This window comes from Microbacterium sp. TS-1 (assembly GCF_000509385.1).
Taxonomy (GTDB): domain Bacteria; phylum Actinomycetota; class Actinomycetes; order Actinomycetales; family Microbacteriaceae; genus Microbacterium; species Microbacterium arborescens.
In genome coordinates, this window is sequence record NZ_BASQ01000001.1 from 2,608,898 (window position 1) to 2,666,568 (window position 57,671).

At 70.7% G+C, this 57,671-nt stretch carries 43 protein-coding genes and 1 pseudogene (1 of these 44 cut by a window edge); 24 read left to right on the top strand and 20 right to left on the bottom strand.

Annotated features, from left to right (window positions below; all coding sequences use genetic code 11):
* Positions 1–213, top strand: a pseudogene (locus MTS1_RS12235) (glycoside hydrolase domain-containing protein); its annotated part reaches 2,085 nt to the left of the window's first position; the annotation flags it as partial.
* Between the two features lie 410 nt (positions 214–623).
* Here MTS1_RS12235 and MTS1_RS16850 read toward each other — a convergent pair.
* Positions 624–1,664, bottom strand: coding sequence for a LacI family DNA-binding transcriptional regulator (locus tag MTS1_RS16850; protein WP_081731794.1), 1,041 nt, complete (start codon positions 1,662–1,664; stop codon positions 624–626).
* 108 nt (positions 1,665–1,772) lie between these two features.
* On the opposite strand from MTS1_RS16850, the gene MTS1_RS12245 reads away from it, so the two are divergent.
* The 7 genes from MTS1_RS12245 to MTS1_RS12275 all read left to right on the top strand — a co-directional run bounded on the left by MTS1_RS12245 (position 1,773) and on the right by MTS1_RS12275 (position 11,302).
* Entirely contained in the window at positions 1,773–3,044 is a 1,272-nt protein-coding gene (locus MTS1_RS12245) for an ABC transporter substrate-binding protein (protein ID WP_023954280.1), read from the top strand.
* 8 nt (positions 3,045–3,052) lie between these two features.
* Positions 3,053–3,994 (top strand): carbohydrate ABC transporter permease, encoded by a 942-nt coding sequence (locus MTS1_RS12250; protein WP_023954282.1) that lies wholly within the window; start codon positions 3,053–3,055, stop codon positions 3,992–3,994.
* Complete coding sequence (locus MTS1_RS12255; protein ID WP_023954284.1) at positions 3,991–4,899, top strand: carbohydrate ABC transporter permease; 909 nt, start codon at positions 3,991–3,993, stop codon at positions 4,897–4,899. The genes MTS1_RS12250 and MTS1_RS12255 overlap by 4 nt, the downstream gene beginning before the upstream one ends.
* A 48-nt stretch (positions 4,900–4,947) precedes the next feature.
* Positions 4,948–6,246 carry a hypothetical protein gene (locus tag MTS1_RS12260; protein WP_023954286.1) on the top strand — a complete coding sequence of 433 codons (1,299 nt, stop codon included), beginning with the start codon at positions 4,948–4,950 and terminating at the stop codon, positions 6,244–6,246.
* 50 nt (positions 6,247–6,296) lie between these two features.
* A complete protein-coding gene (locus MTS1_RS12265) occupies positions 6,297–9,320 on the top strand; it encodes a glycoside hydrolase family 38 C-terminal domain-containing protein (protein WP_023954288.1) in 3,024 nt (1,007 codons plus the stop codon).
* The gene (locus MTS1_RS12270) at positions 9,317–9,832 is read left to right on the top strand and encodes an ASCH domain-containing protein (protein WP_023954290.1); all 516 of its coding nucleotides are present in this window, start codon (positions 9,317–9,319) and stop codon (positions 9,830–9,832) included. Before MTS1_RS12265 ends, MTS1_RS12270 begins: the two co-directional genes overlap by 4 nt.
* Positions 9,833–9,997: 165 nt before the next feature.
* Entirely contained in the window at positions 9,998–11,302 is a 1,305-nt protein-coding gene (locus MTS1_RS12275; RefSeq protein ID WP_023954292.1) for an esterase family protein, read from the top strand.
* On the opposite strand, the gene MTS1_RS12280 is transcribed toward MTS1_RS12275, so the two are convergent.
* The 8 genes from MTS1_RS12280 to MTS1_RS12315 form a co-directional block, all read right to left on the bottom strand.
* Positions 11,271–13,820, bottom strand: a complete 2,550-nt coding sequence (locus MTS1_RS12280; protein ID WP_144083393.1) for a bifunctional lysylphosphatidylglycerol flippase/synthetase MprF — start codon at positions 13,818–13,820, stop codon at positions 11,271–11,273. The genes MTS1_RS12275 and MTS1_RS12280 overlap by 32 nt on opposite strands.
* A 72-nt stretch (positions 13,821–13,892) precedes the next feature.
* The gene (locus MTS1_RS12285) at positions 13,893–14,780 is read right to left on the bottom strand and encodes a hemagglutinin (RefSeq protein WP_141097184.1); all 888 of its coding nucleotides are present in this window, start codon (positions 14,778–14,780) and stop codon (positions 13,893–13,895) included.
* Positions 14,781–14,829: 49 nt separating this feature from the next.
* Entirely contained in the window at positions 14,830–15,843 is a 1,014-nt protein-coding gene (locus tag MTS1_RS12290; RefSeq protein WP_023954298.1) for a LacI family DNA-binding transcriptional regulator, read from the bottom strand.
* Positions 15,836–17,404 carry a sugar ABC transporter ATP-binding protein gene (locus MTS1_RS12295; protein ID WP_036305759.1) on the bottom strand — a complete coding sequence of 523 codons (1,569 nt, stop codon included), beginning with the start codon at positions 17,402–17,404 and terminating at the stop codon, positions 15,836–15,838. Before MTS1_RS12295 ends, MTS1_RS12290 begins: the two co-directional genes overlap by 8 nt.
* 46 nt (positions 17,405–17,450) lie before the next feature.
* Positions 17,451–18,473, bottom strand: coding sequence for a sugar ABC transporter permease (locus MTS1_RS12300; protein ID WP_023954302.1), 1,023 nt, complete (start codon positions 18,471–18,473; stop codon positions 17,451–17,453).
* Positions 18,470–19,513, bottom strand: a complete 1,044-nt coding sequence (locus tag MTS1_RS12305) for an ABC transporter permease (RefSeq protein WP_023954304.1) — start codon at positions 19,511–19,513, stop codon at positions 18,470–18,472. Before MTS1_RS12305 ends, MTS1_RS12300 begins: the two co-directional genes overlap by 4 nt.
* The gene (locus MTS1_RS12310; RefSeq protein WP_052007703.1) at positions 19,510–21,057 is read right to left on the bottom strand and encodes a sugar ABC transporter ATP-binding protein; all 1,548 of its coding nucleotides are present in this window, start codon (positions 21,055–21,057) and stop codon (positions 19,510–19,512) included. The genes MTS1_RS12305 and MTS1_RS12310 overlap by 4 nt, the downstream gene beginning before the upstream one ends.
* Positions 21,058–21,123: 66 nt before the next feature.
* Positions 21,124–22,104 carry an ABC transporter substrate-binding protein gene (locus tag MTS1_RS12315; RefSeq protein ID WP_023954308.1) on the bottom strand — a complete coding sequence of 327 codons (981 nt, stop codon included), beginning with the start codon at positions 22,102–22,104 and terminating at the stop codon, positions 21,124–21,126.
* Between the two features lie 322 nt (positions 22,105–22,426).
* Between MTS1_RS12315 and bsh the strand changes: the two genes are divergently transcribed.
* From bsh to MTS1_RS12340, 6 genes are all read left to right on the top strand, one after another.
* Complete coding sequence (gene bsh / locus MTS1_RS12320) at positions 22,427–23,404, top strand: choloylglycine hydrolase (protein ID WP_023954310.1); 978 nt, start codon at positions 22,427–22,429, stop codon at positions 23,402–23,404.
* Between the two features lie 139 nt (positions 23,405–23,543).
* The gene (locus tag MTS1_RS16355; RefSeq protein ID WP_023954312.1) at positions 23,544–23,714 is read left to right on the top strand and encodes a CsbD family protein; all 171 of its coding nucleotides are present in this window, start codon (positions 23,544–23,546) and stop codon (positions 23,712–23,714) included.
* Between the two features lie 169 nt (positions 23,715–23,883).
* Entirely contained in the window at positions 23,884–24,255 is a 372-nt protein-coding gene (locus MTS1_RS12325) for a sigma factor (RefSeq protein ID WP_023954314.1), read from the top strand.
* A gap of 74 nt (positions 24,256–24,329) precedes the next feature.
* Positions 24,330–25,340, top strand: a complete 1,011-nt coding sequence (locus MTS1_RS12330) for an LLM class flavin-dependent oxidoreductase (protein WP_023954316.1) — start codon at positions 24,330–24,332, stop codon at positions 25,338–25,340.
* Positions 25,337–26,989 carry an alpha-amylase family protein gene (locus MTS1_RS12335; protein ID WP_023954318.1) on the top strand — a complete coding sequence of 551 codons (1,653 nt, stop codon included), beginning with the start codon at positions 25,337–25,339 and terminating at the stop codon, positions 26,987–26,989. Before MTS1_RS12330 ends, MTS1_RS12335 begins: the two co-directional genes overlap by 4 nt.
* 224 nt (positions 26,990–27,213) lie before the next feature.
* On the top strand, positions 27,214–28,842 hold the full coding sequence (locus tag MTS1_RS12340) for a hypothetical protein (RefSeq protein WP_023954320.1): 1,629 nt from the start codon (positions 27,214–27,216) through the stop codon (positions 28,840–28,842).
* Here MTS1_RS12340 and MTS1_RS12345 read toward each other — a convergent pair.
* Positions 28,834–29,895, bottom strand: coding sequence for a HAMP domain-containing sensor histidine kinase (locus tag MTS1_RS12345; protein WP_023954322.1), 1,062 nt, complete (start codon positions 29,893–29,895; stop codon positions 28,834–28,836). The genes MTS1_RS12340 and MTS1_RS12345 overlap by 9 nt on opposite strands.
* Before the next feature lie 51 nt (positions 29,896–29,946).
* A complete protein-coding gene (locus MTS1_RS12350) occupies positions 29,947–31,644 on the bottom strand; it encodes a PAS domain-containing sensor histidine kinase (RefSeq protein WP_023954324.1) in 1,698 nt (565 codons plus the stop codon).
* 224 nt (positions 31,645–31,868) lie between these two features.
* Between MTS1_RS12350 and rplM the strand changes: the two genes are divergently transcribed.
* The 3 genes from rplM to glmM are packed head-to-tail and all read left to right on the top strand — an operon-like array spanning position 31,869 to position 34,203.
* Positions 31,869–32,315, top strand: a complete 447-nt coding sequence (rplM, locus tag MTS1_RS12355; protein WP_023954326.1) for a 50S ribosomal protein L13 — start codon at positions 31,869–31,871, stop codon at positions 32,313–32,315.
* 29 nt (positions 32,316–32,344) lie between these two features.
* Entirely contained in the window at positions 32,345–32,836 is a 492-nt protein-coding gene (gene rpsI / locus MTS1_RS12360; RefSeq protein ID WP_023954328.1) for a 30S ribosomal protein S9, read from the top strand.
* A gap of 5 nt (positions 32,837–32,841) precedes the next feature.
* The gene (gene glmM / locus MTS1_RS12365) at positions 32,842–34,203 is read left to right on the top strand and encodes a phosphoglucosamine mutase (protein ID WP_023954330.1); all 1,362 of its coding nucleotides are present in this window, start codon (positions 32,842–32,844) and stop codon (positions 34,201–34,203) included.
* Here the strand turns inward: glmM and MTS1_RS12370 are convergent.
* Positions 34,196–35,398 carry an NAD(P)/FAD-dependent oxidoreductase gene (locus MTS1_RS12370; protein ID WP_023954332.1) on the bottom strand — a complete coding sequence of 401 codons (1,203 nt, stop codon included), beginning with the start codon at positions 35,396–35,398 and terminating at the stop codon, positions 34,196–34,198. The two genes, glmM and MTS1_RS12370, sit on opposite strands and share 8 nt — an antisense overlap.
* Positions 35,399–35,820: 422 nt before the next feature.
* Here MTS1_RS12370 and MTS1_RS12375 point away from each other — a divergent pair, with 422 nt between their 5' ends.
* Positions 35,821–37,785 (top strand): endo-1,3-alpha-glucanase family glycosylhydrolase, encoded by a 1,965-nt coding sequence (locus MTS1_RS12375; RefSeq protein WP_023954334.1) that lies wholly within the window; start codon positions 35,821–35,823, stop codon positions 37,783–37,785.
* A gap of 16 nt (positions 37,786–37,801) precedes the next feature.
* Here MTS1_RS12375 and MTS1_RS12380 read toward each other — a convergent pair whose 3' ends face one another.
* Positions 37,802–39,304, bottom strand: a complete 1,503-nt coding sequence (locus MTS1_RS12380) for a polysaccharide biosynthesis tyrosine autokinase (RefSeq protein WP_023954336.1) — start codon at positions 39,302–39,304, stop codon at positions 37,802–37,804.
* A 99-nt stretch (positions 39,305–39,403) separates the two neighbouring features.
* Here MTS1_RS12380 and MTS1_RS12385 point away from each other — a divergent pair, with 99 nt between their 5' ends.
* Positions 39,404–40,915 carry a hypothetical protein gene (locus tag MTS1_RS12385; protein ID WP_023954338.1) on the top strand — a complete coding sequence of 504 codons (1,512 nt, stop codon included), beginning with the start codon at positions 39,404–39,406 and terminating at the stop codon, positions 40,913–40,915.
* On the opposite strand, the gene MTS1_RS12390 is transcribed toward MTS1_RS12385, so the two are convergent.
* The 4 genes from MTS1_RS12390 to MTS1_RS12405 form a co-directional block, all read right to left on the bottom strand.
* Entirely contained in the window at positions 40,847–41,833 is a 987-nt protein-coding gene (locus MTS1_RS12390) for a GDP-L-fucose synthase (RefSeq protein WP_023954340.1), read from the bottom strand. The two genes, MTS1_RS12385 and MTS1_RS12390, sit on opposite strands and share 69 nt — an antisense overlap.
* Positions 41,821–42,846: a GDP-mannose 4,6-dehydratase gene (gene gmd, locus MTS1_RS12395; protein ID WP_036304794.1), complete on the bottom strand. Its 1,026-nt coding sequence runs from the start codon at positions 42,844–42,846 to the stop codon at positions 41,821–41,823. Before gmd ends, MTS1_RS12390 begins: the two co-directional genes overlap by 13 nt.
* 137 nt (positions 42,847–42,983) lie before the next feature.
* Positions 42,984–44,084: a glycosyltransferase gene (locus tag MTS1_RS12400; RefSeq protein WP_023954344.1), complete on the bottom strand. Its 1,101-nt coding sequence runs from the start codon at positions 44,082–44,084 to the stop codon at positions 42,984–42,986.
* Positions 44,081–44,617, bottom strand: a complete 537-nt coding sequence (locus MTS1_RS12405; protein ID WP_023954346.1) for a DapH/DapD/GlmU-related protein — start codon at positions 44,615–44,617, stop codon at positions 44,081–44,083. The genes MTS1_RS12400 and MTS1_RS12405 overlap by 4 nt, the downstream gene beginning before the upstream one ends.
* 121 nt (positions 44,618–44,738) lie before the next feature.
* On the opposite strand from MTS1_RS12405, the gene MTS1_RS12410 reads away from it, so the two are divergent.
* The 3 genes from MTS1_RS12410 to MTS1_RS12420 are packed head-to-tail and all read left to right on the top strand — an operon-like array spanning position 44,739 to position 47,429.
* Positions 44,739–46,010 carry a hypothetical protein gene (locus tag MTS1_RS12410; protein ID WP_023954348.1) on the top strand — a complete coding sequence of 424 codons (1,272 nt, stop codon included), beginning with the start codon at positions 44,739–44,741 and terminating at the stop codon, positions 46,008–46,010.
* Entirely contained in the window at positions 46,003–46,707 is a 705-nt protein-coding gene (locus MTS1_RS16160; protein WP_023954350.1) for an isoleucine patch superfamily protein, read from the top strand. Before MTS1_RS12410 ends, MTS1_RS16160 begins: the two co-directional genes overlap by 8 nt.
* Complete coding sequence (locus MTS1_RS12420; RefSeq protein WP_023954352.1) at positions 46,704–47,429, top strand: SGNH/GDSL hydrolase family protein; 726 nt, start codon at positions 46,704–46,706, stop codon at positions 47,427–47,429. Before MTS1_RS16160 ends, MTS1_RS12420 begins: the two co-directional genes overlap by 4 nt.
* A gap of 12 nt (positions 47,430–47,441) precedes the next feature.
* Here the strand turns inward: MTS1_RS12420 and MTS1_RS12425 are convergent, their stop codons facing one another.
* Entirely contained in the window at positions 47,442–48,161 is a 720-nt protein-coding gene (locus tag MTS1_RS12425; RefSeq protein ID WP_023954354.1) for a CDP-alcohol phosphatidyltransferase family protein, read from the bottom strand.
* Between the two features lie 179 nt (positions 48,162–48,340).
* Between MTS1_RS12425 and MTS1_RS16165 the strand changes: the two genes are divergently transcribed.
* Positions 48,341–53,854: a LamG-like jellyroll fold domain-containing protein gene (locus MTS1_RS16165; RefSeq protein ID WP_023954356.1), complete on the top strand. Its 5,514-nt coding sequence runs from the start codon at positions 48,341–48,343 to the stop codon at positions 53,852–53,854.
* A gap of 202 nt (positions 53,855–54,056) precedes the next feature.
* Here MTS1_RS16165 and MTS1_RS12435 read toward each other — a convergent pair whose 3' ends face one another.
* Together MTS1_RS12435 and MTS1_RS12440 are read right to left on the bottom strand one after the other, a co-directional pair.
* Positions 54,057–55,373 carry a glycosyltransferase gene (locus tag MTS1_RS12435; protein WP_023954358.1) on the bottom strand — a complete coding sequence of 439 codons (1,317 nt, stop codon included), beginning with the start codon at positions 55,371–55,373 and terminating at the stop codon, positions 54,057–54,059.
* Positions 55,373–56,851, bottom strand: a complete 1,479-nt coding sequence (locus MTS1_RS12440; protein WP_023954360.1) for a sugar transferase — start codon at positions 56,849–56,851, stop codon at positions 55,373–55,375. The genes MTS1_RS12435 and MTS1_RS12440 overlap by 1 nt, the downstream gene beginning before the upstream one ends.
* Before the next feature lie 348 nt (positions 56,852–57,199).
* Between MTS1_RS12440 and MTS1_RS12445 the strand changes: the two genes are divergently transcribed.
* The gene (locus MTS1_RS12445; RefSeq protein WP_036304797.1) at positions 57,200–57,643 is read left to right on the top strand and encodes an adenylyltransferase/cytidyltransferase family protein; all 444 of its coding nucleotides are present in this window, start codon (positions 57,200–57,202) and stop codon (positions 57,641–57,643) included.
* Positions 57,644–57,671: the final 28 nt, after the last annotated feature.

The window sequence follows — 57,671 nt, forward strand, 5'->3', positions numbered from 1 at the left end:
CTCTACCCGCTCGTGCCCGGTTCGGGCGAGTTCGTGCTCACGCCGCCCCTGCTGCCCCGCGTCGTGCTGCATCCCGAAGGACGCGGGCGTCCGCTCGAGATCATCACGACCGGCGCCGGGCTGCCCTACATCCGCGAGGTGCGGATCGACGGGCGGGCGTGGGAGAGCGTCGCCGTGCCCGCGGCGGTCGTCCGCGGCGCCGAGCGCATCGAGGTGGTGCTCTCCGACGAGCCGACGGGGTGGGCCCGGCAGACGCGGCCCACATCGTTCAGCACCGAGTTCGCGGCCGAGCCGCTCGACGACCTGCTCGAGGTCAGGCCGCGCTCGGTCACCGATGACACCGGCGACACCGTCCTGCGCCTCGAACCCGGCGACGCCGTCGAGCTTCCCCTGCGAACGTCCGCGGGCGTAGGCCTCTACACCGTCACCCCGGCAGGCCCACCGGCGACGGCATCCTGGCGGCTGCGCGGGCGCACCGTCTCGGGGAAGTGGCGCGAGCTCGACGAGCGCGTCGACGAGGCTTTCGAGACCGCATCGCAGACGCGCCCCTTCGCCGTGCGGGGCGATGCCGGGGCGCCCCTCGCGGCCGTGCGCTTCGAAGCGACATCCCGGATCGACCTCGCTCAGGTGGAGGCGTTCGCGGGCGCCGTGCTCTCGCGCGCCGACAGCGCCGGCGGGGCCGCAGCCACGGACGCTACCGGGGCGTCCGATCCGATGACCTCCATCAGCGTCCGGGCGGCGAGCTCGCCGAGGGCGTAGGTGTCGCGCGTGAGCGCGGTGATGGAGGGGCGCACGAGCCGCATCGCGATCGAGTCGTCGAAGCTCGCGACCGATACGGCGGCGGGGACCGGGACGCCGAGCTCCTGTGCGACGCGCAGCCCCGCGAGGGCCATGACGTCGTTGTCGTAGACCAGCGCGGTCGGCCGCTCGTCGCCGCCGAGGAGCGCCCGCGTGGCCTCGGCCGACTGCTCCGCGGAGTAGTCCGTCTCGATCGACATCGGCGGCGGGGCGTCGTAGCGCCGGGCGCACTCGCTCAGGGCGGACCGGCGCAGCTCGGTGTGCTCGAAGTCGAGGGGGCCCGTCACATGCGCGACGCGGCGGTGCCCGAGGTCGAAGAGGGTCTCGAACAGCGCCGTCGCCACGGCGTGGTCGTCGATCCAGACACTCGGGATCGCGGCGTCCGTGCTCGGATGGCTGCCGATCTGCACCGCCGGCAGGTCGAGCTCGGCCAGGAGCGCGATGCGTGCGTCGTCCCGGCGCGGGTCGACGACGATCACCCCGTCGACCCGTTGCGTCGCCTGCCAGGTGCTGTATGCCGCGAGTTCCTCCTCGAGAGAGGAGACGACGAGGGTCTGCAGCCCGGTGTGGGTCTCGGAGAGCCCGGCCTGGATGCCGGCCATCAGCTCGGGGAAGAACGCCTCGGTGCCGAGGGTCCGGGCGGGGCGGTTGATCACGAGGCCGATGACGTCGACGCGCGAGCGTCCCAGCGCCAGGGCGGCGGAGTTGGGGCGGTAGCGCAGCTCGGCGGCGACGGCGAGCACGCGGTCACGCAGCTCGGCGCTGACCCCGGGTCTGTCGTTGAGCGCGAACGACACCGCCGCCTTCGACACGCCGACCCGGTGGGCGATGTCGGCGATGGTCGCCCGTTTCCGCGGTGTCGACATCCGCTCCTCCTCGAGAACTGAACCGGATAAGTCCATCCTTGACTTACTCGGTTTAGTTGCTCAGGCTATACCCCGTCGCACCGTTTGCATACGAAGGAGTTGCACACCATGAGGAACCTGCGCACACCGGCTGTCGCCGGGCTCGGACTGCTCGCCGCCACCGCGCTGCTGGCCGGCTGCTCGAGCGGGACCGGAGCCGGCTCGGACCCCGACGGCGAGGTCGCGGGCTCGATCCGGTTCCAGACCTGGTCGCTGACCCCCACCTACGCCGAGTACCTCGACGGCGTCATCGACGCCTTCGAGGAGAAGTACCCCGACGTCACCGTCGAACTGCTCGACCAGCCCGGCGACGGATACTCCGAGAAGGTGCTCTCGCAGGCGTCGACGAACACGCTTCCCGACGTCATCAACCTGCCGCCCGACTTCGCGCTGCCCCTGGCGAAGCAGAACCTGCTCTACGACGTCAGCACAGCCACCGACCTCGAGTCGACCTACTTCGAGGGGTCGGTCGACGCCTACCGCTTCGACGGCGTCGAGGGCGTGTACGGCTACCCCTGGTACCTCGGCACCGACGTCAACTACTGGAACTCCACCCAGCTCGACGCGTGCGGCCTCGACTCCGCGAACCCGCCCCAGACGACCGACGAGCTCTTCGCCCAGGCGGCCACGATGGCGGACGCCTGCCCCGACAACTACCTCATCAGCCGCGTGCCCGGCATCGGCGACTTCACCCTCGAGGGCATCGACATCCTCAACGACGACGGCACCGAGTTCGTCTTCAACACCCCCGAGGCTGCGGCGCTGGTCGACCGCTACGCGAAGGCGTACGCGAACGGCGAGATGCCGCCGACCGTGCTCAACGCCGACTACCTCGGCAACGCGCAGCTGTTCACGCAGGGCAAGGTCGCGTGGACGACCGGGGGCGCGACCGCCATCGACGCGTTCGAGGAGAACAACCCGAGCCTGAAGGGCAACGTCGCCATCAGCCCCGCCCTGAACATCTCGCCCCTCTACGTGCAGGGCGTGAGCGTGGCGGCCGGCAGCGAGAACCTCGCCGCGGCGCTGGCCTTCGCGGAGTTCGTCACGAACGCCGAGAACCAGAACGCCTTCGCGCACATCGCGAACGTGTTCCCCTCGACGCAGGGATCCGACGCCGACCCCTACTTCACCGAGGACGACGGCACGCCCTCCGCCAAGGCCCGCATCACCGGCTTCGAGTCGCTGAAGACCGCCGAGGTGCTCACGCCCTACTCGGTCAACGGCGCGATGAACGACTACCTGAACCAGCAGATCGCCCTGGCCATCCGCGGCGACATCTCGGGCCAGGAGGCGCTCGACAAGTCGGTCGAGAAGCTCAACGACCTGCTGGCACGCCAGTAAGCCCGGCCATGACCGTCACCAACCTCCCCGCGGCCGGGGTCACCCCGGCCGCGGGGGCCGGGCATGGACCCGCGAGGGCGACGCGCGCCTGGACGCCCTGGCTCTTCCTCGCCCCGGCCCTGCTGTGGCTCGCGGTCTTCTCGATCTGGCCCTCGCTCAACACGATCCGCATGGCGTTCACGAACGCCAAGCCGCTCGGCGGCAACGAGCAGTACGTCGGATTCCGCAACTTCGAGCTCATCCTCCGCGACGACCAGGTCATGGGCGCGCTGCTCAACAGCGTCGTGTTCATGCTCGTGTGCCTGCCGCTGCTGACGATCCTGCCGCTGCTCATCGCGCTCCTGGTCGAGAAGAAGCTGCCCGGCATCGCGTTCTTCCGCACCGCGTTCTACACGCCCGTCATCGCCTCCGCCGTCGTGGTCGCCCTCATCTGGACCTTCATGCTCGACGACCGCGGGCTGGTGAACGGACTCGCCCAGGCGATGTCGATCATCCAGCAGCCGCTGCCCTTCCTCACCGACCGCTGGCTCATCATCCTCAGTGCCGTGAGCCTGACGGTGTGGAAGGGGCTCGGGTTCTACATGATCATCTACCTCGCCGCCCTGGGCAACGTCAGCCGCGACCTGCACGAGGCCGCGGCGATGGACGGTGCCGGCGCCGTGCGCCGCTTCTTCTCCGTGACCCTCCCCGCCGTCCGCGGAGCGATGTTCCTCATCGCCGTGCTGGTGTGCATCGCCGCGCTCCGCGTCTTCAGCGAGGTGTTCATCATGACCGGGGGAACGGGCGGAGCCGGCGGAGAGGCGATGACGATGGTCATGCTGATCCAGCAGTACTCCCGCGGGTTCTCGGGCGATCTCGGCTACGCGAGTGCGCTCAGCATCCTCATGTTCTTCGTGACCCTCGTGCCGATGCTCGTCCTGGCCAAGATCAACAGCAGGAGAAGCGAATGAGCACCGTCACCCGTGAGCAGGCCGAGCTGGGGCCCGTGCCGGTCGGAAAACCGCGGCGGCGCCGCGGCGGCGGATTCGGGTCGATGCGTCCCCGTGAGATCGTCGCGCGCTACGCCCTGCTGGTGTTCGTGCTGTTCATCAGCATCGGGCCGTTCCTGTGGCAGCTGTCGACGTCGCTCAAGAGCACGAGCGAAGACATCTACACCCGCATCCCGCAGCTGTGGCCGAGCCAGCCCACGCTCGACAACTACGCGCGCGTCATGGACGCGATCCCGGTGTGGCAGTTCATCGGCAACTCGCTGTTCGTCGCGGTCTTCGCCGTCGGCGGCAACGTCGTCTTCTCGACCCTGGCCGGCTTCGCGCTGTCGCGCCTGCGGTTCCGGGGGCGCAAGATCGTCATCGGGCTGTTCCTGGCCACCCTGATCCTGCCGGGCGAGGCGACGATCATCGCGAACTTCGTCACGATCCGGAACCTCGGCCTCGCCGACACGCTTCTCGGCGTCGCGCTTCCGGGGATGGTCGCGACCCTCAACGTGCTGCTGATGTACAACGCGTTCCGGGTGCTGCCCGAAGAGATCGATCAGGCGGCGATCATCGACGGTGCGAACGCCCTGCAGCGGTTCTGGAGCGTGTCGCTCCCGTCGGTGAAGGGAACGGTCGCCGTCATCGCGATCTTCAGCTTCATCGGCGCCTGGGACGACTTCCTCTGGCCGCTCATCGTGCTCACCAGTCCCGACCAGTTCACCCTGACGATCGGCCTGCAGTACCTGTCGGGCACGTTCTCCAACGACCAGCGCATGATCGCCGCGGGCTCGATGATCGCGTTCATCCCGATCGCGATCGTCTTCGCGGCGCTGCAGCGCCACTTCTTCAAGGGCGTCGAGGAGGGCGGGGTCAAGGGCTGAGCCCCGTCCCGCATCCTCTCGCCCTCGTCCCCGACCCCGGAAGGCCCCATGACCTCCCAGATCCACCCCGCACTGAGATTCGGCGTCAACTACACGCCCCGCTCCGGCTGGTTCCACGCGTGGCTCGACCTCGACCTCGACGAGGTGCGCCGCGATTTCGAGGCGATCGCCGGGCTCGAGGCCGACCACGTGCGGCTCTTCCCGCTGTGGCACCTCGTCCAGCCGAACCGGGGCCTGCTGCGCCCGGCGGCGCTCGCCGACATCGGCGAGGTGGTGGATGCCGCGGCCGAGTTCGATCTCGACGTCAACGTCGATGCGTTGCAGGGTCACCTGTCGAGCTTCGACTTCCTGCCCGCGTGGGTCACGACGTGGCACGAGCGCAACATCTTCACCGACCCCGTCGCCCTCGCGGGGGAGGAGGCGTACCTCCGGGCCCTCGGCGAGGCTCTGCGCGGGCGCCCCAACGTCATGGGGCTCACCCTCGGCAACGAGGTCAACCAGTTCGCGGCCCGGCCGCACCCGCACCCGCACCCGATCGACGAGGCGCAGGCCGAGGAGTGGCTCGTGCGGCTGCTGGGCGTCGCCCGCGAGAGCGCGCCGGGCCTCATCACGCACGCCGCCTACGACGCGACCTGGTACGACGAACGCCAGCCCTTCCTCCCGCGGCATGCGGCCGAGCAGGGAGATGAGACCGTCGTCCACTCGTGGGTCTTCAACGGCGCGGCGCAGCGCCACGGCGGCCTCGGTGCCGGGTCGGTGCGGCATGGCGAGTACCTCGTCCAGCTCGCCGCCGCCTGGCACGCCCTGGCCGACCGCCCCGTCTGGCTGCAGGAGGTCGGGGCCCCCGTCACGGTCGTCGATCGCGACGACGCCGCCGACTTCCTCGAACAGACGGTGCGCCGCGCCGCCGACGTCCCCGTCCTCTCCGGCATCACGTGGTGGTGCTCGCACGACGTCGCGCGCTCGATGCTCGACTTCCCGCCGGTCGAGTACGACCTCGGGCTGATCGACGAGGACGGCGTGGTCAAACCCACGGGCCGCCGCTTCGCCGAGCTCGCCCGCGAGTTGCGCGGAGCGCCCCGGCCCGCACCGTCGCCCGTCGCTCTCGTGCTCGACGACACCCGCCCCCACCGCGCGGAATGCGCCCCCGGCGGCGCGTTCTTCGAAGCCTGGGTGCGCGCCGCCGAGCGCGACGGCCGCGGCCCGCAGGTCGTCCTCGCCTCGCGCCAGGCCGACGACGCGCTGCTGGCCGCCCGCGGGATCGAGAGGATGGAGCGGGTGGATGCCGGCGCCGGCGCCACCGCCGCGCCGGTCCTCGGCGGTGGCGCCGCCGCCACCATGCCCTGAGACGATCCGACCGCCCGACCGCCCGACCGACTGAACGGACCCACCCGCCCATGCACGACGACATCCCCCTCACCACCGGCCGCGCCGCTCGCGTGCTCACCGAGCGCATCCGCCCCGCCATCCACTCGCACCGCACCCCACTCGAGATCGCGGCGCACCGGTTGCCGGGCGAGCCCATCGCCGCGGCCGACGGCCTGGCGCTGGAGTTCGAGCCGTTCGAGGCGGGATCGCCCTGGGGGCCGGCGTGGTCGACGACGTGGTTCCGCGTGCGGGGCCGGGTGCCGGCCGAGTGGGCGGGTCGCCGGGTCGAGGCCCTCGTCGACCTCGGCTTCGATCCGAACATGCCCGGCTTCCAGTGCGAGGGTCTCGTGTACCTGCCGAGCGGCGAACCCGTGAAGTCGCTCAACCCGCGCAACCAGTGGGTGCGCATCGCCGAGGAGGCGGCGGGCGACGAGGAGGTCGAGTTCTACATCGAGGCCGCGGCCAACCCCGTGCTGTTGGACTACCACCCCTTCCTCCCGACGCAGGAGGGCGACATCCGGACGTCCTCGCCGCGGGCCCTCTACACCGTGCGGCACATGGACCTCGCCGTGTTCGAGCCCGAGGTGCACGAGCTCGCGCTCGACCTCGAGGTGCTCGTCGAGCTGCAGGCCGAGCTGCCCGAGACCGCGCCCCGCCGCATGCGCATCCTGCAGGCGCTCGACGACGCGCTCGACCTCCTCGACCTGCAGCGCATCCCCGAGACCGCCGCCGACGCGCGCGCCGCGCTCGCCGAGGTGCTGGCCTCGCCCGCCGAGGCCAGCGCGCACCGTATCTCCGCGATCGGCCACGCGCACATCGACTCCGCGTGGCTGTGGCCGGTGCGCGAGACCATCCGCAAGGTCGCGCGCACGAGCACGACGATGACGGAGCTGCTGGGCGAGAGCGCCGACTTCCAGTACGGGATGTCGAGTGCGCAGCAGTACGCCTGGCTCAAGGAGCATCGTCCCGAGGTGTGGGCCAAGGTGAAGGATGCCGTCGCGACGGGCCGCTTCCTGCCGCTGGGCGGCATGTGGGTCGAGTCCGACACCGTCATGCCCACCGGCGAGGCGATCGCCCGCCAGTTCCTCTACGGGCAGCGCTTCTTCGAGGAGGAGTTCGGAATCCGCTCGCGCGGGGTCTGGCTGCCCGACTCGTTCGGGTACTCCCCGGCGCTGCCCCAGCTCATGCGCCGCGCGGGGTTCGAGTGGTTCTTCACGCAGAAGATCTCGTGGAACCAGGTCAACAGGTTCCCGCACCACACCTTCGCCTGGGAGGGCATCGACGGGTCGCGGATGTTCACCCACTTCCCGCCGATGGACACCTACAACTCGCAGCTGTCGGGCATGGAGGTCGCCAAGGCCTCGCGGCAGTTCCGCGAGTCGCGCGTGGCATCCGGATCCATCGCCCCCGTCGGGTGGGGCGACGGCGGCGGCGGCACGACCCGGGAGATGACCGGCAAGGCCGAGCGACTGGCCGACCTCGAAGGCAGCGCGCGTGTTCAGTGGGAGCATCCCGACGCGTTCTTCGAGCGCGCGATGGCGGAGTTGCCGAAGCCGCCGGTGTGGGTGGGGGAGCTGTACCTCGAGCTGCACCGCGCGACCCTCACGAGCCAGCACAAGACCAAGCAGGGCAACCGGCGCACCGAGCACCTGCTCATCGAGGCCGAGGTCTGGTGGGCGACCGCCGCCTGGCGCACGGGCGCCGACTACCCCTACGACGAACTCGACGCGCTGTGGCGGCAGGTGCTGCTGCAGCAGTTCCACGACATCCTCCCCGGCACCTCGATCGCCTGGGTGCACCGCGAGGCCGTCGAACAGTACGAGCGCGTCGCGGCGGCCGCCGAAGCCCTCATCGACCGCGCCCAGGAGCTGCTGGCCGGCAGCGGCGACGAGTGTATCGTCTTCAACGCCTCGCCGCTGACACGCGACGGGGTGCCGGGTCTCGGCGCCGCGTCCGCCGCGCCCCCGGCGGGTGCCGTCGAGGTGCGCGAGCACGACGGCGGATTCGTGCTGACCAACGATCTCGTCCGGGTGACGATCTCGGACGCCGGGCTCATCACCTCGGCGATCGATCTCGCCACCGGCCGCGAGACGATCCCGACCGGTGAGCCGGCCAACCTCCTGCAGCTGCACCAGGACTTCCCCAACATGTGGGATGCCTGGGACGTCGACCGCTTCTACCGCAACCGCGTCACCGACATCGTCGGCATCGACGCGCTCGCCGCCGACATCCGCGACGGCGCGGCCCACGTGCGCATCGCCCGCTCGTTCTCGGCCTCGGCGCTCACGCAGGAGCTCGTGCTGCGCCCGGGCTCGCGCACGATCGAGATCTCGCAGCGAACCGACTGGCACGAGGTCGAGAAGTTCCTCAAGGTCGCGTTCCCGCTCGCGATCCAGGCCGAGCACACCGCGGCCGAGACGCAGTTCGGCTACGCCAAGCGGGTGACCCACACCAACACCAGTTGGGAGGCGGCGAAGTTCGAGACGTCGATGCACCGTTTCGTGCACGTCGCCGAAGCGGGCTTCGGGGCCGCCCTCGTGACCGACTCGACCTACGGATACGACGTCACGCGCGAGGCCGACCCCGACCGAGACGTCACCACGACGGTTCGGCTCTCGCTGCTGCGTGCGCCGCGCTTCCCCGACCCCGAGACCGATCAGGGCGAGCAGAGCCACCGCTACGGCCTCGTGATCGGCGCCGACATCGAGGCCGCGACCGCCGCCGGCCTCGCGCTGAACACCGCGATGCGCGAGCGCACCGGAGCGCCCGTGGCGCCGCTCGTGACGGCGACGCCCGGCATCCTGGTCTCGGGGGTCAAGCTCGCCGCCGATCGCTCGGGCGACCTCGTCGTGCGCGTGTACGAGCCGGCGGGTCGACGTGTCGCGGGCGAACTGCGCGTCGACGGTGCGGCGACGATCCGCGAGGCATCGCTCATCGAGGACGACCTCGGCGAGATCGTGCACGACGCCGGCCGCGTGGCCGTCGAACTCCGCCCCTTCGAGGTGCGCACGTACCGGGTGGGCATGTCGTCCGGTGCCAGGATGGAGGGATGACCGAGACCACCGGGTCCTCCCGCGCCCTGCCCCTCGACGAGGCCGCGGCCGCGGCGATGTGGGAGCAGTACCGGTCCGCGCATCCCGAGGCCGTGCTCGCGGCTCCCGAGTACACGGTCGAGCACTTCGGCGACAACGCTCGGCTGGCCGACGAGCTGCTGGGCATCGTCCTCGCGGGCGGCAAGCGCGCGACCGCCGAGCTCGTCGCCGACTTCGTCGCGCGGGGCGACCTCATCCCGCGGATCGGCTCGCACTGGATCGCCTGCGACAGCACGGGCGCCCCGCGCATCGTCATCCGCACCACAGAGCTGCGCCTCGGGCCGTTCGCGAGCGCGGACGCCGCCTTCGCCGCCGACGAGGGGGAGGACGACCTCTCGCTGGAGAGCTGGCAGCGCGAGCACCGGCGCTACTGGACGCGCGTCGCGGCGGCCCGTGGCGCCGAGTGGTCGGAGGACGAGGACATCGTCTTCGAACGTTTCTCGGTCGTGTGGCCGCCCGAGCACGCCGACTGAGTCCGCAGCCCGAGTTCGCCGGTCCGCGGTCGTCGCCCAGCTGATGAAACCGCCGCGAAAACCGGGCCGCGTGCGCAGGCGAGCACGCGGCCCGGTTTACGCTGTGGGGCGGGGCGGTGAGCCCGTCGCGCCACTGCGGCGCGGCGCCGTCCTCGGGAGGTCGATGTGAACTGGCTGCTCGACACGAACATCCTCTCCGGGCCGGCCGTCGTCGGGACGTGCATCGCGGCTGCCCTCGCGTTCGTCCTCCTCGTCGTGCTGCGGCCGAGCAACCGCTGGCTGCGCCGGCGCTGGACGATGACGGCGGCGACGGCGGCGGTCGTCGCTGGACTCCTGGGCATCGGCCTGACCTGGCTGCTGGCGGACCAGTACGACCTGTTCGGCGTCGTCCTCACGGCCGACTCGCGGATGTGGATCGCGCTCGGGTTCGCCGCCATCGGGGTCGCCCTGGTGTCGCTCTGGCGTCCCACCTGGCGCCGGGCCGTCGCCGCGCCGTTGGCGATCGTGCTCTTCGCGCTCACCGCAGCCATGGGCGTGAACATCGCGTTCGGACAGTACCCGACCGTCCGCCTCGCCCTCGGGATGCCCGCATTCGGTTCCGCTGACCTGCCGTCACTCGACAGCAACGCCGACCGTCCGACGATCGCCGACTGGACCGCCCCCGACGGGATGCCCTCGACCGGCGAGGTCGGCACGGTCACGATCCCCGCGACGGCGTCCGGCTTCACCGCCCGCCCGGCCGTCATCTACCGCCCGCCCGCAGCCCTCACCGACAACCCGCCGCTGCTGCCCGTGCTGATCGTGCTGTCCGGACAGCCCGGTCAGCCCCAGGATCCGCTGATCGCCGCCCACCTGCAGCAGTCGCTCGACGCCTACGCGTCGGCGCACGACGGCCTCGCCCCGATCGTCGTCTCGCCCGATCAGCTCGGCTCGCCCGACGCCAACCCGATGTGCATCGATTCGCCGCTGGGCAACTCGGCGACCTACCTGACGGTCGACGTGCCGACCTGGATCAAAGCCAACCTGCCGGTTCTGGACGCCCCCGACTTCTGGGGCATCGGCGGCCTGTCGCAGGGCGGCACCTGCTCGATCCAGCTCGGTTCGGCCCACCCCGAGCTCTTCAGCGCGATCCTCGACGCCTCGGGCGAGGAGTTCCCCTCGCTGGGTGACGAGGCGACGACGATCGCGCAGGGCTTCGGCGGCGACCGGGCAGCCTACGAGGCGGCCAAGCCCGCCGCGATCATGGCGGCCCACGCGCCGTACCGCGGCATGACCGCCGTCTTCGGCGTCGGGAGCAACGACGCCGGGTTCCTCCCGGGCGTGCAGCGGATCTACCAGGCCGCGCAGGCCGCGGGGATGGATGCCACCTACGTCGAGGCGCAGGGGAGCGCCCACGATGCGACCTCGTGGACCTACATCTTCCAGCAGGGTCTCGAGATCATCGCCGATCACTGGGGGCTCGGCCGCTGACGGCGGGCTCGCGCAGCGACCCCGCCATCCGTACCGCCTGCCCGAGGGTGAGGGTGGGCAGGTAGCACCGCGTCAGAGCGACGCCCAGCGCCGGCAGCATCGCGGGGTCGGGGTACACGGCCCACAGCGGCACGAACTCGGGCTGGAACTTGCGCTTGAAGTTCAGCAGCGACCGGAACCCGTAGGCCGGCTCGAGCAGCCCGCCCAGCAGGTCGAGCAGTCGCGCGACGTTGGTGCGCTCGGCGTCATCGCCGAGCTGCGTCGAGGCCAGCGGCGAGCCCGACAGGCTCAGCAGCCCGAGCCCGTCGCTCTTCATCCGGTCGGCGGCGGCGCCGATGACGAATTCCATGATCCCGTTCATCGCGTCGCCACGCCGGCGCATGAAATCGAGGGTGTAACCCGTCACGGCTCCGTGCTCGAACATCGGCAGCCAGCTCGTGACGGCCTCGATCCGGCCGCTCTCGTGCACCGCCATCATCACCCGCACGGCCGGGTCGTCGAGCTCGTCGACGCCGCCGAGAGTGAACTCCATCTCGGGCAGCGAGCGGTCGGCGACCCAGCCCTCGGAGATCTCGCGGATCTGAGCGTGCTGGCTCGAGGTGAGCTCCCGCCACGACGTCCACACGGCGGCGATCCCCTCGCGCGAGGCCCGGTTGGTCGCAGTGCGGATGTCCTGCCGTTTCTTGCCCGCCGTGTTCCAGTCGGGCAGGCGCAGCACGGCCTCCTCGGCCACCGGCATCCGCTGCCAGCCGAGGTGGTCGAAGACGCTGCCCTCGCGCGCGTCGACGCTGTAGAAGACCGCCGTCCAGCCGTGTGCGCCGCAGAACTCCACGAAGCCCGACACCACGTCGGGCCGGTCGTGGTCGGGCCCGAACGGACCGCCGAGGGTCACCGCGATCGTGCCGCGCACGCGGTAGGCGATCGCGGCGTCGGCACCGGGGGCGAACCAGTAGGAGTTGCCGCGCCACGTCGACATGAACGACAGCGTGTCGCCGCCACCGCGTTCGAGCACGCCCCGGGCGCGCAGCCGGTCGGGCGCGTCGAGCACGGTGCGCGAGTCGACGAGCACGCGTGCGACAGCGACGACCAGAATCAGCCAGAACACCAGCGACGGGAGGTACCACATCGCCTGCGCGGCACCGGACTCGGGCACGAACTCGATGATGTCCGAGGGGATCAGGGTCGGCGGCACGAGACGCAGGGGCAACGCGCGCAACACCATCAGTGCGTCGACCCCGGGCTGGAAGCCGTCGGCGATCAGGAGCGTTCCGACGAACGAGACGACGAGCGTCGCCGCCGTTCCGATCACGATCGTCAGGACGAACGTGCGCTTGGCCGCGGCGGTGGTCGTCACCCGGGCGGCTCCCCGGAAGAGGATCAGCACGATCGCCACGCCCAAGGGCACGATCGCGCCGACGATCACCCCGGTGAGGGTCTGCCACACGAAATCCGCGGTCTCGGCGTTGACGGCCTCGCCGATGGCGGCGACGGTGTCGGGCTCGATCACGAAGAACGTGTAGAGCATGCCGGCGAACATCGCGAGGTTGATCGCGACGGCGACCTCGAGCGCGATACGCCGGCCGTTGCGGATGCCCCGCGCCGCGAGCAGGAGGACGATCAGCGGGAGCAGCGCCACGACGCTCGACCACCCCTGCAGATCGGAGATGGAGGAGAAGTCATCGGGGCAGGGGGCGCCGGCCGAGCCGAATGCGCACACCTGGCCGTCCACGATGCTCAGCGGGTCGATCGAGAGATAGCCGTAGATCGAGAGCAGGCCCGCGCCCGACCCTGAGGCGGTGGCGACGACCGGGCCGATCGCCGTGATCGCGACGATGGCAGCGAGGAGCACCCGCTTCTCGTAGTACGAGCTGCGCACGAGGCGGAAACCGCTGCTGCGTCCACCGAGCGCGAAGCCGAGCGCGAACCCCACCGGCACGGCGAGGAGCGAGAACAGGTCGTTGGCGCCGCCCGAGTAGAGATAGAGGGTCACGGCGGAGAGCACCGCCAGCAGCCGAGTTCGACGCCGCCAGATCGTGCCGAAGAACGAGCTGGCCGCCATGGCCGTCGCGAGCAGCGGGGCGGTGGGGGAGAACACGTCGACGGCCGGGGCGTTCAACGGGATGCCGGCGAGGTAGGTCTGCTCGAACAGGTCGATCGCGAAACCGAGGAAGGATGCCGCGACGCCGCCGACGAGGTACGCGATCACGGTACGCACGCTTCCCATCGCCCGTTCGGCGGCGCCCACCACCACGAGCACGAGAACGACGAACACGATGAGCGCCGGCACCGTCTCGACGACGAACAACGAGGTCACGGAGCTCCACCAGTGACGAGTCGCCGCGCCGACGCCACCGGCGTCCTGGGCGGGGATGAAGCCCCAGTCGATCGGCTCGAAGATCAGCCCCGCGACACTCAGCCCGATCGTGAGAACGGCGATCAGGATCGTCACCGGTCGGTGGCGCAGCCAGGAGCCGGCGCCCGCGGTGAGCGAACGCAGGTCGCGGGGGGATGTCGTCACCTGACGCACGATAGTGGTTCCCCCTGTGCGCGCAGAGCAGGCGCACAGCGGGCACTTATCCGGCGGGAATCCTCATCCGGCTCGCACCGAACCGAACCACAGCGCGAAGTAGTAACTGAAGTTGCGGTTGCCGTACGACGAGCAGGGGCCGCCCGGGCCCCACCCCGCCGACATCGCGGCCGGGTCGGGCTGATAGGGCGTGTAGTTGTACAGCGCCGCCGTCGCGTCGTTCTCGATCGCGACATCCGTCCCGCCGCACGCGGGGTCGGGGTGGAAGGCGATGAAATGCGTGCCGGGCTGGCGCATGAAGTCCGACGCCCGGTACGAGGCCAGGTCGGTCGCCCCGGCGACGATCTGCGCGCCGACGCCGTCGTACTGCGGATCACAGGGGGCGGTGTCGGGGCAGCTGGCGCCCATCGCCGCACGCAGCCGGCCCTCCGACGGTGCCCGGGCCGCGCGTCCCTCGACCAGGGACTGCTCCTTCTGGAGGGTCACGAGGATGACGCGGGCCGAGATCCCGCAGGCCTCCTGCGCACGGTGGATGATCTCCGCGACGGACAGCTCGCCGCCCTCGATCGCTCGGCAGATGACCTCGCCCGTGCGCTCGGACACGCGCGCCTCGCGCGACGAGATGCCGGCGGTCGCGACATTCAGACACGCCCCGTTCACGCATTCGCCGATGCGGTCGTCGAGGAAGTCCTGGATCTCGGCGGCGGAGAGCGCGTCGCGATCGAAGAACAGCGCGTCGTCGATGAGGTTGCCGGGGTCGATGGCCCCCGCGTTCGGCGGGAGGGAGCGCGGCTGTTCGCCCGGCCGCGCGTCGCCCGGACGCATCGCGAGGTTCGTCGCGGTCACGCCGATCGCCACGATCACCGTGACCAGCAGCACGGGGACCAGAACGAGGACCGCGGCGATCCCGATCCGCCGACGTCGCCGCCGCATCCGGGATCGAGAGACCATGGGAACGATCGTGCCGCACCCGGTCACGAGAACGCTGGGAGCGCGGAGCTCAGCCGTCCGAGACCGACGACTGCCGGACGATGAGGCGGGTCGGCAGCGGAGTGGCCTCGGTCACGACGTCGGGCTGCTCCACCACGAGCAGCACCTTCTGCATGATCAGGGCGCCGAGCGCCGGGAAGTCCTGTTCCACGGTGGTGAGGGCGGGGTAGAGGAAGGCGGCCTCGGGGACGTTGTCGAAGCCGACGATGCCGACGTCCTCGGGTACCCGCAGGCCGCGCTCACGCAGAGCGGAGAGCACGCCGATCGCCATGTGGTCGTTGCCCACGAAGATACCGTCGCCCGGGGCGATGTCGCTCTCGATGGCGATGCCGAAACCGCTCGCCGCCGACCAGTCGCCGTACGTGAGCGGCGGGATGTCCAGCCGCCTCGCGACGAGCTCGTCGCGCCAGCCGCGCACGCGCTCGGCGGCATCGGGGTTGCGGGCGGGGCCCGCGATGTGATGGATGCGCCGGTGCCCGCTCTCGGCGAGATGGCGCACGGCACTGCGCGCGCCGCGGTACTGGTCGATCGCCACGAGCTGCGGGTGCGGGCGGCTGGTGGCGGCGACGGCGACGAGCGGGATGTCGAGTTCGAGCCCCTGTACGGCGGCGAGCACGTCGAGATCGACGACGATGAGGACGATGGCGTCGACGCGCTGCCGCAGCAGCCCGTCGATCGCCGCGCGCACGGCGACGACATCGCTCTCGGGCGAGCTGATCGCGTCGACGTTGTAGCGCTCCGACCGCGCGGCGAAGTTGAAGTGGGTCGCGACCGACGTCGGCCCGAACTGGACCGTGCCGGGGGTGATGAGGCCGATCGTCCGGGTGCGGCGGGTCACGAGCGCCCGAGCCGCGGGGGAGGGGCTGTAGCGCAGCTGCGCGATCGCCTTCTCCACGCGTTCGCGCGTCGCGGGCCGCACGTTCGGCATGTCGTTGAGCACCCGTGAGACCGTCTGGTGCGAGACACCGGCCAGTCTCGCGACGTCGAAGATGTTCGCCGCCCGGGGCGTGCGCGCGTCAGTCATCGGCCTCTTCGGTCTTGTCGGCGGCGGATTCGGCGGCGGTCTCGTCGGCGCGCGCCACGAGCGCAATCAGCAGGTCGGAGTTCAGATCGGCGGCCGGCAGGACGTGGGCGATACGGCCGTCCCGGATGACCGCGACGGTGTGCGAGACGCGCAGCACCTCGTCGAGCTCGGCTGAGATGTAGACGACGGAGACACCGTTGTCGGCGAGTTCGCCGACCAGCCGCTGCACCTCGGCCTTCGCGCCCACGTCGATGCCGCGCGTCGGCTCGTCGAGCACGACGACGCGCGGCGACAGCGCGAGCAGCCGGGCGAGCAGCACCTTCTGCTGGTTGCCGCCGGAGAGCTCCCGGACCGGGCGGTCGATGTCGGCGGGCCGGATGTTGAGAGCCTCGATCCAGCTCCGGGCGAGCTCGCGAGCGCGGGCGGCGCCCACGGGACGCAGGATGCCGCGCTGCGCCTGCAGGGCGAGCGTGATGTTCTCGAGCACGCTGAGATCGCCCAGCACGCCCTCGGTGCGACGGTTCTCCGACGAGTACACGACGCCCCGCCCGATCGCCGACCGCGGCCCGCGCCCGCCGAGCGGGGCGCCGTCCAGAAGCACCGAGCCCTCGTCGAGCCCGTCGACCCCCGTGAGCGCACGGGCGAGCTCGGTGCGCCCGGAGCCGAGCAGGCCCGCGAAACCGATCACCTCGCCCTCGACCAGCTCCAGGTCGAACGGATGCCGTGTCCGGCCCGAGCGCGCACCGCGGGCCGACAGCACGAGGGGGCCTTCGCTCGGAGGCGGGGTGTCCTCGTCGATCGCGGCGAGCCGGGCGGCGGAGTCGCCGAGCATCTTCTCGACGAGCTCGACGCGCAGCAGCTCGGTGGTGGAGTACTCGCCGACGAACCGGCCTCCGCGCAGCACCGTGACGCGGTCGCACAGCTCGTAGACCTGGTCGAGGAAGTGCGACACGAACAGCACGGCGACGCCCCGGGCCGTCAGTTCGCGGACGACGCGGAACAGCTCGGCGACCTCATCGGCGTCGAGGCTCGAGGTCGGCTCGTCGAGGATGAGCACACGGAGGTTCGCGCCCGACACCGCCCGCGCGATGGCCACGAGCTGCTGCACCGCGAGCGAGTGCGACGATAGCAGCGAACCCGGGTCGATCGAGACCCCGAGGGACTCGAGCGCGGTCGCCGCGCGTCGCCGCATCTCGCCGTGGTCGATGATCCCGAACCGACGCGGCTCACGTCCGAGCGAGAGGTTCTCGGCGACCGTGAGGTTCGGCAGCAGGTCGATCTCCTGGTAGACGGTGGAGATACCCGCCGCCAGCGCGTCGGCGGGCCGCGCGAGGTGCACCGGCGTCCCGTCGAGCAGGATGTCGCCGGCGTCCAGGCGGAGCGCCCCGGTGATTGCCTTGATGAGCGTCGACTTTCCCGCGCCGTTCTCGCCCATCAGCGAGTGCACCTCGCCCGCGAACAGCCGCAGCTCGACGTTCGCGAGCGCCTGCTCGGGGCCGAAGCGCACGTCGGCGCCGCGCACCTCGAGCGTCGGCGCCGCCTCGGGATCCATGCGCACCATCATGCCGCGCCGACGGCCCGCCGCGCTGCCGCGGCGCGGCGGGCCGTCACCGCCGCGTCGCTGATCGGCTGACGATCACCCGCTGGACCACGACGAACACGAGCAGCAGCGCACCCACGGTGATGCGCGTCCACGACTGCTCGGCGCCCAGGAACGAGATGATCGTGCGGATGAGGCCGTAGACGAACACACCGATGAGCGACCCGACGACGAAGCCGCTGCCTCCTGTGAGGAGGGTGCCGCCGATGACGACCGCGGCGATCGTGTCGAGCTCGGTTCCGACGCCGTTGAGGGGGTAGCCCGCTCCCGAGTAAGCCGTGAGCACGATGCCGGCGATTCCGGCGCATACGCCGCTGATGACGTACACCAGCAGGCGGGTGCGGACGACCGGCAGGCCCATGAGGCGCGCCGACTGCTCGCTGCCGCCGATGGCGTAGACGGTGCGACCGAAGCGCGTGTAGCGCAGCACCAGTGCCGCGAGCACGACGGTGAGCAGGGCCAGGATGCCGGTGGGCGTGATGTACCAGCCGCCGCCGACCGACAGCCGGGTCGACTGCAGCCACAGCAGCCCATCGTCGGCGACCTTGATCGACTCGAGGCTCACGACGAAGGCGAGGCCGCGCGCGAGGAACATCCCGATGAGCGAGGCGATGAAGGGCTGCACGTCGAAGAACTGGACGAGCACGCCGATGAGCAGGCCGATCGCACCGCCGATCGCGATCATCGCCGGGACCGCGACCGCGACAGGCACTCCTTCCGACAACAGCCGTGCGCACAGGATGCCGGTGAACGCCATCACGGCGCCGACCGAGAGGTCGATGCCGCCGGTGAGGATCACGAACGTCATCCCCACCGCGAGCACCAGGAGGTAGGCGTTGTCGAGCAGGATCGACGACAGGATGCGGGGCAGCTGGAAGTTCGGGAAGTTGATCATCGCGCCCACGATCATCATGACGAGGATCGCGGCGGCGGCGAACACCGGCACGAGGGCGATGTGGCGGCTGAGGAAGCGGCGCCACGGGGCCAGGGCGCGTTCGTGCGCGCGGGGAGCAGCGGTGAGCGATGTCATGACAGCACCTTCGCGTCGGAGCGGGTGGAGACGGGGCGGGCCGCGGGGCGGACGCCGGAGGTGAACCAGCCGCGCACGCGGCGCGACTGGAGCAGGACGACTACCAGTACCGCTCCGGCCATGAAAACGGGGCTCACGGCGGGCGGCACCCCGAGGAAGGTGATCGTGGTCTTGAGGGTCTGGATCGTGAACACGCCGATGACGGTGCCGGCGATGCTGAACTTGCCGCCGGCGAGGGAGGTGCCGCCGAGCACGACGGCGAGGATGGCGTCGAGCTCGATGTACATGCCGGCTGCGTTCGCGTCGGCGGCCATGATGTTCGAGCTGTAGAGGATGCCGGCGATGCCGGCGAGGGTGCCGCTGGCGATGTAGGTGCCCCAGATGATCCCGCGGGAACGGACGCCCGCCAGCCGGCTGGCCTCGGGATTGATGCCGACGGCCTCGGTCAGCATCCCCAGGGCGGTGCGCCGCTGGACGACGGCGACGACGACGATCGCGGCGACCGAGACGCACAGGGCGAAGGGGAGACCGAAGACGTAGCCCTGCGCCATGAACTGGTAGGGCTCGCTGTTGATCGTCGTGATGAACCCGCGGGTGATGAGCAGGGCGACGCCCCGCCCGGCGAGCATGAGAACGAGGGTGGCGATGATCGGCTGGATGCCGAGCACGGCGACGAGGAAGCCGTTCCAGGCGCCGAGGACGAGCGAGGTGCCCACGCCCGCCGCGATGGCGATCGCGACGATGCCGAGGTTCCCCGGCTCGGGCGAGGCCTCGATGATCGTCAGGGCGACGGCGCCCGAGACCGCCATGATCGCGCCGACAGAGAGGTCGATCCCTCGCGTGGCGATCACGAGCGTCATCCCGAGCGCGACGAGCATGAGCGGGGCGCTGTTGCGGAGGATGTCGATGAGCGAGCCGTACAGCTGCCCGTTCTGCACCGTCACGCTCAGGAACGAGGGCCGCGACACGGTGTTGACCGCGATCAGGGCCACGAGGGCGAGCACCGGCCAGACGAGCCGGTGCGTGAACAGCTTCTTCACGCGATCTTCTCCTTACCCGAGGGGTCCTCGGCGTCGCCCTCGGCGATGAAGGCGACCAGTGTGTCGACGTCCACATCCTGCGTCATCAGCTCGCCGATCTTGCGGCGATCGCGCAGGACCGCGACGCGTTGCGCGATGCGCAGCACCTCCTCGAGCTCCGAGGAGATGAACACGACGGCCAGTCCCCGAGCCGCGAGCTCGGCGACCTTGCGCTGGATGTCGGCCTTCGCGCCGACGTCGATGCCGCGGGTGGGCTCGTCGAGGATGAGCAGTTCGGGGGCGGTGGCGAGCCAGCGTGCCAGCAGCACCTTCTGCTGGTTGCCGCCCGAGAGGTTGCGGACGAGGGCGTTGGGGTCGGCGGGGCGGACGCCGAGCGCTTCGAGGTACTCCGCGACGAGCGCGTCGCGCTCGCTCTGGGGAACCCGGCGCAGCGCGCCGCGCCGCGCCTGCACGCCGAGCACGATGTTCTCGGCGACCGTCAGATCGGCGACGATGCCCTCGGAGCGGCGGTCCTCGGACGAGAACGCGATGCCGCGGTCGAGCGCGTGCCGCGGGCTGGTCAGGCGCGTCGCGGCGCCGTCGACCTCGACGGTGCCGCCGTCCGAGCGGTCGGCGCCGGCGAGCAGACGCGCGAGCTCCGTGCGGCCCGAGCCCAGCAGCCCGGCGAGCCCGACGATCTCACCGCGGTGCACGTCGAGGTCGGCGGCCTCGATGACGCCGCGCCGGCCGACGCCCCGGGCGCGCAGGACCGGGACGGCGTCGCGGTCGATCTCGCGCTCCGCCGTCGACGACAGGGCGTCGAGGGCGCTCAGCTCGCGTCCGATCATGCGCGCCACGAGGGCCTCGCGTCCGAGCTCGGCGATGGGGTACTCCCCGACGAGCCCGCCGTTGCGCAGCACCGTGAGACGGTCGGAGATCTCGTAGATCTGGTCGAGGAAGTGCGAGACGAACAGGATGGCGACGCCGCGGTCGCGGAGGCGCCGCATGACGGCGAACAGCTGCTCCACCTCGCCGCGGTCGAGGCTCGACGTCGGCTCGTCCAGGATGAGGACCCGCGTGTCGATGACCATTGACCGGCTGATGGCGACGAGCTGCTGCACGGCGATCGAGTGGCTGGCCAGCACCGAACGCGTGTCGATGTCGAGACCGAGCTCCGCGAGATGGCCGGCGGCCGCCTCGTGGGTCGCTCGCCAGTCGATGCGTCCGCCGCGGCGTACCTCGTTGCCGAGCATCACGTTCTCGGCGACCGACAGGTTCGCGCACAGGTTCACCTCCTGGTAGACCGTCGATACGCCCGCGGCCTGGGCGTCGGCCGTGCTGCGGAACGAGCGTTCGCGTCCGTCGACGACGATGCTGCCGCTGTCGATCGCGTAGACGCCGGTGAGCGCCTTGATGAGCGTGGACTTGCCGGCGCCGTTCTCTCCCATGAGGGAGTGGATCTCGCCGCCGTAGAGCGTGAGATCGACGGCGTCGAGCGCCTTCACGCCGGGGAACTGGATGGTGATCCCGCGCATCGCGACTGCGACCGGGCGTTCCGTTGTCATCATCGACCCGCTTTCTGGAGGGGGAGAGTGGCGGCCGGCGCACCGGCCGCCACTCGTGGTGTCGGATCAGTAGGGGCGGCTGTCCAGGACTTCCTTCGCCTGCTCCTGGGTGAAGCTCTGGTCTTCGACGATGTAGGTCTTGTCGACCGACTCGCCCGCGACGACGGACTTCACGACCTCGGCCGTCTTCTCGCCGAGCAGCGGGTTGCACTCGACGATGAAGTTGAACTCGCCGTTCGCCAGGGCGGTCATGCCGTCCTTGACCGCGTCGATCGTGACGATCTGGATATCGGTGCCCGGCTTCATGCCGGCCGCCTTGATCGCGTCGAGGGCACCGAGGCCCATGTCGTCGTTGTGCGCGAAGAGGACGTTGATCTCGGAGCCGAACTTCTGCAGGAAGCCCTCCATGACCGTCTTGCCCTCGGCGCGGGTGAAGTTGCCGGTCTGCGAGTCGAGGACCGTGATGTCGGTGCCGGCGACGGCGGCGTCGAAGCCGGTCTGCCGATCGGTGGCGGCGGAGGAGCCGGTCGTTCCCTCGAGGATCACCATGTTGGTCGGCTTCGAGCCGAAGTTCTCGGCGACCCACTCGCCGGCGGTCTTGCCCTCCTGCTCGAAGTCGAGCCCGATCCAGCTGGCGTAGAGGTCCTCGGATGCCGAGACGGTGCGGTCTTCGAGGATGACGGGGATGCCGGCATCCTTCGCCTCCTTGAGGACGTCGTCCCAGCCGTCGCTGACGATGGGGGCGAGGACGATCGCGTCGACGCCCTGGTTGATGAAGCTGCGCACCGCGGCGATCTGGGCCTCGGGCTTGTTGTCGGCGGCGTTGAAGATCAGGTCGAAGCCGTTCTCGGCCGAGAACGCCTCCTTGATCGACTCGGTGTTGGCGCTGCGCCATCCGCTCTCGGAACCGGTCTGGGCGAACCCGACCGTGATGACGTCGTCGCCGCCGGAGCCGCCCGGCGAGCTGGAGCTCGCGCACGCGGTGGCGCTGAGTGCGACGACGCCCAGCATGGCGATCGCGGTGACGACGGACTTCACCTGGGACATCGGAAACCTCCTCGTTTCGTCCGGCGGCGTCGCCGGATCTCTGATGCATGTCACCCCGGGGGGACGCTCGAATGTTAGCGCTCACAACGCGGGCCGTGTCAAGAGCTGCGCGGGTAACGAATCCGCAACTGCGGGGCAGTCAGCGGCGGGCGTGCGAGATCCTGTCACGGAGAGGTGAGCGCTCACACCGGGGACGCGACTCGGGGAGTGTCGGGTCGTAAGCCGGGCGTGGGCGTGTCAAGTGCCCTGTCGAGCGGTGTCGGCCGTCGGGTAGGGGTGGGGCGAGGGCCGACGGGCGGCCCATCGTGACAGGAGGTGCACCGTGTGCACAGGTGTCAGCTACACCACTCAGAACCACTATTTCGGCCGCAATCTCGACCTCGAGTTCTCGTATCACGAGGAGGTGGTCGTGACCCCGCGCAACTTCCCCTTCCGGTTGCGGGCGACCGACGCGCTCGAGAGCCACCACGCGATCATCGGCATCGCGACGATCGCCGACGGCTATCCGCTGTACTACGACGCGGTCAACGAGCGCGGGCTCGGCATGGCGGGGCTGAACTTCCCCGACAACGCCGACTACAAGCCCGAGAAAGCGGGGACGACCAACATCGCGTCCTTCGAGTTCATCCCCTGGGTTCTCGGTCGTTTCGAGACCGTCGACGAGGTCGAGGCGGCGCTTGCCGACGTCACCATCACCGACGTCTCCTTCAGCGACGCCTTCCCGGCGTCGCCGCTGCACTGGATCATCGCGGATCGATCACGGTCGATCACGGTCGAGAGCGTTCGCGAAGGGCTGCGGGTGTACGACAATCCCGTGGGCGTGCTGACGAACAACCCGACCTTCGACGTCCAGCTGTTCGGCCTCAACGACTACATGCACCTGTCGACCTATCCGCCCGAGAACACCTTCGCTCCCGAGCTCGGGCTGGACCAGTACAGCCGCGGCATGGGCGCGATCGGGCTCCCCGGGGATCTCTCGTCGTCGTCGCGCTTCGTCAAAGCCGCGTTCACGAGGATGAACTCCGTCGCGGGCGAGTCCGAGTCGGAGTCGATCAGTCAGTTCTTCCAGATCCTGGGATCGGTGGCTCAGCAGCGCGGCTGCGTGCACGTGGGCGAGGAGGGCAAGTACGAGATCACGATCTACTCGTCGTGCTGCAACACCGACACCGGCGTCTACTACTACACGACGTACGAGAACAGCCAGATCTCCGGCGTCGACATGCATCGCGAGGACCTCGACGCAGACTCGCTCGTGCACTATCCGCTCGTGAAGGGGCAGCAGATCAACATGCAGAACTGACGGCGGGCCATACCGCATTCCCGGCCGTAACGCGAGCAGGTGCGCGTGCGGATCGGGTCGACCTACCGTGTGGGAACCGGGATGAAGCGTCCCGGCATCCGGGGTCAGACCCGGACGCAGATCGACGGAAGGGGCCGATATGGGACTCGACGACAAGATCAAGAACGCAGCTCAGGACCTCGCGGGCAAGGCCAAGGAGGCCACCGGCAAGGCCACCGACAACGAGCGTCTCGAAGCCGAAGGCCACAAGGACCAGACCGCCGCCAACGTCAAGAAGGCCGGCGAGAACGTCAAGGACGCCTTCAAGTAAGACGCTTCCTCACGCGAGCGCCCCGGGGTCTTCGGCCCCGGGGCGCTTCGCTGTCCGCCTGCCCGGCACACCCGCGACGGATGTATTCACCTGACTGCATCGACCTACCACGGGAGGTGCCGAGACTCAAGCGCTTCCCGGCGGCCCGTTCGCGCAGCACGATTCCCTCATGACCGATCTGCTCGCGCCGGACACGACCGCGGACGAGCCCTCACGTCCCGGCTCCGAGGCCCAGCTCCACGCCCTCCTCACCGCTGTCGCCGCGGGAGACCGGAGTGCGTTCGCCGAGCTGTACGACGCCACCGCCGGCGCCGCCTTCGGGCTCGCGCTGCGGCTGACTGCGAGCCGGGAGGCCGCCGAGGAAGCCGTGCGCCAGGCTTTCCTCGACGTCTGGCGCGAGGCGCGCTGGTTCGACGCGGGCGCGGGCACCGTGCGGGCGTGGATCCTCGCCCGCCTCCGGCGTCGCGCCGTCGGGCGCGGCCGGCTCGCCGAGATGCGCGACGCGCTGACACGCCTTCACGACGCCACCGGCCGAGCCTGACACGGCCCCGTACCGCAACAGGCCCGATCGGGCAACCGGAGGTCATCGGCTCCACGCGGCCGAAAGACTGGGGCATGGCCTTCATCGGATATCACGCTTCGCACGAACAGCTCGCGCCCAGCGCGCTCCTGGAAGCCGTCATCGCGGCTGAACGCGTCGGCTTCGACGGGGCGTTCAGCGCCGACCACCTTGCGCCCTGGACCCCGCGCCAGGGCCACTCGGGCAACACGATCGCCTGGCTCGGGGCCGCACTGGCCTCGACGCGATTCCCCATCGGGTCGGTCTCGACCCCCGGTCAGCTTTACCACCCTGTCGTCAGCGCGCAAGCGATCGCCACCCTCGCCGAGATGTTCCCGGGCCGCTATTTCGCCGCCCTCGGCAGCGGCGAGCTGCTCAACGAGCACGTCACCGGCGCCGCGTGGCCCGCGAAGGACGAACGAACGGCGCGCCTGGGGGAGTGCGTCGAGGTCATGCGCGCACTGCTGGCCGGCGAGCGGGTCGATCACGACGGCCGCATCCGCGTCCACGAAGCACGCCTGTGGAGCCTGCCCACCGGGCCGGCGACCCTCATGGCCACCGCCGCCTCACCCGAGACCGCACGCTGGGCCGCCGGTTGGGCGGACGGGCTCGTCACCGTCGGCACCAGCCGCGACCAGGTCGCCGAGATCGTCGACGCGTACCTGGATGCCGGAGGCCTCGGGCCCACCTGCCTTCAGGTGCACATCGCGCTCGCCGGCTCGAGGGAGGAAGCCGCCGCGCTCGTACGCGACCAGTGGCTGCACGGGGTCGTGACGCCGCCGGAGGCCTGGGACATCGCGCAGCCCGAGGACTTCGCGGCCCGGGCCGGCGACCCCAGCGACGCCGAGCTCGCCGAGCACGTGCTCATCGCGGACGATTCCCCGAGCGGCGTCGCCGACCTGGCCGATCGTCTCGCCGAGCTCGTCGAGACCGGCTTCGACCGGCTCTACATCCACGAGATCTCGCAGGACCAGCGGGCCTTCCTCGGCGAACGGGCCAGTGCTCTCCTCGGAGCCCTGCGCGAACGACTGGGCGCTGAGACCCAGGTCGCGGGAGGTGCCGGATGAGGATTTCCGACACGAGCGACCTGTGGTGGAAGAACGCCGTGCTCTACTGCGTGGACGTCGAGAAGTACCTCGACGACGACGGCGACGGTGACGGCGACCTGCAGGGCCTCGCCCGGCGACTGCCGTACCTCGCAGATCTCGGCGTGACGTGTCTGTGGCTCATGCCCTTCTACCCGACGCCCGGGCGCGACAACGGCTACGACGTGTCGGACTACTACGGGGTCGATCCGCGGGTGGGATCCCACGGCGACTTCGTCGAGCTCATCCGTACCGCCGAGGACCGCGGCATCCGGGTCATCGTCGATCTCGTCATGAACCACACCTCCGATCAGCATCCGTGGTTCCTCTCGTCGCGCGAGAGCCGGCAGTCGCCCTACCGCGACTTCTACGTCTGGCGGGACGAGATCCCCGACGACCCTCGCGAGACGCAGTTCCCGGGCGAGGAGGACGGCGTCTGGGAATGGGACGACAGGACCGAGCAGTACTACCTCCACAGCTTCTACGCCCACCAGCCCGACCTCAACGCCGAGAACCCGGCCGTGCAGCGCGAGCTGGCCAAGATCATGGGGTTCTGGCTGCAGCTGGGGGTGTCGGGCTTCCGAGTGGATGCGGTTCCGTCGTTCGTGTCCTCGCCCGAGCGCCGCGAGCCGCAGCGCGATCACGATGTCCTGCGCGCGCTGCGCCGCTTCGCCCAGCGCCGGTCGAGCGATGCGATGCTCGTGGGCGAGGTCAACGTCCCCCATGACGAACAGGCCGCGTACTTCGGCGCCGACGGCGACGGCGAGCTGCACATGCAGTTCGACTTCGCGAGCAACCAAGCGCTGTACCTCGCCCTCGCGCGGGAGGACCCGGAGCCGCTGCGCGCCTCGCTCGCGGGCCGGCCGGACATCTCGACGATCTCGCAGTGGGCCAACTTCGTCCGCAACCACGACGAGCTCACCCTCGATCAGCTGTCGGATGCCGAGCGCGAAGAGGTCTTCGCGGCATTCGCGCCCGAGGAGTCGATGCAGGTCTTCGGCCGCGGAATCCGGCGCCGGCTTCCACCGATGCTCGGCGGCGACCCGCGTCGTATCCGCCTCGTGTACAGCCTCCTGTTCTCGCTGCCGGGAACGCCTGTGCTGCTCTACGGCGAAGAGATCGGCATGGGCGAGAACCTCGAGATCGAGGAGCGCGACGCGGTGCGGGTGCCGATGCAGTGGCGTCCCGACGGCGGTTTCTCGACGGCGCCCGTGGGCGCCCATCCGCTGCCCGCGCCGGACGGGCCCTACGCGCCCCAGCACGTGAACGTCGAGACGCAGCTTCTGGCTCCGGACTCGCTGTTCACGTTCGTGAAGGGACTCGCGCAGACCTATCGGCAGTCTCCCGAGATCGGCTGGGGCGACCTCGAACTGCTGCCCGTCACCGCTGCATCCGTGCTCGCCCACGGCGCCCGCACGAGCGGGAGCCGCTTCGTGGCCGTGCACAACTTCGCCGGCGAACCCGTCTCGTTCGACGTCGATCTCGGCGGTGAACCGTCCGGGACCGAGCTCGTCTGTCTGGCGTCCGGCGAGAGCTGGCTGCTCGACGGTGCCATCGTCTCGATGGACCTCGACGGCTACGGGGCGCGCCGTCTCCGCGTCACCCGCCCCGGGGACGGACGCCTTCGCTGACGGGTGAACCGGCGGGTGAATTCCGCGCCCAGGACCGCTCCGCGGCGACGCTCACGATCAGGATGGAGACGGGGACGGCGAGGGCGTGGGGCGGACGGCTGGGGGGACCGTCCGCCCCTGCGTCGCATTGCCACCTGGCGATCGTCACGGCGGGGGGGCGAACTCGGCCGGGCCCGGCTGCGGCATCAGCCGGCCCGCCGGTAACGTGAGCGCGTGGAGCCCGCATGACGACCTGGTGGAGCGCAGTCTCGGGCGGCGGCTTCTACACGCGCTGGAGCGCCGCCGTGTCGCTGCTGGTGGCGGGGATCTTCTCGGTGCCCTCCGTCGGTGGCGTCGGCATCGAGGCCTATCTGCGCGGAGCGGCGGTGGCCGCCCTCGGGTGGGCGGTCCTGGCGGCGCTGCTCGTGCCGGTCGCCGTCGCGGAACGCCGTATGTCGTCGCGCGCCGGCCGCGGCGCGCTGGTGCTCGGCGCCCTGCTTGTGGTGGCGACGATGCGATCCTTCGTCAACGACGCGATCAGCTCGGCGCTGTTCGGCATCGTCCCGAGCGGACCGATGCCGTCGCGTATCGCGACCAACCTCGTGACCGCCGTCGCGCTGCTGTCGATCGTCGCGGTCATCACCTCGCGGCACGCCGCCTCGCGTGCCGCCGCCGACCGGCTGCGCGCCGCCCTCGCGCGGGTCGCGAGCGCGGAGGCGCGGCGGCAGCGCATCGCGGCGGAGGCGAGGGAGGCGCTCGTGAGCGGCATCGCGATGCTCCGCCGCTCGCGTGAGCGGATGCTCGACGGTCCCGTCGACTTCGAGGCCGTCCGCGCGTTCTCCGAAGACGTCCGCGGACTGAGCCACCGCGTCGACCGGTTGCTGCGCTCGTACGACGACGACGGACCGCTCGAGCCGCCCCTGCCGGACGACGCGGACGCGCCGCTGTCGATGCGGCTGGTCGCCCCGCCCTGGCTCAGTGTCGCCCCGCTCTACGCGCTGGCCTGTTTCCCCTACGCCGTCGCGGCCGGCGGAGCGGGGGTGGGGCTCGCCGGTCTCGTCGGCGGCATCCTCGTCGATCTCGTCGCCGGCGTCGCCGTGCGTCGCTGGGCCCGTCCCCCGCGTCCCGCCGCGTTCGTGGCCGTCTGGACCGCCGCCGGGGCCGGGATGAGCGTCGTCACCTACCTCTTCCTGCCGCGCATCGGGGTGCTCGGGCTCGTGCCGGTGCTCGCGGTCCCCGTCGTCGCGGTGCTGGTCGGTCTCTGCCGCGACGCCCTTTCGCGGGCCGGAGCCGACGAGCGTCGTGCTGCGGGCGGACTCGCGGAGGTGGCCCGTGAGGCGGCCGAGGTCGACGAGAGCGCACCGGTCCGCCGGGGTGTCGACGTGCTGCACCGCCCACAGGGTGCGTGCGTCGTCTTCGCGGCCCGCGCCGACGAGCGCGCCCCGACGCCCGACGAGGTCGCGGACTTCCGGAGCCGCACGGAGGCTGCGTTCCGCGCGATCCTCCACGCCGGATCCGACGAGAGGATGCCGCCGGGCGAATCGCTCGACCGCCTGATCGAGGCGTGGGCGCCGGCCGTCGCGGTCACGCAGCGGATCGACGACGCCGTCCGGATGCGGCTGCGCGACCCCGAGACCGCCGAGCGCGTCGTCTCGGTCGTCACCGAAGCGCTCGTCAACGCCGTCAAGCACTCCGGCGCGCGGCGCGCTCAGGTGGTCGCGCGCGTCACCGGCTCGGGATCGCTGCTGCTGCGGGTCGCCTCGCCGGGCCGCCTCGCCCCTCGTCCCGGACGTGGCCTCGGGACCATCGGGCGGCGCGTCTTCCAGGACGGCGGCGACGTCGTCCTCGAGACGGTCCTCCCGGCGTCACGGTGAGGGCGCCAGGCGCAGGGTGACCGTCGTCCCGACCCCCGGGGTGCTCTCGATGGACGCCTCGCCGCCGAGTCGTCGTGCGATGTCGCGTACGCTCGCGAGTCCGACGCCGGTGCCGCCGTCGCCGGGGTCGGAGAGCCGTCCCCGGCGGTACGGCTCGAAGATCGTCGCGAGGTCGGCCGGATCGATGCCGCGCCCGCTGTCGGCGACCGCCACGACCGCGGCATCCGGCTCCTCCGACACCGAGATCACGATCGCGTCCTCGCTGTACTTCGCTGCGTTGTCGATGATGTTCGCGAGCGCGCGGCGCAGCAGGGCGCGATCGGTCGACACGCAGGCGTGCCCGGCGCCGCGCACATCCACCCGTTCGTTGACGTCTCCCGGGAGCACGAGCTCGGCCGCCTCGCGGGCGAGTGCCAGCAGCTCGGTCTCCTCGCTCTCGTCGCCGTGACCGCCGCGTACGTGCGCGGACAGCTCGCCCACCATCGCGATGATGTGGTCGGTGACGTGTGAGACGTGCTGCAGCAGGCCCGCCTGAGCTTCGGGGATCTCGTCCTCGAGCAGATCGACATACCCGCGCAGGGCCGTGATCGGCGAGAGGAGGTCGTGGGCGAACGCGCGGAGGAAGCCGTCCTTCTCGTCATCGATGCGCTTGGCCTCGCTCAGATCGCGCACGATCTTGACGAACCCCGCGGGTGCGCCATCCTCGTCGCGGACGGCCGTGATGAGCACATGCGCCCAGAAGAGCGAGCCGTCGCCGCGGACCCGCCAGCCGGTGTCCTCGACCGATCCGTCGGCGCGTGCGGTGGCGAGCAGCCGCTCCGGACGGCCGCGTTCGCGGTCCTCGGCCCGGTAGAACCGCGTGAAGGACGTGCCGATGACGTCCGCCGCGGCGTACCGCTTCAGTCGCTCCGCCCCGGGGTTCCACGACCGCACCACGCCCGCGTCGTCGAGCTCGACGATCCCGACCGACGTCACCTGCGCCGCCCAGTCGGTCGCGACGCCGGCGAAGGCGGCCTCGGCCGCAGGGGCGTGGCCATAGGGGGAAGGGCTCATCGTCGTCGTCACCTCGAACGGGCCGAGTTGTCGAGAGTCTCAGCGTCGGGATCATTCTCCTGTCGCGACGAATGTCCCGCCCGGACTTGACACCGGGGCGTCGTGCGCCCAGTCCGTCGGCGAGGGGGCCGGCAGGACGATGGCCATTGCGGTGCCGCCCGACGCCGAAGCACCCACTCGCACGCGCCCCCCGTGCGCCACGACCGCATTGCGCACGACGGAGAGTCCGATGCCGAAGCCCTGGATCGCGTGCTGGCGGGCATACTCGGTGCGGTAGAACGGATCGAACACCCGGGTCCGTTCGAGGGAGGTCAGCCCGGGCCCGCTGTCGCTGACGACGATATGGATGCCCGTGTCGTCCACGCGCTGGCCGATGACGACGGCGGAAGCGGGTGGGCTGAACTTCACGGCGTTCACCATCAGCTCCTCCAGCGACTGGCGGATGCGGACGGGGTCGAGCAGGACGCGCTCGTCGGTCGCCCCGATCTGCTGGATCGAGCTGCCGCGGCGCTCGGCCTGCGGCGTGACGGCACGCACCGCCGAGGCGATCAGGTCGCTGAGGGTCACGGGGCGCGGCGACACCTCGGTGTCGGTCGAGGCAGCGGCGAGGAGCTCGTTGATCCGGTCCGTCAGCACGAGGACGTTGCGCTCGACGAGCGAGAGATAGCGGGTCGCGGTCGGATCCTCCGGCCGGACCCGTTCGGTGAGGAGGTCGAGGTAACCGGTCACGCTCGTGAGCGGCGTGCGCAGCTCGTGCGACACCGTCCGCAGGAAGTCGTGACGGATCTGCGCGGCGTCGGCCATCTCGGTCACGTCGTGGGCGACGACGAGTGTTCCCAGCAGCGTGCCATCGGTACGACGTACCCGGTCGGAATCGGCCAGGATGGCGCGCTGCTCCGCCATCGGACCGACCCATTCGACGGTCTCGCCCACGCTGTCGCCGCGCAGGGCGCGCGGGATGAGCTGTTCGCTGTGGGGCACCGGCGTGGTCCGGTCGGCGGCGAGGACGGCGTCGCCGGCGTAGGGCGCTTCGTCGAGAGCGAAGCCCATCGCCCGCGACAGGTCCTCGGCCGTGCGGTTCGCCAGGACGAGGCGGCCGGCATCGTCGTACAGCGCGACGCCGCTGCGAACGTTGTCGAGCACCGTGCGCAGGACGAGTTCGTTGTCGTGCGCCTGCGCGAGCGCGCGGGCGCGCTCCTCGTGCGACGCGCGGAGACGGCGGGCGTTGCGACGCAGATGCTGGGCGGCGATGTTGACGACGACGGCCACGGCCAGGATGAGCCCGGGCAGGGTGAAGACGTTAGCCCATTCCAGCGGCGTCGCGGGCCAGCTGCCGCGGACGAGGAAGGGGAGCGAGGTCATGAAGGCCGCGCCGCCCACTGCAGCGGTGAACGCCACCGGTGGGAAGCCGTACGCGATCCAGAGGATCGGGAAGATCGCGAGCATGCTCACCCCGGGGAGCAGCCAGACCACTTCGGTGCGCAGGAGTGCGACGGCGACGATGTCGGCCATGGCCACGGCGATCAGCCAGGACGACGAGAACAGCTCCCACGGGACGAGCGTGCCGGCCATCGACGCCACGATGACGAGGACCACCGCGGCGCCCACGAGCGGCGACGAGAGCGAGACCGGCGCGCCGACGGCGAGAGCGGCGAGCACGACGAGCGTGCCGATCACGAAAGGCAGCTGCGCTCGGGTGAACACCCGGATGCGACCGGCGCGCGCACGCTGCGGTTCGAACAGGGGCATCCGGGGTCTCCGATCGAGGGTGCATGAGAGATCGAGGACGGCCCGGGGGGACAGGCGCGGCTTTGATAACGTCGACCGATAGCGTACGCTGTCTCTTTGGTGCGCATGCCACGCAGGCGTGTCGCCACGAACGTGAGCCCTCCACTGGCGTGTTCGTCTCGGACGAACCACCCCGGAGCGGGATTCACGAACTCCTCCGTTCGAATCAAGAAAGCAGCACTACTGTGACGCGCACTTTCACCCCCAAGGCTGGCGAGATCCAGCGCGAGTGGCTGGTCATCGACGCAACCGACGTCGTCCTCGGCCGTCTCGCCTCGCACGCCGCCGTCCTCCTTCGCGGCAAGCACAAGGCTTCCTTCGCTCCCCACGTCGACACCGGTGACTTCGTCATCGTCGTCAACGCCGACAAGGTGGCGCTGACCGGTCAGAAGCTCCAGAAGAAGATGGCTTACCGCCACTCGGGCTACCCGGGTGGTCTCAAGGCCGTCTCCTACGAGGAGCTGCTCGAGAAGAACCCCGTCCGCGCGGTCGAGAAGGCCATCCGCGGCATGCTCCCGAAGAACAGCCTGGGCCGCCAGCAGCTCTCGAAGCTCAAGGTCTACGCCGGTGCCGAGCACCCGCACGCTGCGCAGCAGCCCACCACCTACACCTTCGACCAGGTCGCCCAGTAAGCGCCGCGAAAACACTCAAGGAAACACTGATGGCGAAGATCGCTGACTCCCTCGAGGAGACCCCCCAGAACTACTCGACCGAGACGCCCGCCTCGGAGGCTGCTGCAGCCGCCGCGCCCCGTCCGGTCCTCTCGGTTCCCGGTGCCGCCGTGGGCCGCCGCAAGCAGGCCATCGCCCGCGTGCGCCTCATCCCCGGTTCGGGCACCATCACGGTCAACGGGCGCACCCTCGAGGACTACTTCCCGAACAAGCTGCACCAGCAGCTCATCAACGACCCGTTCACGGTGCTCGAGCTCGCCGGCTCGTACGACGTCATCGCGCGCATCTCCGGCGGCGGCCCCTCGGGTCAGGCCGGTGCGCTGCGCCTGGGCATCGCCCGTGCGCTGAACGAGATCGACGCCGAGAACAACCGCCCGACTCTGAAGAAGGCCGGCTTCCTCTCGCGCGACGCGCGCGTCAAGGAGCGCAAGAAGGCCGGTCTCAAGAAGGCGCGCAAGGCTCCTCAGTACTCGAAGCGTTAAGCTCCGTGGCGCTGTTCGGTACGGACGGTGTTCGGGGGCTGGCCAACGGCCCCCTCACCGCCGAACTCGCACTCACCCTGGCCCAGGCGACTGCCGTCGTCCTGGGCCAGGGCCGCATCGCGGAGGCGCGCAAGGCGGCCGGCAAGCGGCTGACCGCGGTCGTGGCGCGCGATCCTCGGGTCTCGGGGGAGTTCCTCTCGGCGGCCGTCGCGGCCGGCCTCGCCTCATCGGGCGTCGACGTGCTCGACGCGGGCGTCCTGCCCACTCCGGCCGCGGCGTTCCTCGTCGGTGACATCGACGCGGACTTCGGGGTCATGGTGTCGGCATCCCACAACCCCGCTCCCGACAACGGCATCAAGATCTTCGCGCGCGGCGGCGTCAAGCTCCCGGACGAGGTCGAACGCCGAATCGAAGAGGCCCTCACGGGCCCCAAGCTCCAGCCCACGGGCGCCGACGTCGGCCGCATCCGGGTGTTCGCCGACGCCGAGGACCGCTACGTCGTCCACCTGCTCGGCTCGCTGCCGCACACGCTCGACGGCATCCACGTCGTCATCGACTGCGCGCACGGCGCGGCGTCCGGGGTGTCCCCGCAGACGTTCCGCGACGCCGGCGCGAAGGTCACCGTCATCGGTGCCGACCCCGACGGCCTCAACATCAACGACGGCGTCGGGTCGACCCATCTCGACCGGGTGGCCGCCGAGGTCATCCGCACGGGGGCCGACATCGGCATCGCGCACGACGGCGACGCCGATCGCTGCCTCGCCGTCGACGCTGAGGGTCGCGTCATCGACGGCGACCAGATCATGGCCATCCTCGCGGTGGCGATGAAGCAGCGCGGACGCCTGCCCTTCAGCACCCTCGTCGCGACGGTCATGAGCAACCTCGGACTGCACCGCGCGATGGCCGAGCACGGCATCACCGTCGAGCAGACCGCGGTCGGCGACCGCTACGTGCTCGAGCGCATGACTCAGGGCCGCTTCGGTCTGGGCGGTGAGCAGAGCGGGCACGTCATCATGAGTCGCTACGCGACGACCGGCGACGGTCTGCTGACCGGGCTCCACCTCGCTGCCGAGATGGCACGCCAGGGCAAGACCGCGGCCGAGCTCGCGTCTGTCATGACCGTCTATCCGCAGGTGCTCGTCAACGTCCGCGAGGTCGATCGCGAGCGTGTCGCCAGCGACACGGGCGTCCAGGATGCCGTCGCCGCAGCGACCGCGCGCCTCGGTGATTCCGGTCGCGTGCTGCTGCGTGCCTCCGGTACCGAGCCGCTCGTGCGCGTCATGGTCGAGGCCACGACGGAGGACGAAGCCCGGGCCATCGCCGACGAGCTCGCGGCCGTCGTGGCCGACCGCCTCGCGCTCAGCTGATCCGGCCGCGCAGATCCGCCGTGCCGGTGGGCGACTCGGCCAGCACGAGGCGTGCGGCATCCGTGGCGCCGGCGACGTTCCAGAGCAGCACGCCCACCGGCGCGCCCGTCTGGTCGCGGTAGTACACCACCGTTCGCGGGCCCGATTCGTCCTGGCCGACGTCCACGATGAGCGTGTCGAGATCGGGGTCGAGGGTGCCGACGGCCTCCCACCGGACGCCGAACACCTGAGAGTAGAAGTACGGGGTGTGCCGGTAGGCCTCGCCGCTGCCCGCCATCGCCCGCCCGGCCGCGCGGCCCATCTCCTGGGCGTTGTCGACGTGCTCGACTCGGGTGCGGCCGAGCAGGCGGTCGGGGTACGAGGCGATGTCGCCCGCCGCCCAGATCGCATCATCGCTGGTAGCCATCAGCTCGTCGACCACGACGCCGTCGGCGACGGTGAGACCGGCGGCTTCGGCGAGGTCCGTCACGGGCGAGACGCCGAGCCCGAGCACGATCGCGTCGCCGCGCAGGCGCGACCCGTCGTCGAGGAGGATTTCCAGAGCGTCGTCCGCTGACGCGCCCTCAACGACCTCGGCGACCCGACGTTCCGCGACCAGCCGGACGCCGGCCGATCGGAACAGATCCTGGTAGCGCTCGGCCAGTTCGGGCGGAAACGTGCCGTCGCCGAGCGCAGCGCTCGGGAAGACGAGGTCGACCGCGACGTCGTTCTGCACGAGCGCAGCCGCGAGCTCGGCGCCGATGTAGCCGCCGCCCACGACGACGATGCGCCCACCCGCGGCGGCGAGCTCGCGCAGCCGGCGGTAGTCGTCGGCTGAGCGGAAGAAGAGCACCCGGTCGCTGTCGGGCGCATCGATCTCGTGCGGACGCGAACCGGTGGCGAGGAGCAGCCGGCGGTAGCCGATGCGCTCGCCGGCTTCGTCCTCGACCGTGCGCCCGTCGCGGTCGATCGCGGTCACGAGCGTCCGCAGCCGGATCTCGGCGCCGGTGTCGTCGGCCGTGCCGAGCGGAACCTGGTCCCAGGTGAAGTCCGGGTCGGTCCACAGCTTCTTCGTCAGCGCGGGGCGCGTGTACGGTTCGTCGACGTCGGCGCTGAGGATGCCGATCGTGCCGCTCTCGTCGAGTTCGCGGATGCCGCGGGCGGCCGCGTCGGCGACCATCCCGCCGCCGACGATCAGATAGTCGTAGCTCTGCATCGGGCCACCGTAGAGCGCGACGGCCCATCGATCCCACCGCCTGCCGCGCCCGCGGCGGAGGCGTATGATTCGCCGCCGGGGTCCACTGTCCGGACGCTCTTCCCCAATCGCGTCCGGACAGTGAGACTATCCGACACGCCGGCCCCAAACCGGCGAACGGATCCGAGTAGCGGGTCTCATCGGATGTCGACCCGGTCGGCCTCGGAACGATCTTCAGAGTATTGCGTCGCGTCGTGTGAAACGAGGGCTTCGGGCAACGTTGAGCCAACGTTGCGGTTGCCTTCGCATGGCCTTGCGCTTCGGGAAGACGCCGGGGCATTTGGTGCGGTCGATGCTTCGTGGCACACTCGTGGAGATTGCTGGGGGAGGGACTTGGCGGGCGGTAAGCGCTCGTCAAGGTGATTGTTACCCACGAGGAAGACATGAAACCCGACAATCAAGATCCCCACAGCTCGCGCCGACGACGTTCGGGGCGAGCAATTCTCGCGACCCTGTCCACACTCGCACTGCTGCTCGGCGGAACCACCGCGGCTCACGCGTCGGGCGGCCACGTCGCCGCAGCGGCGACGCCGCGCCCGGTGACGGTCACTCTGTCCACGAGTGATACGGCCACCGTCTCGGCGCGCACGCCCCGGACCGTGCTGGGAACGCAGCCGCTCAGCGCGACCTCGACGCAGGACCGCAGCTATGCGCGCTTCACGTTGCCGGCCGATGTCGACACCACGCGTCCCGTCTCGGCATCGCTGTCTCTGACGGTGAGATACTCGACCGCGTCGACGGCCGGTGTCGACGTGTACGCCGAGCGCGGCTCGTGGGCCGGAGCGACTCTCACCTACGCCACCCGACCCGCGGAGTCGGGTGACCTGCTCGCCGGGTCGACAGCGACGGCGCGTGCCGGCTCGTCTGTGACGGTGCCTCTCGGCGACGTCGCGCAGGTCGCGCAGGACGGCCAGCTGTCGGTCCGGCTGGCCTATCGGCAGAAGAGCGTCTCGACCACGTTCTTCCGCACGGGAGACAAGGCGCCCTCGTTGCGGTTGACGTACACGCCGAAGCCGGCCCCGGCCCCGGCCCCGGCCAGCGGGGCACGGATGGTGTTCGCGCACTACTTCCCGCCGTACCCGATCTCGATCGACAATCGGCCCGCCGACACCGACTACTACACGCGCAACTATCTGAGCCCCGATGGAGAGAACGGCAAGCATGCCGAGTACGGCGGGCTCCTGCGCGACCGTCCGCTCGGCGTCGCGCCATCGAGCTCCTCGTCCTGGAAGGTCGACAACCTGCGGCGCGAAGTCGCTCAGGCTCAGGGCGCCGGTATCGACGGGTTCACCGTCAACATCATGAGCGTCAGCGGCAGCAACTGGGACGCCACGAAGAACCTCTTCACCGCGGCCGAACGGCAGGGCGGCTTCGCCGTGGTGCCGATGGTCGACGCCTCAGCGTCGGTGGCCGCGGTATCCCCCGAGACCGTGGCGGACCGCCTGGCCGAGCTCTACCGGTCGAAAGCGGCTTTCCGCGTCGGAGACCGGATGCTCCTGTCATCCTTCGCCGCCGAGAAGCAGAGCGTGGAATGGTGGTCGCGGATCATCCAACGACTGCAGCGCACGCACGGTGTGCAGGTCACCTTCCAAGCCGTTTTCCTCAATCCCTCCGACGCCAACATGTCCGCCTTCCGCGCGATCGCCGACGGCTACGGCAACTGGGGTGTGCGCACTCCGTGGCACACGGCGAACGGCCCCGACTACGCGGCACGTGCCAGGGCTCTCGGGAAGACCTGGATGGCGCCGGTGTCGGTGCAGGATTATCGTCCGCGCGCGGGCGTGTTCGCCGAGTCGGGCAACACCGACAACCTGCGGGCCTCATGGCGCCGCGCGATCGATTCCGGTGCGCAGTACGTGCAGCTCGTCACGTGGAACGACTACAGCGAAAGCACGCAGTTCGCGCCGTCGGCCGACCACGGCGATACGTTCCTCGACATCAGCCGGCCGTACCTCGACTGGTTCCATGCCGGGGCGGAGCCGAAGGTGACGCAGGATCAGGCATTCCTCGTGCACCGTACGCAGTTCGCCGGCGCTCGTCCGAGCCTCGGTCACACGCTGGCCACCCCCACTCTCGGCGGCACGTCGAGCACGCCCACCGACGAAGTGGAGGCTGTGGTGTATCTGACCGCGCCCGCCACTGTGACCGTCACCGTGGGAGGCACCGCCACGCGATTCGACGCTCCCGCCGGTCGATCGGTCTACACGGTGCCGTTGCGACAGGGTGCGGTGTCGGCGAGCATCGATCGTTCCGGCAAGCGGGTGATCTCGCTGACGTCGCCGTACCGCGTCGTCGGCACGCCGCGTGTGCAGGACCTCAGCTACTACGGGGTCAGCAGCCTCGGCTGACGCGCTGCACGACGGATCAGCGGCGCCCCGCTGTCGAGGTCTCCGAGCGGAGCCCGTCGGCGGCGGGGCGGCTCCCGTCACCGGCTCCGGAGACGCGCGGCACGCGCGATTCGCGCGAACTGTTGCGCGTCGACGTTCGCGAGCCGTCCGCCCGTCCCTCTCGTCCGCTCTCCGGCACCATCGAGTACGTCGAGTAGCTGCGGCGGTCGGCTCGCGTCGGACGCGCCAGGTTGAGCACCGCCCCGTGGATCGTGGCTCCGACCGATGCCAGGCGCGCAACGGCGCGGCGCACGTCGCGCTCTCGGGCGCGCCCGGCACCGACGACCAGTACGGCGCCGCCGAAGACACGCGCCAGGACGGCGGCGTCGGTGACCGGATGCACCGGCGGCGCATCGATGATGACGATGTCATGGGCCGACCGCAGGCTCTCGAGCAACTCGAGTGCGCGCTCGGACTCGAGCAGCTCCGACGGGTTGGGTGGCACGGGGCCGGCCAGCAGGACGCGGAGCCGGTCCGGGCCCCAGGCGACCAGCGCGTCATCCAGCGTCGCCTCCCGCGCGATGACGCTCGTGAACCCGAGGTCGGGCGGGAGATCGAGGATGCGCCCGAGGCTGGGGCGGCGCAGGTCCGCCTCGACGAGACAGACCGACGCGCCGGTCGCGGCGAATGCCACCGCGACGTTCGCGGCGGTCGTGCTCTTGCCCTCGCTGGGGACCGACGACGTGAAGACGAAGACGCGGTGATCCTGCGATGCCTGCACGAAACGCAGATTCCCGCGCAGGCGGCGGTAGTCCTCGGAGCGCAGCGACTGCGGGGCCGACATCAGGGCGAGGGGCGCGCGTTCGGCGGTGCGATCGGTGCTCACCGTACCGATGATCGCGGCGTCCGCCGCCTCTTCAGCCTGCTCGACGGTGCGCACGCGCGTGCCGAACGCCAGACGCAGGAGCACGACGGCGGCCGCGGCGACCAGGCCGCCGAGCGCACCGAGGATGACGAGCATCGGGATATGCGGAGCGGAGGGGAGGTTCGGCGGAACCGCGTTCTCGATGACGCGCAATCGAACCGGCGAGGTGCCGTCGACCTGGGGTGACAGTGTCGGCACGACCTCGGCGAGTTTGGCGGCGACGAGGTTGGCGATGCGCGCCGCTTCGCGCGGGGATGCGTCCACGGCCGAGATCGAGATCATCGAGGTGTTCAGCGGCACCGAGGTCGATACTCGGGAACGCAGCTTGGCGGTCGAGTCGGGCAGCCCGAGCTCGTCGATGACCGGGGCGAGCACGATCTCCCGCGTCGCGACGGTGCTGAGATTCCGTGCCTGCTGCTGAGAGAAGTTGCTCCCCTGGGCGAGTTCGCCCGTCGTCGAGCTCCCCGTCACGGCGACGAAGACGTCGGCTCGCGCGGTGTACTCCCGCGGCACCGTCCAGGCGTATGCGAGCCCGATCGCGGCGCCGAGCGCCGTCAGCACGACCACCGTCATCCAGTGGTATCGGATCACCCGTAGAACACGGTTGGACTCCATAGCGTCCCCCATTCGCGCGTCGACGAATCGACGCGGCCCCAATATGCCGCGTGTGACCACGCGGACCCCCGTCTGCCATGATATGCGAGGGGGAGGCTCGTGGGGAAGCAGACCGGAACCATCGGCGACGCGGTTATCCGCGGTGGCGCCGAGTCGTCGCTGCGCGGTGGCGCGCGGATCGCCCTCGTCGCGCTGTCGATCGGTGTGCTCAGCATCGTGCTGCCGGTCGCCCTCGTCTCGGACATCCCTGACCGGGGACGCAGCGAGGCGTGGATCATCACGCTGCTGATCATGATCTACGGCGGCGTCCGGCTCTCGGCGTCGTGGGTGTCGGGGCGTCCTCACCTGTTCGACTTCTTCTTCTGGGTTTTCGCCTACATCTTCATGGGGCTGGCGCCGACGGCGCAGATCCGTGCCGACGCCGTCTCGACGACGACCCCGGGCATCGATCCGGCGTTCGACCTCCCTACGGCGGGGATCGTCGCGCTGGGCCTCGGCTGCTACGAGCTCGCTCGCGCCGCCTGGATCCTGCTGCAGCACGTACGTCCGCCGCGAGCGGCGGGCGTTTCCCGTCCCGTGAGCGCGGCCCGAGCGATCGGACTCGCCGTCGTCGGGCTCGGTATCAGCGCGTTCTTCGTCGCCCAGCTCGGTCCCGCGGCCGCCCTCGGCAGCCGCGAAGCGGCCTTCGCCGCGCGTGAGGCGCGCTGGCCGGACCCGGCTCTCCGCGCCGTCATGTACGCCGCGTCGGTCTACCCGTTGCTCATCGCGACCGGGGCGCTGGCCCAGCTTCGACGAGTCGCCCGATCCCGAGCGGGTCGCGTCGGCTTCACCGTCGCGGCTCTCGCCGCCGCGGTCGTGCTCCTGCTGATCGTCAACCCGATCGCGAGCGCCCGTTACACCTTCGGAACCGTCGCGGTCGCCCTGGCCGTCTTCGCCGGCGCCGTCGCCACCCGTTCCCGGGCCCGCCTGACGATGCTGCTCGCGATCGCGGCCTTCCTGTTCCTCTTCCCGATCGCCGACGCGTTCCGCACCGACGAGGTGCGGGTGAATCGCACCAGCTTCTTCGGCGAGTACCTCGGCAATCCCGATTACGACGCTTTCTGGCAGGTCGCCAACTCGCTCGCCTACTGGCTCGACGGCCTCGTCGAGCCGGCGCGACAGTTCCTGGGCAGCATCCTGTTCTGGGTTCCCCGCGCGGTCTGGCCGGACAAGCCCACCGACACGGGCATCGTCCTGGCGGAGTATCGCGGGTACAGCTTCGACAACCTCTCAGCGCCGATGTGGGCCGAGGCGATGGTCAACGGCGGCATCGTCGCTGTCGTGGTCGTGTTCATCGCGCTCGGCATCCTGCTGCGGGCGATGGACGTCAGGATCGCGACCGCCTTCGCCTCCGGCGGCGTCTGGGCCATAGTCGGTGCGGTGCTCCCGGTCTACATGACCATCCTCATGCGAGGCTCGCTGCTGCAGGCGACCGGTGCGACGACGGTGATGGTCGCGTGCCTCCTCCTCGTCGCCGGGCGTGGTCGTCCGCCCGGCGACGAGTCAGGCGGCGCGGAGCTCGGCGTGGCTGCGGCGGTACCAGGTGACCGTGCGGGCCAGGCCCCCGCGTAGTCCGACGCTCGGCGCCCATCCGGTCGAACGCAGCAGCGAGATGTCCAGCAGCTTCTGCGGCGTGCCGTCGGGCTTCGTCGTGTCCCAGCGCGTCTCGCCGTGGTAGCCCGTGATGTGCGCGATCTGCTCGGCGACCTCGCGGATCGTCGTGTCCTGGCCCGTGCCGATGTTGACGTGCGATGCGCCGTCGTAGTGCTCCATCAGGTGCACGATCGCCGAGGCGAGGTCGTCCGCGTGCATGAACTCCCGCCGCGGCGTGCCCGACCCCCAATTGGTCACCAGCGGGCTGCCGGCGGCGGCTGCCTCGTCGTAGCGGCGGATGAGCGCGGGCAGGACGTGCGACCCGAGCGGCGAGAAGTTGTCGTTCGGGCCGTAGAGGTTCGTGGGCATGACCGAGATCCAGGGGAGCCCGTACTGTCTGCGCACGGCCTGGACATTCAGGATGCCGGCGATCTTCGCGATGGCGTAGGCATCGTTGGTCGGCTCCAGATGGCCCGTGAGCAGGCTGTCCTCGCGGAGCGGCTGCGGAGCGAGCTTCGGGTAGATGCACGACGATCCGAGGAACACCAGCCGCTCGACTCCCGTCTCGCACGCCGCGTCCATCACGTTGGACTGAATCCGGAGATTGACGCTCAGGAAGTCGACCGGGTACGTGCTGTTGGCGAGGATGCCGCCCACCTTCGCCGCCGCCAGGACGACGTAGCGCGGGCGGTGCGTGCGGAAGAAGCGGAAGACGTCGCCGCGTTCGGTCAGATCGAGGTCGGACGAGGCGCGGGTCAGGATCCGATCGAAACCCTCGGCCTCGAGACGACGGACCACCGCGCTGCCGGCCAGACCTCGATGCCCTGCGACGAAGAACGTCGCATGACGATCCAGGCGGCGAGGTGCGAACGAGCCCTCGTCGATCACGCTGCCCATCCCGAGAGGGCGACCGTGTCGATCCACGGCCGGCCCGCGAACTCGAGGGCCCGGATGTCGGCGTCCACCATGATCCGCGCCAGCTCGAGCGGGCCGACCGTGGCCTTCCAGCCGAGCTTCTCCTCGGCCTTGCTCGGGTCGCCGATCAGTGCGTCGACCTCGGTCGGACGCAGGTAGCGCTCGTCGAAGCGGACATGGCGTCGCCAGTCGAGACCGGCGTGGGCGAAGGCGGCCTCGAGGAAATCGCGCACGGTGATGCCGATGCCGGTCGCGAGCACGAAGTCCTCGGGCTCGTCGGCCTGCAGCATCCGCCACATCCCCTCGACGTACTCGGCGGCATATCCCCAGTCGCGGACCGCGTCGATGTTGCCGAGGTACACGTGGTCCTGGACACCGAGCTTGATCGCCGCGACGGCACGGGTGATCTTGCGCGTCACGAATGTCTCGCCGCGGCGTGGCGACTCGTGGTTGAAGAGGATGCCGTTGACGGCGAACATGTCGTACGCCTCGCGGTAGTTCTTCGTGATCCAGTAGCTGTACAGCTTCGCGGCGGCATAGGGCGAGCGCGGGTAGAAGGGCGTGGTCTCGCTCTGCGGCGGGGGAGTGGCCCCGTACAGTTCGGAGGACGACGCCTGGTAGAAGCGGGTCTGCACACCCGACATGCGGACGGCATCCAGAAGCCTCACCGAACCGGTGCCGGTGGTGTCGGCGGTGTGCTCGGGCTCGTCGAACGAGACCCGCACGTGCGACTGAGCGCCGAGGTTGTAGACCTCGTCGGGCTGGATCTGCGCGAGCAGAGTCGTCATCCGAACGCCGTCGCTGAGATCGCCGTAGTGGAGGAACAGCCGTGCCCCCACCTCGTGCGGGTCGACGTACAGGTGGTCGATTCGCGATGTGTTGAACGTCGACGCCCGGCGGACCAGGCCGTGGACCTCATAGCCCTTCGCGAGCAGAAGCTCGGCGAGATAGGAGCCGTCCTGGCCCGTGATACCGGTGATGAATGCACGCTTCATGAGCGTTCTCCCCCAAAGCCTCGGCGCTGCAGCCCCGTCGCGCGACCCGAGCGGACCCCTCCGCTCGGCGCGTGCCGATCCCCAAATCGACGGTGGTGCGAGTATAGGGACGCCGAGCTCCTCACCACAAGCGCGCGTCACCGCGCATAGAGCTCGACGAGCCTCTCCGCGATCGCCGGCATCGTGAACCGCTCGCGCGTCATCATCCGGCCGCGCTGTCCGCGCCGGTGCGCATCCGCCGGGTCGGCGAGCAGCCGGCGCATCGCCGTGACCAGAGAGGAGAAGCCGCCGTCGGTGACGAACCCCGCCTCGGCGTCTCGTACGGCGGCCGCGAGCCCGCACGTGTCCGTGACGACGACCGGCAGACCCGCCGACATCGCCTCGAGGACCGACATCGGATAGGGCTCGTCGACCGCCGGGAGCACGTAGCCGCTGGCCCGCCGCATCCGCTCTCCGGTGCGGGCGGGCTCCAACGCGCCCTCCCAGCGAATGCGCTCGCCGTGTCCCGAGGCTTCGATCGCGGCACGGACGGCGTCGCCCTCGCCCTCGTCGGGGCCGACGAGGCGGAAGCGGGCGTCGGGGAACTCCGGCGCCAGCCGTGCAGCGGCCTCCACGAACTGCACCGGCCGCTTGCGAGCGGCGAGCCGGGCGAGGTAGAGCAGCTCGCGTCCCGTCGGGGAGGCTGCGGGTGCCTCCGGAACGCCGTTGGGCAGCTCCACCAGCCGCGCACGTCCTCGGCTGATGGTTTCGAGGGACGCGCGTTCCCGGGCGGTCAGGTAGGTCACGGCGCGAGCCGAAGCAAGCGCCGGACGAGTCAGCGCTGCGTCGAAGGGGATCGCGAGCGCATTCGCCGACTCGTCGATCATCCCGTGCGTCTGCAGCACCGTGGCGACCCCGCGTGCACCGGCGACGCGGGCCGCGGGCAGGGTGACGAGATCACGCGCAGCGTGCACATGCACGATGTCGAACTCACCGACGTGGCGCCGCAGCGAGCGCAGCAGCGCGGGTGACCCGATGCCCGCGAACCCGATGCCCGGGATCAGCGTGCGGGCGGGGAACAAGCGGGCGGGGATGCCGTCGACGTCCGAGGGGAGCGAGTCGTACCCGCGTGCTGCTCCCGCAATGACCACGTCGTGGCCCAGACCCCGCAGCGCTGCGAGCTGATTGAGTGCGACCCGCACCGGCCCGCCGTACTCGCCGTGCGGGCTGACGAGAGTGACGACGCCGAGAACCTTCACGATCGCACGATCGCGGCGGGTGCGAGCACCGTCGCCCCGGCGGGCACGTCGCGAACCGCGAGAGCGGTCGCTCCGATCACGGCGTCGGCGCCTACCCGGACCCCCCGCAGCACCGTCGCCCGTGCGGCCACCCAGGCGCCGTCCTCGACGACGATCGGCGCGTTGTCGAACTCGAAGGTGGGGGATCGGCGGTCGTGGCTGCCGGTGCACAGCAGGGCGCCCTGCGAGATGCACACGTCGTTGCCGATCGTGACCGGCTCGAGGTTCAGGATCCAGACGCGCTCGCCGACCCAGGTGTCGTCGCCGATCTCGAGCTTCCACGGCCAGTGGACGCGCACGCCAGACCGCAGATTCACGCCGCGTCCGATGCGAGCGCCGAAAGCGCGCAGCACCGCGATCCGCACCGGCACCGGCACGAACCACGGCATCACCGCGATCGCCGATGCGAGCTGCCACGCCGCCTGCCAGACGGGCCCTCGGCCCTTGTCGTATCCCCTGCCGCTGAAGCCCGCCAGCCGTCGCCGTTCCCCCATGGCGCCTCATCGTACACACGGCTGCGGGATCGGTTGGAGACAGATGCGGGGCCGATGCGGTACCGTCTCCTCCGAACGGGCAGGCGTGGGGACGCGGCTCGGATTCGGGGGTATCGGGGGAATGTCCGACGTGCGGCGGCGACTGCGTCGTCTCTCGGGCGGGCTCGGCAGGATGTCGGGTTTCGCCCTGTCCATCGGGCTGCTGGCGATCGCGTCGTTGGCGGCCATTCCGGTGATGATCGCGGCAGAGGGCGATCGCGGTTGGGGTGCGATCGCGCTCGGACAAGCCGTGGGGGCCATCGCCGCCGCCGCGATCGGATTCGGCTGGGGTGTCTCGGGCCCGGCCCGCATCGCCGTCGCCGACGAGCCGTCGCGCCGCACGGCGTACATCGAGTCGGTCCGGGCCCGGCTCGCCCTCTTCGTCCCGATCGTCCTGGCGACCAGCCTCGCCGCAGCCGCGATCGCACCGCAGTCGTCGGGCCTGGCGGCGCTCGGAGCCGTGACGGCGGCGGCAGCCGGTGTGTCGGCCAACTGGTACTTCGTCGGACGCGGGGCCCCGTTCTCGCTCCTGCTCGCCGAAACGCTGCCGCGCGTCGCGGGTACCGGCGTCGGCATCGTCCTGATGCTCGGCGGCGGGGGAGCCGCGGCGGGGCTGGCGGGCATGCTCGGCGGCATGATCGCCGCGTTCGGATGCTCGACCGCGTGCATCCTCGTGTCATCTCGACACCACCGCGCATCCGCGCCGCGTCCCGCGAGACTGCTGCGAATCCTGGCCGATCAGCGTCACGGCATGGGGTCGGCGCTCGGATCAGCCGTCTACATCGCCCTTCCGGTCGTCGTCGTATCGATCGTCGCCCCGGCGGCACAACCGGTCTTCGCTCTCGTCGACAAGTTCCAGCGGCAGGTCGGCGTCGCCTTGCAGCCGGTCATCACGGTCGCCCAGGGGTGGGTGCCCCGGCGGGACGGGGCCGAGAGCGCCGCGCGGGCACGGAGCGTCCTGCTCGTCGGCGGCGGGATGTCGCTGGCGATCGGCCTCGCGGTCGTGATAGCGGGGGGTGCGGCGCTGGGCTGGCTCGGCAACGGCGAGATCGAGGTCGTGCCGGTGGCCATCGTCCTCATGGGGCTCTTCGTCGCGGTCAACTTCTTCGAGTCGCTCGTCGCCAAGGCGCTGCTGCCATCGCTCGGACGCCTGCGCATCGGCGCGCAGGCCACGCTCGTCAGCACCGTCGTCGTCGTCCCGCTCGTCGCCCTCGGCGCCATCCTGTGGGCCGCGCCGGGCGCTCTCGGGGCTGTCGTGGTGGGGCTCGTCACCCGCGGCGCCGTCGAAGCGGGTGCGGCCTCGCGCACCATCCGATCCAACAGAACCGTCATCCGGGAGGAGATCGATGCCTGACAAGGTTCGCGACCTGTTGAGGCTCGCGCTGTGGCTGCTGCCTGCGAGCCCTCTGAAGAATGCGCTCCTGCGCCGCGCCGGTCACCGCATCCACGCCACTGCGCGGGCACGGGCGAGCATCGTGTGGCGCGTCGCGTCATTCGAACTCGGGCCGGGGGCCTCGTTCGGTTCGGCGAACGTGGTGAAGAACATGAGCGAGATCCGGCTGGGACGTGATGCGATGCTCGGTCGCTGGAACCTCGTCTCGTCGCACCCCGTCTTCATCCGGCATCTGCCCGGCGGGGGGCGCCTCGTGCTGGGTGATCACGCGAAGATCACCAGCCGCCACCAGCTCGACTGCTCCGGGTCGCTGACGCTGGGAGCCTTCGCCTCGCTCGCCGGACACCAGAGCCGGGTGATGTCGCACAGCGTGGACCTGCGGCGCAATGCTCAGGCCGCGTTCCCGGTCACCATCGGAGAACGGTCGTTCGTCGGCACACGCGTGCTGATTCTCGGCGGCGCCGTGCTTCCGCCGAGATCCGTTCTCGGCGCGGGATCGGTCCTCACGCGTGCCCGCGGCGTACCCGACGCGGGGCTGTGGGCGGGCGTGCCGGCCACCCTCCGCGGCGCCGTGTCGGGCGCTTGGTTCGACCGGGACGAGACCTCGACCCACGACGTGTGGATCCCGGCGACCGACGAGATCGTGACCGGACGATGAGCTCCACCCGGCGCGTGGGGCGCGGCGGCGCACGCTGGTGGTCGGCCGACTGGGGAGGGATGCCTGTATGGGCTGTCGCCCTCTCAGCGCTGGCGATCGGCGGCGTGCTCGCCGGCGGCGCCGCGCTGCGGCCGAGCTCGGCCGTTGACGGCGCTCCTGATCCGATCGTGGTGTTCCTCGGGGATTCGTACACTGCCGGTACCGGAGCGTCCGACAAGTCGCTCGGGTGGGCGAGTCTCGTCGGCGAAGCCGAGGGCTGGCGGGTGCGCAACCTCGCGCGTGGCGGTACGGGCTACGGCGCGCGGGTGACAGGCGAGGGCGCGCCAGCGGCGTGCGGCCGGGACGAGTGTCCCACCTTCGGCGAGATGGCTCGCGAGGGCGCGGCCCTCGTGCCCGACATCGTTGTGGTGTCCGGCGGACGCAACGACGTCGGCGGGTCCCCGGTGGATGCCGAGGTCGCCGCGTTCTTCGACACGGTCGCGGCCGTCTACCCGGAGAGTCGCGTCTACGTCACCGACGTGCTGTGGCATGACGACGCGCCGGAGGGCGTGCAGCAGCTGTCGGAGCTCGTACACGCCGACGCGCAGCGAGTCGGGGCCACCTGGCTCGACATCGGTCAGCCCTTGGCGGGCGGCGACGGTCTGCTGGCGCCCGACGGGGTGCATCCGAGCGACGCAGGGCACGAGGCGATCGCACGGGCAGTCATCGCGGCGCTGCGCTGATGAGCCTCGGGTCTAGAACGTCCGTGGCGAGACGGCGTCGATCGGCGCAGACAGCGAGCGGAACCATTTGCGAGTGAGCAGCACCGTGACACCGGCGGTGGCCAGCAGCAGTGCCGCATAGACGATGACGAAGACCTCGGGCGTTCCCCACAGGACGAATGCGACGGCGAGGACGCCGTAGTCGGCGGGCAGGAGGAGCACGGCTCGGAGCGTCGACGGCGGTGGTGCGGCGCTCGAGCGCGGTGCCAGCAGTGCGTAGAGCGTCAGACCCGAGAAGAGCACGACCGACACCAGCGCGTACGCGAGCGGCAGGAGCATCCACGCGCCGCCGGAGCGACCGCCCGCGGTGAAACCGATGAGCACGGCCGCATGCACGCCGACCATCTTCCCCGCATCGACGACGTGGTCGAGCCACTCACCGGCGCGCGACGATGCGCCCGTGAGGCGGGCGACCTGGCCGTCTGCGGCATCCAGCGCGAAGCCGACGACCAGCAGCGCCGAAGCGGCGACGCCGCTCGCGACCGTGGCAGGCACGGCCCCGATGACGACGAGGCCGGCCACGGTCGCCAGCGCGGAGACCGCCGTCACCGCGTTCGGGCCGATCCCCGCCGAGGCCGCCGCAGCGGCGAAGACCCGCCCGAGCGGCCGATTGACCCACCGCGAGTACAGCGAGACGCCTCGCTTGCCCTTCTGGGCCTGTCGCAGGCTTCCCCAAGCGTCGCCGAATCGCATTGTCTCCCCCATCGCGCCGGTCGGCGGAATCCGACCTATGCGTCCCCTGAGCCACAGTGTACGATGCACGAAGTCGGACTGGTGCTGGGGCATCGATCCGGGCTTGGGGGAACGACGTGCGGCGGGGGCCGCGCGTCTTGGGGAGCGTCCGCGAGGGCGCGCAAAATTGGGGAAAACTCGTGCGTACACGCATCGCGGCCGTCGCCGCTGTCGTCATGGCTCTCATCATCGGGGCGGGGGTCGCCGGGGTCACCGCGCCGGCATCCGCTCTTTCGCCCGGAGTCTCATTCGCCGCCGACGATCAGTCGACCTGGCAGACCAACGGCACCGTCTACGCGCTGGGTGCGGCCGGCGGCAAAGTCGTCGCCGGTGGCACCTTCTCGCAGATCCGCCCGCCGGCCGGCCGATCAGATGCGGCTCGAGCGCGCAACGCCCTCGTCATCCTCGATGCCGAGACCGGTGAGCCCGACGCATGCCAGTTCGGCGTCACGCTCAGCGGCGGTACCCCGACGGTGCGGGCCATCACTGTCAGCGCCGATCAGTCGCGTGTCTACATCGCCGGCAACTTCTCCACCGTGGGCGGTGTCAACGTCGCCCGGATCGCGGTGCTCGACGTGCAAGCGTGCACGGTCGCTCCCTTCCGGGCGCCGCTGCCCGGCTCGACGGTGACCGCACTCGCGCTGCACGGCAACGTGCTCTACGCCGGCGGGCTCTTCACGACCGTGGGCGGCCAGACCCGTCAGGCGTTCGCTGCTTTCGACGCCACGAGCGGTTCGCTGCTGCCGTGGACCGCCAACGCGGTGCGCGGCCGCACCGATCTGCCGCCGCAGGTCAACGAGGGCCGCGCCATCGCCGTGTCGCCCGACGGCGCGAAGGTGGTCATCGGCGGCGACCTCTTCTCCATCAACGGTCAGTACTCGCACTCGATCGCGATCGTCAGCGGCGCGAGCATCGCCGACGGCAGCGGCGGTGATGTGCTGCGCACCTACGGGCCGGGCTTCATCCCCGACACGTCGGTCACCAAGACCATCATCGACGGCGGGGACGGACGCTTCTACATCGGCAACGAGGGCACGGGCGGCGGGGTGTTCGACGGCAAGGCGGCCTTCTCCTGGGCCACGGGTGACCAGGTCTGGCGCGACACGTGCCTCGGCGCGACCCAGTCGCTCGTGATGTACCAGGGCACGCTGTACTCGGCCAGCCACGCGCACGACTGCAGCGGGATCAACGCCTTCAACGACGGCATCCGTCGGTATTTCATGGCGCAGAACCCCGACTCGATGGAGGTGCTCGGCTGGCTCCCGCTCGGCAACGACGGCATCGGCGAGGGCATCGGGCCGCGCGCCCTCGCCGTCGCCACCGGCAATGCGAGCGGGCAGCGCTACCTCTGGTCCGGCGGTGACTTCACCACCATCAACGGCCACGCCCAGCAGGGGCTCACCCGGTTCGGCCCGCAGGACACCGGTGCTCCGCCCACGCCCGTGGCCAGCGCGCAGGCCACGAGCGACGGCACCATCCAGGTGCGCTTCCGCACGGTGGTGGACGCCGACGACAGCCACCTGACCTACAGCGTCTACCGCGGCAACGCGACGGATCCGATCTGGAGCGGCACCGGCAAATCGCTGTGGTGGGAGCGCCCGCAGGTCACCTTCGTCGACACGAACGTGACGCCGGGTGCGAGCTACTCGTACCGCGTCACCGCCAGTGACGGTACCAACACCTCGGCCCGCTCCGCCGCTGTCAGTGCCACGGCTCGCGCGGCCGGTGCCGACTATCCCGCCGCCGTGCGCGCCGACGGGCCGGTGAGCCTGTGGTCCGGCGCAGCCAACAGCACCTGGGTTCACGACTCAGGGGCCGCGCAGACCCGCACCGATGCGGTCCCGGCGATCCTGATGGACGGGGCCACCGTCTCGACCGACGGTGCGGTGCCCGCCGCGGGCGGCTCGCTGAAGTTCGACGGCGTCGATGACTACGCCATCACCGATCAGCTGCGGCTCGGGCCCTCGACGTACACCGTGGAGGCGTGGATCAACACGACGACGACCGCGGGCGGCAAGATCGTCGGCTTCGGCAACGGCCGTCCCCGCACCGGCTCCAACATCTCGAACCTCAGCGGCTCGTACGACCGCCACGTCTACATGCAGAACGACGGGCGCGTCACCTTCGGCGTCTGGATCGGGAGCGCGTCGACCGTCACCAGCCCTCAGCCGCTCAACGACGGTCAGTGGCACCACATCGTCGCGACCCAGGGGGCGAGCGGCATGGCGCTCTACGTCGACGGCCTCCGCGTCGGATCCAACAGCAACCGCGACCAACAGTCGTACTGGGGCGTGTGGCGAGTGGGTGGCGACCAGCTGGGAGGATGGCCGGGGCAGCCTTCCAGCAACTTCTTCGGCGGGCTCGTCGACGAGGTGGCGATCTACCCGAGCGCCCTTGCGCCCGCCCGCGTCGCGGCGCACTATCAGGCCTCGGGACGCACGCTCGACCTGAACGCGGCGCCGGCGGACGCATACGGGGCCGCCGTCTTTGGATCCGAGCCCTCTCTCTACTGGCGCTTCGACGACGCCGGAGCTGTGGCGGACGACTCGTCGCTGTTCGGCACGAGCCCCGGCGCCTACAACTCCGGGGCGCAGAGGCAGCCCTCGGGTGCGGTCCCCGGCAGCGGATCGGTCGCGCTCCCGGGTAACGACTCCGGCACGGTAGCGCTGGCTCAGCCGACCGCTCCCTCGCCGACCACCTCGGGCGAGATCTGGTTCCGCACTGACACGACCGCGGGCGGCAAGCTGTTCGGGTTCGAGAACGTCCCGACCGGCAACGGATGGAACTACGACAAGCAGCTGTACATGACGAACGAGGGGCGCCTCATCTGGGGCTCGTACCCCGGTTATGTCGCGACGGTCGAGTCCTCGAAGTCGTACAACGACAACCTCTGGCACCACGCCGTCGCCGTCATCGACGAGACGGGACGCAAGCTCTATGTCGACGGCGAGCTCGTGGCCGCGAACGGACAGACGGGCGCCGAGACCGGCGAGGGCTATTGGCGCATCGGCGGCGGCAACCTCGGCGGCTGGCCCGGCCAGCCCCAGTCGTTCTATTTCGACGGCGAGCTCGACGAGTTCGCGATCTACCCGACGACGCTCGACGCGGCGACGGTGGCCCGCCACCACGCGATCGGAATCGCCGACACCACCCCGCCGACCGCGCCGACGGCGCTGTCCGCGCAGGCCCTCGCCGACGGCGTGCACCTGTCGTGGACGGCCGCGACCGACGACCACGCGGTGACGTCGTACACGGTCTACCGCGGCGCGACGGCCGATTTCGCCCTCGGCGAGGACACGCGGCTCGGGTCGACAGCGACGACCGTATTCGTCGACACGGCGCAGGTGCCCGGTACGCGGTACTACCGTGTGGTCGCGGTCGACGCCGCCGGCAACGTCGGACCCGCGACGGACGCCGCGAAGGTCGACCTCCCCGACACGACGGCTCCGCAGACGCCCGCAGTCCCGGTCGCGACGGTCGCCGCCGACGGGATCTCGGTGACGTGGGACGCGGTCGCCGACGACGTCGCGGTCACGGGCTACACCGTCCACCGCGGCCCGACGGCGGACTTCACGGCGAACGCCGCGAACGTCGTCGGCGCAACGGCGACCACCGGGTTCACCGACCCGGCGCCCGAGCCCGGCACGTACTACTACCGCGTGACCGCATCCGACGCGGCCGGCAACGTCAGCGCGGCCTCGCCGGCCTCGCTCCCGGCGACGGTGGCCGCGCCCGACACGACGCCGCCTTCGGCGCCTGCCACCGCCACGGCCGCCCTGGTCGACGGCACGGTGCAGGTGCGGTGGACCGCGGCCACGGATGACCGCGGCGTCACCGGATACCGCGTGCATCGCGGCTCCGACGCGGCCTTCGTCGCCGACGACACCAACCGCGTCGCCGAGGTCACCGACCTGAAGTTCGACGACGCGGGCCTCGCGCCCGGCGTCTACCACTACAAGATCACGGCGGTCGACGCCGCCGGCAACGTCGGTGCCGCGGCATCCGTCGCGGTCACGATCGAATCGGTCGAGCCGGTCGTGGTCACGGTCCCGGTGGCCGAGGACGCGATGGTGGTGCAGGGCGTGCCCGGCACGAACTACGGCGCGAGCACGCAGATCTCCAGCCGCGGCGGTACCAGCCAGATCGAGTCGCTGCTGTCGGCCCCGCTGCCGACGGCCCCGAACGGCACGGCGCTGACACGCGTGACACTGAAGCTCCGTACCTCGACCGACCCGTCTGCGGGCACCGTCGAGCCGACCGATTTCGCAGTCATCGGAGACGCCTGGAACGAATCGACGGTCACGTGGAACTCGCGTCCCACCACGCCGGGAACCGCGGCGGGGCGCCTCGGACAGGCACCCGCCGTCAACACGGCCTACAGCGTCGATCTCTCGACGGCATCGCTGCGGCCGCTGCTCGGACAGAACGCGACGCTGCGGATGACGGGCTCGGGTGCCGACAACCTGCGGCTGTGGTCGTCGGAGGCGGCGAACAGCTCGTACCGTCCGGTGATCGTGCTCGAGTTCACACCGCTGTCGGCCCCGGACACGGCGGCTCCGACCGCGCCCGCGGGCGTGCAGGCGAACGCGACGGGATCGACGGTCGGCCTCTCGTGGACCGCCGCGACGGATGACCGCGGAGTCGTCCGCTACGACGCTCACCGCAGCACGACGCCCGGGTTCGCGGTGTCGGCCGGCAACCGGGTGGCGCAGACGGCCGGGACGACCGCTCAGGACGGCCCGCTCGAGCCGGGCACCTATGTGTACCGGGTCGTTGCGTTCGACGCCGCCGGCAACGCCGGTCCCGCGTCGAGCGAGGTGACGGTCACCGTGACCGCGCCCGACACGACGGCGCCGTCCGTGCCGGGGACACCGGCCGTGACGGTCAGCGGTGGCTCAGCCCAGCTCTCGTGGCCGGCGAGCAGCGACGACGTCGGGGTATCCGGCTACGAGCTCTACCGCGGCGCCAGCGCCGACTTCGCCGCCGACCCTTCTGTCCGGATCGCCACCGTGACGACCACGAGTCACACCGATGCCGGACTGGCATCCGGAACGTACTGGTACCGCGTGGCCGCCCGCGACGCCGCGGGAAACGTCAGCGCGGCCTCGGCAGCGGTCTCGGCGACGGTCGTGCCCGCGGTGCAGACGGCGACGGCGACGGTCGCGGTCGACGCGGACGCCGCCGGATACGCCAACACGCCGGCGCAGAACTATGCGACCTCGAACCAGCTCGTCTCACGGGGTGATGTCGGCCAGCAGAGCTTTCTCCGGCTCTCGCTGCCCACCCTCCCTCCGGGCGCGACGCTCGTCTCGGCCACGTTCGGCGTGCGGACCTCGACCGACCCTTCGGCGGGAAGCACCGGGGCGCACGACGTGCATCTGATGGACGGCACCTGGGACGAGGCGACGCTGACCTGGAACAATCGACCGACTGCGATCCGCGGGACGGGGCCCGTCGGAACGCTGTCGGGGGCGTCCGCCACCAACACCGCGTACACCGTGCCACTCGCCGTCGAGCAGCTCGCCCCCCTCCTCGGGCAGGCTGTCACGCTCCGGCTCTCGACCACCTCAGCGGACAATCTTCGGATCTTCTCGCGGGAGGCGACCTCGGCGAGCCAGCGCCCGACTCTCACGCTCACGTACACCCTGCCCTGACGCGGCGGGGGCGGCGCTCGCGTCGCACCCGGAGGCCCGGCCGACGACCCGAACGTCGACCGGGCCTCCGACGTGCCCCGCGGACACACCTCTTTATAGGGCCGCGCGACGCGGGGAGGGTCCGTCCGACGCGTCCGGTAACACCGAAGCGGGGACTGCAGCCGCAGCCCCCGCTTCGTGGTGAGAGAACGTCGTCGGTCGCTCACCGTGGCGCACGGTGCGCCGTCCGGGCCGCCGCGGCTTCCGCCCGACGGCTGCCGCGGGTGGCTCCTGCAGTCGCGGTGCGCCCCGCTCCGCTGATCGCCGTGAAGAGTGTCCGCTCGAACGCTGCGACCGCGGCTTCCTCCGACAGCCGCCGCCGCCGGTAGCTCTGCGCCTCAGCGCCGAAGCGCGCCGCCCGCTCCGGGGCGGCCGCGAGCGCTTCGGCCGCAGTGACGAGAGCATCGGGGTCCGCGGGCGGCACGATCGGGCCGGCGCCGGCAGCGTCCATCTCGGCATAGGTGGTGCTGGTCTCGTCCACGGCGGCCAGCACCGGCTTCCCGACCGCGAAGTACGAGGTGAGCTTGCTCGGCACCGACATCTCCGTCAGGCCTGGCCGTTCGTTGACGAGCAGGATGTCTGCGGCTGCGAGGACGTCGAGGAACTCCGACTCGGGAAGCGGGTCGACGAACGAGACGGCGTCGGCGCCCGTGCGCTGCTCGAGCGCGGCGCGCTGGCCGCCGTCCCCGACGAGCACGAAGCGCACGCGCGACCCGCGCTCCCGGGCGACGACGGCGGCATCGACGACGTTCTCCAGTCCTTGCTTCGCCCCGATCGCGCCGGTGTGCAGGACGATGACGTCGTCATCGGCCCAGCCGATTCGACGACGTGTCGCGGTGGTGTCGCTCGCCTCCGGCTCGGGCACGTGCGACCAGTTGCGCACGACGTCGACCGGACGCGTGACGCCCAGCCTGTCCTCGAGGGCGGTGCGGAACCGGCGATGGATGACGACGACCCGCTCCGAGGCCGCGAACAGGCTCACCTCGATCGCCCCGATGGCTCCGGCGCCGGTCCCCGAGCCCGCCTCCTGCACACCGAGCGCGTAGATGTCCTGCACCCAGGTGACGACCGGGATGCGATGCACCCGCGCGCGCAGAGCCACCAGGCGAGAGGCCAGCAGCGCCGGTGAGACGACGACGACGGCGGCGGGACTGTCCCATCGACACGTCACGGCGCGCAGCCCGAACGATATCTCGAACAGGGCTCGCTTGATCGTGCTGGGCACCCGCGGCACGTAGTGGCGCAGCCGCCGGATGTCCACCCCCGCCGCTGCCGACCGTGCCGGCAGGTCCCGGAACTCCTCCGGCACGCGCCACCATGGATAGTGCGGGTACGACGTGAGGACGCGGACGTCCCAGCCTTCGCGGGCCAGCCCTTCGGCCATCCCTGTCGTGTACGGACTGACACCTGTCGGCTCCGGGCTGTAATTGATGCCCACGAAGAGGACGGATGCCGGCACCGGCTCGGGTCTCGGGCTCATCAGTACGCTCCCACGGGTCGGAGCATCACCTTGACGGTGCGCCACATGATCATGAGGTCGAGGGTCACGGACCAGTTCTCGACGTAGCGGAGATCCAAGGCGACGCTGTCCTCCCATGACAGGTCGCTGCGTCCGCTCACCTGCCACAGGCCCGTGATGCCGGGCTTGATGTAGAGCCGCCGGAACACCCGGCCCTCGTAGTTGCGGACCTCGGACGGCAGTGGCGGACGCGGACCGGAGATGCTCATGTCCCCGCGGAGGACGTTGAAGAACTGGGGCAGCTCGTCGAGCGAGTAGCGGCGCAGGAATCGGCCGACGCGCGTCACACGCGGGTCGGCGCGGAGCTTGAACAGCGGTCCCGCGCCGTCGTTCGCCGGCAGCAGCTCGGCGAGCTCCTGCTCCGCGGTGTCGGTCATCGAACGGAACTTCAGCATCGTGAACTCCCGCCCGTCACGGCCGACGCGGCGCTGACGGAAGAACACCGGGCCGGGGGAGTCGACCTTGACGGCCAACGCGATCGCCGGGGTCATCAGCGCCACGACGGTGCACGCGACGGCGCTCACGACGAGGTCGAGGAGCCGCTTCAGCGTGTGGGCGGCGCCCTCGAAGACCGGGATCTTCACATGGATGAGCGGCAGGCCCTCGATCGGGCTGAGGCTGATGCGGGGGCCGGCGACGTCGGCGAGTCGGCTCGACACGATGAGCTCGGCCGCGGTTCCCTCCAGCTGCCAGGCCAGCGAGCGCGTGAAGTCCGGGTCGTCGTCGGGAACGCTCGCGATGACGAGGGTGTCGGCGCCGACGTCACGGGCGACTCGGGCAATGTCATCGGCGGTGCGGGCACGGAACACCCGACCGGGGTCATCGGCGACCACCTCGTCGGTCAGCGCCAGCGCGATGACGGAGTAGCCGTTGTCCGCGAGGGCGAGCTGACGCGTGACGTAATCGACGTCGCGGCGCTTTCCCGCGATGAGCGTCGGCGACGCGTATTCCCCCAGACGCCGTCGCATCCGCAGCCACGAGCGCCAGCGCCAGCGCGCCACGAGCAGCGCGAGCAGGCCGATGGGCAGTGCGACGACCATCTGCATGCGCAGACCGTCCCACTGCGCGACCTCGAACCCGACCGCGAGGATTCCGAAGGCGACGCCCGTCGCGTTCGCCACCCGCTTGTACTCGCTCGAACCGGCACCCATGACGCGCGGCTCCCGAGATCCGAAAAGGGTGAGCCCGGCGAGCCACACGATCAGGGTCGCCATCGCGATCGGGGCCGCGACCGACGGTGTCTCGCCCAGACGCACCGATGCGGCGCCCGCCGCCGACACGGCGGCACCGGCGACGAGGGTGTCCGTCACGCGCAGGCGACGCGCATATCGCCGTTCGCGCTGCGTCCGCAGCTCGAGCGACGGCAGGCGCCGCGGCGAGACCGCGGGGTCCCGTGACTCTCCTGAGCCCAGGCCGGCGCGGTCCTCGACGGCGGTCATCGAATCGATCCGATGACGCGTGCTCTGATGCGCCCGACGACATGATTGACGCGCATGATGTGCTCCCCCCAATGGAACATCGCGACGAGATCGCTCGGAACGGTCACGAGTTCCCAGGCTCGAGACCGAGTGCGTCGGATTTCTCCGTGGCCGTTCCCACACGGCCCGCCCTCGATTTCTACACCATCTCCGAGCCTGACGGAAGTCCTGGGGCCGCCGCGCGACACGCCGACTTCCGCTGACGCCCCGGATCGGTGTACTGTCACTCGCACCGGCATCATGTCGGTATTGGGGAATGCGCTCGGCGGGTGGGACCAATGGGCGGGTCACGAGCGTTTTGGGGGCGCCATGACACAGCGAATCGGGTACGCCGCGGGGGCGTTCGATGTGTTTCACATCGGTCATCTGCAGATCCTTCGGCGTGCTCGCGAGCACTGCGACATCCTCATCGCCGGGGTGGTGAGCGACGAGATGCTCCTGCGCACCAAGGGCATCTCGTCGTTCATCCCCACGGAAGAGCGCGCCGAGATCGTGCGCCACATCGACTTCGTCGACGACGTGCACATCGAGCGTGTTCCCGACAAGCTCGACGCGTGGCGAGAGGTCGGCTTTACGCATTTCTTCAAGGGCGACGACTGGCGAGACACCGAGAAGGGGCGCGCGCTTGAGAAGCGCTTCGCTGACGTCGGCGTTGAGGTCGTCTATTTCCCGTACACCGCGCACACGTCGAGCACGCAGCTCCGGCGGGCGCTCTCGGCAGCCGCCGACCGCGGGCGGGCCGCGACCGCCTGACGGCACGTCCTGCCGCGGCAGCGTGAGT

Bases quoted from the DNA above. Each gene is read 5' to 3' on its own strand.
- MTS1_RS16850 (WP_081731794.1), bottom strand. From the start codon at position 1,664: ATGTCGACACCGCGGAAACGGGCGACCATCGCCGACATCGCCCACCGG.
- MTS1_RS12245 (WP_023954280.1), top strand. From the start codon at position 1,773: ATGAGGAACCTGCGCACACCGGCTGTCGCCGGGCTCGGACTGCTCGCC.
- MTS1_RS12250 (WP_023954282.1), top strand. From the start codon at position 3,053: ATGACCGTCACCAACCTCCCCGCGGCCGGGGTCACCCCGGCCGCGGGG.
- MTS1_RS12255 (WP_023954284.1), top strand. From the start codon at position 3,991: ATGAGCACCGTCACCCGTGAGCAGGCCGAGCTGGGGCCCGTGCCGGTC.
- MTS1_RS12260 (WP_023954286.1), top strand. From the start codon at position 4,948: ATGACCTCCCAGATCCACCCCGCACTGAGATTCGGCGTCAACTACACG.
- MTS1_RS12265 (WP_023954288.1), top strand. From the start codon at position 6,297: ATGCACGACGACATCCCCCTCACCACCGGCCGCGCCGCTCGCGTGCTC.
- MTS1_RS12270 (WP_023954290.1), top strand. From the start codon at position 9,317: ATGACCGAGACCACCGGGTCCTCCCGCGCCCTGCCCCTCGACGAGGCC.
- MTS1_RS12285 (WP_141097184.1), bottom strand. From the start codon at position 14,780: ATGGTCTCTCGATCCCGGATGCGGCGGCGACGTCGGCGGATCGGGATC.
- MTS1_RS12290 (WP_023954298.1), bottom strand. From the start codon at position 15,843: ATGACTGACGCGCGCACGCCCCGGGCGGCGAACATCTTCGACGTCGCG.
- MTS1_RS12295 (WP_036305759.1), bottom strand. From the start codon at position 17,404: ATGGTGCGCATGGATCCCGAGGCGGCGCCGACGCTCGAGGTGCGCGGC.
- MTS1_RS12300 (WP_023954302.1), bottom strand. From the start codon at position 18,473: ATGACATCGCTCACCGCTGCTCCCCGCGCGCACGAACGCGCCCTGGCC.
- MTS1_RS12310 (WP_052007703.1), bottom strand. From the start codon at position 21,057: ATGACAACGGAACGCCCGGTCGCAGTCGCGATGCGCGGGATCACCATC.
- MTS1_RS12315 (WP_023954308.1), bottom strand. From the start codon at position 22,104: ATGTCCCAGGTGAAGTCCGTCGTCACCGCGATCGCCATGCTGGGCGTC.
- MTS1_RS16355 (WP_023954312.1), top strand. From the start codon at position 23,544: ATGGGACTCGACGACAAGATCAAGAACGCAGCTCAGGACCTCGCGGGC.
- MTS1_RS12325 (WP_023954314.1), top strand. From the start codon at position 23,884: ATGACCGATCTGCTCGCGCCGGACACGACCGCGGACGAGCCCTCACGT.
- MTS1_RS12330 (WP_023954316.1), top strand. From the start codon at position 24,330: ATGGCCTTCATCGGATATCACGCTTCGCACGAACAGCTCGCGCCCAGC.
- MTS1_RS12335 (WP_023954318.1), top strand. From the start codon at position 25,337: ATGAGGATTTCCGACACGAGCGACCTGTGGTGGAAGAACGCCGTGCTC.
- MTS1_RS12340 (WP_023954320.1), top strand. From the start codon at position 27,214: ATGACGACCTGGTGGAGCGCAGTCTCGGGCGGCGGCTTCTACACGCGC.
- MTS1_RS12345 (WP_023954322.1), bottom strand. From the start codon at position 29,895: ATGAGCCCTTCCCCCTATGGCCACGCCCCTGCGGCCGAGGCCGCCTTC.
- MTS1_RS12350 (WP_023954324.1), bottom strand. From the start codon at position 31,644: ATGCCCCTGTTCGAACCGCAGCGTGCGCGCGCCGGTCGCATCCGGGTG.
- rpsI (WP_023954328.1), top strand. From the start codon at position 32,345: ATGGCGAAGATCGCTGACTCCCTCGAGGAGACCCCCCAGAACTACTCG.
- MTS1_RS12370 (WP_023954332.1), bottom strand. From the start codon at position 35,398: ATGCAGAGCTACGACTATCTGATCGTCGGCGGCGGGATGGTCGCCGAC.
- MTS1_RS12375 (WP_023954334.1), top strand. From the start codon at position 35,821: ATGAAACCCGACAATCAAGATCCCCACAGCTCGCGCCGACGACGTTCG.
- MTS1_RS12380 (WP_023954336.1), bottom strand. From the start codon at position 39,304: ATGGAGTCCAACCGTGTTCTACGGGTGATCCGATACCACTGGATGACG.
- MTS1_RS12390 (WP_023954340.1), bottom strand. From the start codon at position 41,833: ATGGGCAGCGTGATCGACGAGGGCTCGTTCGCACCTCGCCGCCTGGAT.
- gmd (WP_036304794.1), bottom strand. From the start codon at position 42,846: ATGAAGCGTGCATTCATCACCGGTATCACGGGCCAGGACGGCTCCTAT.
- MTS1_RS12405 (WP_023954346.1), bottom strand. From the start codon at position 44,617: ATGGGGGAACGGCGACGGCTGGCGGGCTTCAGCGGCAGGGGATACGAC.
- MTS1_RS12410 (WP_023954348.1), top strand. From the start codon at position 44,739: ATGTCCGACGTGCGGCGGCGACTGCGTCGTCTCTCGGGCGGGCTCGGC.
- MTS1_RS16160 (WP_023954350.1), top strand. From the start codon at position 46,003: ATGCCTGACAAGGTTCGCGACCTGTTGAGGCTCGCGCTGTGGCTGCTG.
- MTS1_RS12420 (WP_023954352.1), top strand. From the start codon at position 46,704: ATGAGCTCCACCCGGCGCGTGGGGCGCGGCGGCGCACGCTGGTGGTCG.
- MTS1_RS12425 (WP_023954354.1), bottom strand. From the start codon at position 48,161: ATGCGATTCGGCGACGCTTGGGGAAGCCTGCGACAGGCCCAGAAGGGC.
- MTS1_RS12435 (WP_023954358.1), bottom strand. From the start codon at position 55,373: ATGAGCCCGAGACCCGAGCCGGTGCCGGCATCCGTCCTCTTCGTGGGC.
- MTS1_RS12440 (WP_023954360.1), bottom strand. From the start codon at position 56,851: ATGACCGCCGTCGAGGACCGCGCCGGCCTGGGCTCAGGAGAGTCACGG.
- MTS1_RS12445 (WP_036304797.1), top strand. From the start codon at position 57,200: ATGACACAGCGAATCGGGTACGCCGCGGGGGCGTTCGATGTGTTTCAC.